The organism is Spiribacter vilamensis, from assembly GCF_004217415.1.
Taxonomy (GTDB): domain Bacteria; phylum Pseudomonadota; class Gammaproteobacteria; order Nitrococcales; family Nitrococcaceae; genus Spiribacter; species Spiribacter vilamensis.
This window is the reverse complement of the sequence record NZ_SHLI01000001.1, coordinates 568,122-625,792: the sequence shown is the minus strand read 5'-3', so window position 1 is coordinate 625,792 and position 57,671 is coordinate 568,122. Positions and strand designations below refer to the sequence as shown.

At 60.5% G+C, this 57,671-nt stretch carries 52 protein-coding genes (1 of these 52 only partly in view); 15 read left to right on the top strand and 37 right to left on the bottom strand.

Annotated elements, in window-relative coordinates:
- The first annotated feature begins 67 nt into the window (after positions 1-67).
- From EV698_RS03110 to EV698_RS03090, 5 genes are all read left to right on the top strand, one after another.
- On the top strand, positions 68-898 hold the full coding sequence (locus EV698_RS03110; RefSeq protein WP_165385706.1) for a PEP-CTERM sorting domain-containing protein: 831 nt from the start codon (positions 68-70) through the stop codon (positions 896-898).
- Positions 899-1,060: 162 nt separating this feature from the next.
- Positions 1,061-1,678, top strand: a complete 618-nt coding sequence (locus EV698_RS03105) for an XrtA/PEP-CTERM system exopolysaccharide export protein (RefSeq protein ID WP_130502694.1) — start codon at positions 1,061-1,063, stop codon at positions 1,676-1,678.
- Positions 1,679-1,730: 52 nt separating this feature from the next.
- Positions 1,731-3,299 carry an XrtA system polysaccharide chain length determinant gene (locus EV698_RS03100; RefSeq protein ID WP_130502693.1) on the top strand — a complete coding sequence of 523 codons (1,569 nt, stop codon included), beginning with the start codon at positions 1,731-1,733 and terminating at the stop codon, positions 3,297-3,299.
- Entirely contained in the window at positions 3,296-4,162 is an 867-nt protein-coding gene (locus tag EV698_RS03095) for a P-loop NTPase family protein (RefSeq protein WP_130502692.1), read from the top strand. The genes EV698_RS03100 and EV698_RS03095 overlap by 4 nt, the downstream gene beginning before the upstream one ends.
- Positions 4,146-5,627 (top strand): TIGR03016 family PEP-CTERM system-associated outer membrane protein, encoded by a 1,482-nt coding sequence (locus EV698_RS03090; RefSeq protein ID WP_165385705.1) that lies wholly within the window; start codon positions 4,146-4,148, stop codon positions 5,625-5,627. The genes EV698_RS03095 and EV698_RS03090 overlap by 17 nt, the downstream gene beginning before the upstream one ends.
- A 15-nt stretch (positions 5,628-5,642) precedes the next feature.
- Here EV698_RS03090 and EV698_RS03085 read toward each other — a convergent pair whose 3' ends face one another.
- Both EV698_RS03085 and EV698_RS03080 read right to left on the bottom strand, forming a co-directional pair.
- A complete protein-coding gene (locus tag EV698_RS03085; protein WP_130502690.1) occupies positions 5,643-7,118 on the bottom strand; it encodes an asparagine synthase-related protein in 1,476 nt (491 codons plus the stop codon).
- Between the two features lie 62 nt (positions 7,119-7,180).
- Complete coding sequence (locus tag EV698_RS03080) at positions 7,181-8,644, bottom strand: hypothetical protein (protein WP_130502689.1); 1,464 nt, start codon at positions 8,642-8,644, stop codon at positions 7,181-7,183.
- A gap of 329 nt (positions 8,645-8,973) precedes the next feature.
- Here EV698_RS03080 and EV698_RS03075 point away from each other — a divergent pair, with 329 nt between their 5' ends.
- Positions 8,974-10,134: a GNAT family N-acetyltransferase gene (locus EV698_RS03075; RefSeq protein WP_130502688.1), complete on the top strand. Its 1,161-nt coding sequence runs from the start codon at positions 8,974-8,976 to the stop codon at positions 10,132-10,134.
- Here the strand turns inward: EV698_RS03075 and EV698_RS03070 are convergent, their stop codons facing one another.
- The 17 genes from EV698_RS03070 to EV698_RS02990 all read right to left on the bottom strand — a co-directional run bounded on the left by EV698_RS03070 (position 10,135) and on the right by EV698_RS02990 (position 28,956).
- Positions 10,135-10,758 carry a GNAT family N-acetyltransferase gene (locus EV698_RS03070; RefSeq protein ID WP_130502687.1) on the bottom strand — a complete coding sequence of 208 codons (624 nt, stop codon included), beginning with the start codon at positions 10,756-10,758 and terminating at the stop codon, positions 10,135-10,137.
- A gap of 18 nt (positions 10,759-10,776) precedes the next feature.
- Positions 10,777-12,126 (bottom strand): hypothetical protein, encoded by a 1,350-nt coding sequence (locus tag EV698_RS03065; RefSeq protein ID WP_130502686.1) that lies wholly within the window; start codon positions 12,124-12,126, stop codon positions 10,777-10,779.
- A 31-nt stretch (positions 12,127-12,157) separates the two neighbouring features.
- Positions 12,158-13,423: a Coenzyme F420 hydrogenase/dehydrogenase, beta subunit C-terminal domain gene (locus tag EV698_RS03060; protein ID WP_239016189.1), complete on the bottom strand. Its 1,266-nt coding sequence runs from the start codon at positions 13,421-13,423 to the stop codon at positions 12,158-12,160.
- Positions 13,420-14,751 carry a polysaccharide pyruvyl transferase family protein gene (locus tag EV698_RS03055; RefSeq protein WP_165385704.1) on the bottom strand — a complete coding sequence of 444 codons (1,332 nt, stop codon included), beginning with the start codon at positions 14,749-14,751 and terminating at the stop codon, positions 13,420-13,422. The genes EV698_RS03060 and EV698_RS03055 overlap by 4 nt, the downstream gene beginning before the upstream one ends.
- Positions 14,748-15,701: a glycosyltransferase family 2 protein gene (locus EV698_RS03050; protein ID WP_130502684.1), complete on the bottom strand. Its 954-nt coding sequence runs from the start codon at positions 15,699-15,701 to the stop codon at positions 14,748-14,750. The genes EV698_RS03055 and EV698_RS03050 overlap by 4 nt, the downstream gene beginning before the upstream one ends.
- On the bottom strand, positions 15,698-16,903 hold the full coding sequence (locus tag EV698_RS03045; RefSeq protein ID WP_130502683.1) for a glycosyltransferase: 1,206 nt from the start codon (positions 16,901-16,903) through the stop codon (positions 15,698-15,700). The genes EV698_RS03050 and EV698_RS03045 overlap by 4 nt, the downstream gene beginning before the upstream one ends.
- Positions 16,904-16,925: 22 nt before the next feature.
- On the bottom strand, positions 16,926-17,630 hold the full coding sequence (locus EV698_RS03040; protein ID WP_130502682.1) for a polysaccharide deacetylase family protein: 705 nt from the start codon (positions 17,628-17,630) through the stop codon (positions 16,926-16,928).
- Between the two features lie 9 nt (positions 17,631-17,639).
- Positions 17,640-18,143: a glycosyltransferase gene (locus tag EV698_RS03035; RefSeq protein ID WP_130502681.1), complete on the bottom strand. Its 504-nt coding sequence runs from the start codon at positions 18,141-18,143 to the stop codon at positions 17,640-17,642.
- Positions 18,140-18,652 (bottom strand): glycosyltransferase family protein, encoded by a 513-nt coding sequence (locus tag EV698_RS03030; protein ID WP_207220484.1) that lies wholly within the window; start codon positions 18,650-18,652, stop codon positions 18,140-18,142. Before EV698_RS03030 ends, EV698_RS03035 begins: the two co-directional genes overlap by 4 nt.
- Positions 18,639-20,375 carry an ABC transporter ATP-binding protein gene (locus EV698_RS03025; protein ID WP_130502679.1) on the bottom strand — a complete coding sequence of 579 codons (1,737 nt, stop codon included), beginning with the start codon at positions 20,373-20,375 and terminating at the stop codon, positions 18,639-18,641. The genes EV698_RS03030 and EV698_RS03025 overlap by 14 nt, the downstream gene beginning before the upstream one ends.
- A 742-nt stretch (positions 20,376-21,117) precedes the next feature.
- Positions 21,118-22,011 carry a polysaccharide pyruvyl transferase family protein gene (locus tag EV698_RS03020; protein WP_130502678.1) on the bottom strand — a complete coding sequence of 298 codons (894 nt, stop codon included), beginning with the start codon at positions 22,009-22,011 and terminating at the stop codon, positions 21,118-21,120.
- Between the two features lie 20 nt (positions 22,012-22,031).
- Positions 22,032-23,195 carry a glycosyltransferase family 4 protein gene (locus tag EV698_RS03015; protein WP_165385703.1) on the bottom strand — a complete coding sequence of 388 codons (1,164 nt, stop codon included), beginning with the start codon at positions 23,193-23,195 and terminating at the stop codon, positions 22,032-22,034.
- Between the two features lie 72 nt (positions 23,196-23,267).
- Complete coding sequence (locus tag EV698_RS03010) at positions 23,268-24,104, bottom strand: glycosyltransferase (protein ID WP_165385702.1); 837 nt, start codon at positions 24,102-24,104, stop codon at positions 23,268-23,270.
- A gap of 8 nt (positions 24,105-24,112) precedes the next feature.
- Positions 24,113-25,000, bottom strand: a complete 888-nt coding sequence (locus EV698_RS03005) for a glycosyltransferase (RefSeq protein ID WP_130502675.1) — start codon at positions 24,998-25,000, stop codon at positions 24,113-24,115.
- An 18-nt stretch (positions 25,001-25,018) separates the two neighbouring features.
- Entirely contained in the window at positions 25,019-26,203 is a 1,185-nt protein-coding gene (locus tag EV698_RS03000; RefSeq protein WP_130502674.1) for a glycosyltransferase, read from the bottom strand.
- 6 nt (positions 26,204-26,209) lie between these two features.
- Positions 26,210-27,385 carry a DegT/DnrJ/EryC1/StrS family aminotransferase gene (locus tag EV698_RS02995; RefSeq protein ID WP_130502673.1) on the bottom strand — a complete coding sequence of 392 codons (1,176 nt, stop codon included), beginning with the start codon at positions 27,383-27,385 and terminating at the stop codon, positions 26,210-26,212.
- Positions 27,382-28,956 (bottom strand): exosortase C-terminal domain/associated protein EpsI, encoded by a 1,575-nt coding sequence (locus tag EV698_RS02990; protein WP_130502672.1) that lies wholly within the window; start codon positions 28,954-28,956, stop codon positions 27,382-27,384. The genes EV698_RS02995 and EV698_RS02990 overlap by 4 nt, the downstream gene beginning before the upstream one ends.
- Positions 28,957-29,069: 113 nt before the next feature.
- On the opposite strand from EV698_RS02990, the gene rfbA reads away from it, so the two are divergent.
- Genes rfbA through rfbD form a run of 3 tightly spaced genes read left to right on the top strand, consistent with a single transcriptional unit; the run spans position 29,070 to position 31,347 of the window.
- A complete protein-coding gene (gene rfbA, locus EV698_RS02985) occupies positions 29,070-29,948 on the top strand; it encodes a glucose-1-phosphate thymidylyltransferase RfbA (RefSeq protein WP_130502671.1) in 879 nt (292 codons plus the stop codon).
- Positions 29,945-30,487, top strand: coding sequence for a dTDP-4-dehydrorhamnose 3,5-epimerase (rfbC, locus tag EV698_RS02980; protein WP_130502670.1), 543 nt, complete (start codon positions 29,945-29,947; stop codon positions 30,485-30,487). The genes rfbA and rfbC overlap by 4 nt, the downstream gene beginning before the upstream one ends.
- Positions 30,451-31,347 (top strand): dTDP-4-dehydrorhamnose reductase, encoded by an 897-nt coding sequence (gene rfbD, locus EV698_RS02975; RefSeq protein WP_207220483.1) that lies wholly within the window; start codon positions 30,451-30,453, stop codon positions 31,345-31,347. Before rfbC ends, rfbD begins: the two co-directional genes overlap by 37 nt.
- Here the strand turns inward: rfbD and prsK are convergent.
- The 7 genes from prsK to EV698_RS02940 form a co-directional block, all read right to left on the bottom strand.
- Positions 31,330-33,426: an XrtA/PEP-CTERM system histidine kinase PrsK gene (prsK, locus tag EV698_RS02970; protein WP_165385701.1), complete on the bottom strand. Its 2,097-nt coding sequence runs from the start codon at positions 33,424-33,426 to the stop codon at positions 31,330-31,332. The two genes, rfbD and prsK, sit on opposite strands and share 18 nt — an antisense overlap.
- A 31-nt stretch (positions 33,427-33,457) precedes the next feature.
- Positions 33,458-35,548, bottom strand: coding sequence for a tetratricopeptide repeat protein (locus EV698_RS02965; RefSeq protein WP_165385700.1), 2,091 nt, complete (start codon positions 35,546-35,548; stop codon positions 33,458-33,460).
- Positions 35,549-35,579: 31 nt separating this feature from the next.
- Positions 35,580-36,926: a PEP-CTERM-box response regulator transcription factor gene (prsR, locus tag EV698_RS02960; RefSeq protein ID WP_239016187.1), complete on the bottom strand. Its 1,347-nt coding sequence runs from the start codon at positions 36,924-36,926 to the stop codon at positions 35,580-35,582.
- A gap of 30 nt (positions 36,927-36,956) precedes the next feature.
- Entirely contained in the window at positions 36,957-38,390 is a 1,434-nt protein-coding gene (locus tag EV698_RS02955; RefSeq protein ID WP_165385699.1) for an undecaprenyl-phosphate glucose phosphotransferase, read from the bottom strand.
- Between the two features lie 173 nt (positions 38,391-38,563).
- Positions 38,564-39,295, bottom strand: coding sequence for an SDR family NAD(P)-dependent oxidoreductase (locus EV698_RS02950; protein ID WP_130502666.1), 732 nt, complete (start codon positions 39,293-39,295; stop codon positions 38,564-38,566).
- Complete coding sequence (gene msrB / locus EV698_RS10480; RefSeq protein WP_130502665.1) at positions 39,292-40,452, bottom strand: peptide-methionine (R)-S-oxide reductase MsrB; 1,161 nt, start codon at positions 40,450-40,452, stop codon at positions 39,292-39,294. The genes EV698_RS02950 and msrB overlap by 4 nt, the downstream gene beginning before the upstream one ends.
- Before the next feature lie 176 nt (positions 40,453-40,628).
- Positions 40,629-41,591 (bottom strand): glycine betaine ABC transporter substrate-binding protein, encoded by a 963-nt coding sequence (locus tag EV698_RS02940; RefSeq protein WP_130502664.1) that lies wholly within the window; start codon positions 41,589-41,591, stop codon positions 40,629-40,631.
- A 298-nt stretch (positions 41,592-41,889) separates the two neighbouring features.
- Between EV698_RS02940 and EV698_RS02935 the strand changes: the two genes are divergently transcribed.
- Genes EV698_RS02935 through EV698_RS02925 form a run of 3 tightly spaced genes read left to right on the top strand, consistent with a single transcriptional unit; the run spans position 41,890 to position 45,998 of the window.
- Positions 41,890-43,950: a putative bifunctional diguanylate cyclase/phosphodiesterase gene (locus tag EV698_RS02935; RefSeq protein WP_130502663.1), complete on the top strand. Its 2,061-nt coding sequence runs from the start codon at positions 41,890-41,892 to the stop codon at positions 43,948-43,950.
- A 15-nt stretch (positions 43,951-43,965) separates the two neighbouring features.
- A complete protein-coding gene (locus EV698_RS02930) occupies positions 43,966-45,687 on the top strand; it encodes a DUF7125 family protein (RefSeq protein WP_130502662.1) in 1,722 nt (573 codons plus the stop codon).
- Entirely contained in the window at positions 45,684-45,998 is a 315-nt protein-coding gene (locus tag EV698_RS02925; RefSeq protein ID WP_420853018.1) for a circadian clock KaiB family protein, read from the top strand. Before EV698_RS02930 ends, EV698_RS02925 begins: the two co-directional genes overlap by 4 nt.
- On the opposite strand, the gene EV698_RS10475 is transcribed toward EV698_RS02925, so the two are convergent.
- The gene (locus EV698_RS10475) at positions 45,929-46,111 is read right to left on the bottom strand and encodes a type II secretion system protein (RefSeq protein WP_130502661.1); all 183 of its coding nucleotides are present in this window, start codon (positions 46,109-46,111) and stop codon (positions 45,929-45,931) included. The genes EV698_RS02925 and EV698_RS10475 overlap by 70 nt on opposite strands.
- A gap of 126 nt (positions 46,112-46,237) precedes the next feature.
- On the opposite strand from EV698_RS10475, the gene EV698_RS02915 reads away from it, so the two are divergent.
- Positions 46,238-46,993 carry a sulfite exporter TauE/SafE family protein gene (locus EV698_RS02915; RefSeq protein WP_130502660.1) on the top strand — a complete coding sequence of 252 codons (756 nt, stop codon included), beginning with the start codon at positions 46,238-46,240 and terminating at the stop codon, positions 46,991-46,993.
- Positions 46,994-47,102: 109 nt separating this feature from the next.
- Here the strand turns inward: EV698_RS02915 and EV698_RS02910 are convergent, their stop codons facing one another.
- Both EV698_RS02910 and EV698_RS02905 read right to left on the bottom strand, forming a co-directional pair.
- Positions 47,103-47,486, bottom strand: a complete 384-nt coding sequence (locus EV698_RS02910; protein WP_165385698.1) for a YajD family HNH nuclease — start codon at positions 47,484-47,486, stop codon at positions 47,103-47,105.
- A gap of 47 nt (positions 47,487-47,533) precedes the next feature.
- Complete coding sequence (locus tag EV698_RS02905) at positions 47,534-47,929, bottom strand: RidA family protein (protein WP_207220482.1); 396 nt, start codon at positions 47,927-47,929, stop codon at positions 47,534-47,536.
- Between the two features lie 209 nt (positions 47,930-48,138).
- Here EV698_RS02905 and katG point away from each other — a divergent pair, with 209 nt between their 5' ends.
- Both katG and EV698_RS02895 read left to right on the top strand, forming a co-directional pair.
- Positions 48,139-50,373, top strand: a complete 2,235-nt coding sequence (gene katG / locus EV698_RS02900) for a catalase/peroxidase HPI (protein ID WP_130502659.1) — start codon at positions 48,139-48,141, stop codon at positions 50,371-50,373.
- 91 nt (positions 50,374-50,464) lie between these two features.
- The gene (locus EV698_RS02895) at positions 50,465-50,764 is read left to right on the top strand and encodes a hypothetical protein (RefSeq protein ID WP_130502658.1); all 300 of its coding nucleotides are present in this window, start codon (positions 50,465-50,467) and stop codon (positions 50,762-50,764) included.
- Positions 50,765-50,783: 19 nt separating this feature from the next.
- Here EV698_RS02895 and EV698_RS02890 read toward each other — a convergent pair whose 3' ends face one another.
- From EV698_RS02890 to otnK, 8 genes are all read right to left on the bottom strand, one after another.
- Positions 50,784-51,530 carry an SDR family oxidoreductase gene (locus EV698_RS02890; protein ID WP_130502657.1) on the bottom strand — a complete coding sequence of 249 codons (747 nt, stop codon included), beginning with the start codon at positions 51,528-51,530 and terminating at the stop codon, positions 50,784-50,786.
- A 16-nt stretch (positions 51,531-51,546) separates the two neighbouring features.
- Positions 51,547-52,821 carry a TRAP transporter large permease gene (locus EV698_RS02885; RefSeq protein ID WP_130502656.1) on the bottom strand — a complete coding sequence of 425 codons (1,275 nt, stop codon included), beginning with the start codon at positions 52,819-52,821 and terminating at the stop codon, positions 51,547-51,549.
- The gene (locus EV698_RS02880) at positions 52,818-53,363 is read right to left on the bottom strand and encodes a TRAP transporter small permease (protein WP_130502655.1); all 546 of its coding nucleotides are present in this window, start codon (positions 53,361-53,363) and stop codon (positions 52,818-52,820) included. The genes EV698_RS02885 and EV698_RS02880 overlap by 4 nt, the downstream gene beginning before the upstream one ends.
- A gap of 77 nt (positions 53,364-53,440) precedes the next feature.
- On the bottom strand, positions 53,441-54,406 hold the full coding sequence (locus tag EV698_RS02875; RefSeq protein WP_130502654.1) for a TRAP transporter substrate-binding protein: 966 nt from the start codon (positions 54,404-54,406) through the stop codon (positions 53,441-53,443).
- An 89-nt stretch (positions 54,407-54,495) separates the two neighbouring features.
- Positions 54,496-55,500, bottom strand: a complete 1,005-nt coding sequence (denD, locus tag EV698_RS02870) for a D-erythronate dehydrogenase (protein WP_130502653.1) — start codon at positions 55,498-55,500, stop codon at positions 54,496-54,498.
- Positions 55,497-56,318 (bottom strand): 2-oxo-tetronate isomerase, encoded by an 822-nt coding sequence (gene otnI / locus EV698_RS02865; RefSeq protein ID WP_130502652.1) that lies wholly within the window; start codon positions 56,316-56,318, stop codon positions 55,497-55,499. Before otnI ends, denD begins: the two co-directional genes overlap by 4 nt.
- Positions 56,318-56,953 carry a 3-oxo-tetronate 4-phosphate decarboxylase gene (gene otnC, locus EV698_RS02860; protein ID WP_130502651.1) on the bottom strand — a complete coding sequence of 212 codons (636 nt, stop codon included), beginning with the start codon at positions 56,951-56,953 and terminating at the stop codon, positions 56,318-56,320. Before otnC ends, otnI begins: the two co-directional genes overlap by 1 nt.
- Positions 56,950-57,671, bottom strand: partial view of a 3-oxo-tetronate kinase gene (gene otnK / locus EV698_RS02855; RefSeq protein ID WP_130502650.1) — the 3' portion only. It continues 580 nt past the right edge of the window; only the last 722 of its 1,302 coding nucleotides appear in the window; its start codon lies off the right edge, out of view — the gene reads right to left on this strand; its stop codon occupies positions 56,950-56,952. Before otnK ends, otnC begins: the two co-directional genes overlap by 4 nt.

Sequence of the window (57,671 nt, the reverse complement as noted above, 5' to 3'; positions counted from 1 at the left end):
GCAAACAAATGGTCAGGGAAGGAGAACCATTCCCGAACAGCATCAACAGGCATCTTGGAGTTGGACAATGACCATTATCAATCGCAGGAAGAAATCCCTGACCGCCCTTGCCACCGTCGCACTTATGGCGGCTGCCGGTGGCGCACACGCAAGCTTTATCCTCAGCTTTGCAGACCAGAGTCGGCCCTTCGACGAGACCTTACAGGATGGCCCTGTCGCGGGAGAGTTTAATGGCGCCGCATTCGATGCCGAGGCCGACTTCTTCGCGCGTCTCGATTCAAGGACCACCGAAACCTTCGAGAGCTTCGATGACAATCGACCGCTATCACCTGTTACATCGGTTGGTTCGTTCCTGCCGGGTCCGCTAGCGAACAATGGCACGGGAACGAACTGTGTCTCCGGCTGCACTGAGCCGGTCGTACTCAATCAGGCGGATGTCGACGGGAACACGGGTCGTTACGACGTCACCGGGCCAAATGGTCAATATTACCTGGACAGTAACGACTTGACTCAGGTGAGGTGGGAACTCGGCACTGCCGATCCTGCGCTGGATTCGAGCTATAACGCCATTGGCTTTTACCTGATGGATCCCAGTGACCAGAAAGCAACGTTCGAGATCAGCACGTTGGCTGGCACCGAGCTTTTCACTATTCCCGAAATGATGAGCGGTACCAGGAAAGATGGTGATCTCATCTACCTGTCGGCCATCTCGACGGCTGGAGCCATCACCAGCGCGTCAATCTTGTTTACAAACACTGATGGGAATACGTCGGATGGCTTTGGCCTCGACAATGTCACCGTTGGTGTACCGGCTCCCGGGATGCTGGCGATGCTCGGCAGTGGACTGATGGCGCTGGGGCTTTTCGGTCGCCGTCGGAAGGATCGCCTCGCGGCTTAGCACCACGTCTTCGGCATGGTAATTCCAGGTCGGTCAAAGGAGGCCCTTCGGGGCCTCTTTTTCATCGCGATCGGATTGAAATCAGGCGGCTGGAAACGCGCACAGTCTCAAAACTGTGATAGAACTAATCAAAAGGATTTCACTGCCCAAGGGAGAATCGACATGACGGCAGTTTTTCGCACACTGGTTATCGGACTCACGGTGAGCCTGGTTGTTGGTTGTAGTGGCACCAGCGGACGCGGCTCGGCAACACCGGATGATGGAAATATCGAAACGCCGGCCTACGTGATCGGGGCCGGGGATCAGCTCCAGATCAACGTGCGTAACAGCCCGGATCTCTCTGTCGGCCTGCCCGTCCGGCCCGATGGCCGGATTTCGATACCCATGGTGCGCGATATCCAGGCGGCGGGCCGCACCACGTCGGAGCTCGCCGATGCGCTGGAGGACGAGCTCTCCGAGGTCATTCTCAACCCCATCGTGACGGTCATTGCATCCGGCTTCGTGGGCACCTATGCCGACCGGATTCGCATCATTGGACAGGCAACACAGCCACAGGCGCTGGCCTACCGGCGGGGCATGACAGTGCTCGATGCCATTATCCAGGTCGGTGGCTTGACCGAATTCGCGGCCGGTAACCGCGCCAAAATTATTCGGCGCGATAAAAGCGCAAACGAGGAAATCATCGTTCGGCTCGACGACCTCGTGAACGAGGGCGATCTCAGTCAGAACTACAACCTCCAGTCGGGGGATGTCCTCGTGATTCCGGAGTCGTTGTTCTAGGGACTGATCAAGGCTAAGCGACATGCGTCGTTGATACAGACGGAAGGGAATCATGCGCGAGTTCGTCAAATACCTCCTCGGGGAGTTACGCGGTACCTGGAGATTTCGCTGGTATGGCCTGCTCATTGCGTGGGTCGTTTCGCTCGCCGGCGCGGCATCGGTTCTGACCATGCCGGACGAGTATCGGGTCACCGCCCGGGTACAGCTCGATACCCAGTCGATGCTCCGGCCACTGCTCCAGGATCTGGCCGTTGAACCTAACCTCGGGATACGCATGCGAGCGCTCACCGCAACGCTGTTGCGCCGGGAGAATGTCGAGCGGATTGCCACCGAGAATGATCTCCTTCTCACCGCCTCCACGCCTGCACAGGAAGAACGCATTCTCGAGCGCCTGGAGCAGGAAATCCTCATCCAGGGGATGAGGGATAGCCCGATCTACCAGATTGGTTACACCGCCAACGGCGCTAGCCAGGCCAAGGGGGTGGTTCAATCGACCCTCGACATCCTTACCGAGGAGGCAATGGGCGTCACCATGAGTGATGCCAGGTCTGCTACTTCCTTCCTCGAGGAACAGGTTGACGATTACGAGCAGCGACTCCGCGCGGCTGAGGAGCGTCTGGCGGAATTTCGGCGCGCCAATGTAGGAATGTTGCCCAACCAGGGTGGGGGCGACTTCTACCAACGCCTCAATCGAACCGAAGAAGAGATCGAGAACCTCGAGTCGGATCTGGAGACGGCCGAACGGCGGCGACGGAGTTTGCGTGAACAGATTGTCCGCCTCGAATCCAATCCGTCACAGAGGATTGAGCAATCACCGCGCTTCCAGCAACTCAGTGAGGATTTGCGAACAAGTCAGCAGCGGCTCGATGAACTGCTCCTGCGCTACACCGCGGAGCATCCGGATGTCCAGACTCTCGAGGACCGAATCGAGCGGCAGCGACAGCGCCGTGAGGCGCTGGAAACCGAGGATCCACCTGACCGGGCGAGAACGGACAATCGGGATAGCCTCGTCTACCAGGAGTTTCAACTGCGCCTCAATGACCTCGAATCGGAGATCGCCAGTATCCGGACGCGTCTTGAGCAAAGACAGGAACGCCGCGGAGAACTCCTCACGAAAGTTGACGAGATTACGGAAGTCGAGAAACGCCTGACCGATCTGACCCGTAACTACCAGTCGACACAGCAGCGCTACCAGACACTGATTAGCCGGCTGCAGACCGCGCAAATGACAACGGCGGCGGACCGGTCAGCCGGTCAGATGAGCATCCGCCTGGTCGACCCGCCGCGAACGCCGGAAGAGCCTGATGGCCCGCCCCGGGCATTGTTCATGACGGCCGTCGCGCCGGTGGGACTTGGCATGGGCGGCGCGTTTGCCTTTCTGCTCCACCTTGTTCGCCCCGTATTCCAGAGCCGTGAAAGGCTTGCGGAAATCAGTGGGCGCCCCGTGCTCGGATCGGTCAGCCTCGTCCTGACGCGCCGTCAGCGCCAGGTCAAGACCGGGGCCATCGCGGTGTTCGGCCTCGCGACGCTGATGCTGGTCGCCGCCGCGGTTGGCGGCGCGATATATGTGGATATGGGCGTCGAGCAGTTCCAGAACCTCATTCGGAGAGTGAATCTTTGAGTACCATCGAACGGGCCCTCAATCGCAAAAAGGCCGAACAACCGGCGTCCTCTACCGGCACGGACACGCCGATCGGGACAATGGACAATACTGGCCATTACGCCAACTTCGAGCCCTCGGGCCCCCGCCTCTTCATCGATCTGCCACGCCTGCGGCAGGCAAGCATGCTCCCCCCGACAAGCATCTCGGATCGTCTCGGTAACGAGTATCGAAGGATCAAGCGCCCACTGGTCAATAACGCGACCGGGAGAGGCGTGATGAAGGTGCCGGATGGCAATCTCATTATGTTGACCAGCGCCGTTCAGGGCGAGGGAAAAACCTTCACCGCGCTCAACCTGGCGATGAGCATTGCGCGCGATCCGGACTTCTCGGTCACCCTGGTGGATGGCGATACGGCACGCCATACCGTGTCGTCGCTTCTCGGAATCGCTGATGCGCCCGGCTTGCTCAACCTATTGGCCGACGAATCGCTCGAACCCGGCAGCCTCGTTCGGCCAACCAATATCGATTCCCTTTCCGTGCTCGCAGCCGGCGCCCATCATGAACTGAGCGAGGAACTGCTCTCGAGCTCGCGAATGGCGAGTCTCGTCGCCCAACTTGGCGGTAATACGCCCAACCATATCGTGCTGTTCGACGCGCCCCCGGTTCTGGCGGCGCCGGAAGCCGTCACGCTCTCTCATTACATGGGGCAGATCGGCATGATCGTTAAGGCCTCCTCGACGTTGCAGCACGAAGTCACGATGGCTCTCGAGCAACTCGATCAGACCAAGGCCATCAACATGATCCTCAATCAAAGCATCGACGGACCGGGTGGTGATCATTATGGCGGGTATTACGGCTATGGTTATGGCGAGGAGCGCTGATCCCGTGTTGTGGTTATGGTCTGCGCGATGGTCGCGCATTGTCACGCGAACGGCCGCCGTGGTGGTGCTTATCGTAAGCATCCAGCCCGCCGTCGGTCAGAGTCTGGATGGCTGCGGTCTGCCACTGCCGGGCGGCGCCGATCGCGACAGTGGCCTCGGGGAGCGCACCATCCAGAATCGGCAGGGCCAGCGCTTTTTGCTGGCCCCGTCGCTCACGGCCCGGCACACCACGACAGATAACGTCGCGCTGACACCGGATGGCGAGAAAGAGTCGAGCAATGTCAGCGAGATCGTTCCGGCCTTTACGTTTTGCCAGAACCGACCAGGCCTTCGCACGCAGATCGACTACCGCGCCGAGCTGCTTTATTACAGCGATGACACCAACCGTAACGACGTCCGTCACCAGTTGAACGCCTCCAACACGGCAGAACTGGCCGACAACACGGCGTTCCTGGACCTGGATGCCCAGTTCGACCAGCGCCCCCTGTCGGTTAGCGAGGCCTTCGGCGGAAACCGCGGTCTGGACACCGGCAACACGGAAGATGTGCTCGATCTGCGCGCCAGTCCCTACATTAATCAGGATCTCGGGCCCGCGGGCAGCATGCAGGCCCGGTATGCCTTCGAGACCACGGACCATGAAGAGCGCAAGGATCGAGACACGGACCGCCATATCGGGAGCGTACGCCTGGCAAGTCCCGCAGCGGCCGACCCGGTCTCGTGGCTCGGGAGTATTCGAAGCGAGCGGATTGAACGGGATGAAAGCAGTGCGTCCGACGAGACCAGCTATCTCGATAATGCCTTCGTTGAGCTCGGCTATCGCGTCCGTGGGCGTCTGACACTTACTGCCCGCAGCGGTCTGGAGACCGAGAATCTTCCGGATGGCGGGTACGACCGCTTTGGCAGCGAATACTGGGAAGCCGGTGGCCGTTGGAGCAATGATCGTACCCGCATCGAGGCACGGTTCGGCAAGCGATTCTTCGATGACACGTACTTTGCCGCCATCAACCATCGCGCCGGGCGCATCACCGGAAACCTCAGCTACCAGGAAGTACAGGACGTCCGCGCCGACGAGGATAACCCTGAACCTGATGTCGCCCTCAGTAAGCGGCTCAACGCCTCAGCCAGCTACGAAAAAGGTCGCTCGACGGTCACCGTCAACGTGTTCGACGACCGCGCCGATTTTATTCGCAGCGGCGAGGAACGCGACCGGATCGGCGTTGATACCCGCTGGCGATGGCAGTTCCAGCCCCGAACCACGCTTACCCCGAGCCTCGACTGGCAACAACTCGACGACCGCAACGGGATCGATAATGACATTTACGGCGCCCGGATCAGCCTGACGCGGCTGTTAAGCCCGGAGATGCAGGCGGGCGTTACTTTGCGCCGCGAGGAACGTGATTCGGACGATCCGAGCGTCGAATACAGAGAAAATGCGATTACGTTGGAGATTACTCGGGTTTTCTAGCGTCGGCAGAAATGATTATTTCTGTGCAATCCTTTTAATAAAATGCTTCGCGCTACCCGGTAGCGCGTTGCTTATTTCTTTTCTCCAATACCGAAGACGTCCGAAACCGGCGCCACGGTTAATCGGGATCTCTCCAAGCTCGGGCCACAACTCTCCAATAAGGTCTCGGTAAAAGCCCCTGTTCACTACATAGTCTCGCGGCAACCCAAGGCTTATCTCGTATAATCTTTGCCCACCAAACGGTTGGAGCGAAGGCATAGGCGTTGGATGACCATAAACGGCCGATCCTGCCCAACATCCATGCCGTTGCTCGATCCTTGTAAGGTCCAGCATTATTGATGCGTCCATTGACGGATGCCTGGCAAGGTCACTGATCCACCGCTCGCCTGCTTCAACGAGTATCGGATGGTGAGGTAGATAGTATTCACTGAGAAGCCGCTCACTTGTCGGAATAGGTGCTCCGATATCTGAGGGCTGGAACGGCGTGCCTTGTATTAAATCTGCACCGGTCCCGCTCATGGAGTTTATCGCCGGAGCGCGCTTCGCCACCGTCCCGCCCATACTAGTAACAGCATCGCACATCATCCGCCCGGAGCGGTTGAGCCATTCCGTGATTTCGGTGGGACTCGAGGGAACAACCGCCAGAACGCGGTGGTTAATCCCTGCCCGGCTCGCAAGCTTACGGGCCAGATGAGCGTCCAAAGACGTCTTTTCTCCAAACGTCTCAGCTCGCAGGTATTCCGTATGCCCCTTTGCGGCCGCGAGGATCAATCGCGAATCGTACCCACCGCTGAGATTAATGATGGTCTCACCGGTGGACAGGATCGCGCCGACCTGACGTCGTAAAATCTCAGCCGCTTCTGCTACCCCTTCCTTTTTTCCGTGTTTAACGACTGGCTCATGGCTTTGTGGATTCAGGTTAGGCCATACCCTCGTAACATCGAAGCTGTCCAGATCCAGCACGTGATTAGGCATTAGCCGATAAGCCCCCCTCCGCGGCGTCAGGCCAAACGGTAGGAATCCATTACGATCGGGAAACGAGAAAATTCCCTCGACGTCCGGATCCGGGGGAAGATTAACCACATTGTCCAGCACGCTCACGGTTGCCCCGACCACGCCAGCATCCGGAACATATATCGCCGGTAAACCACCGGCACTATCCTCTCTGAGCCTTAATGCCCCATCTGAACCTCGCCAGACCATGACAAATCGGCCTGCAAGGCGGGAATAGAGTGATTCGGGTGATTCCTCAACCTGCAGGCTAATCGTTGTATCGCTGCAGTACAGGTACGCTGAGTCAATCACCCACCCAATCAATCTGCCCACGTCATTTCCGGCAGCGTCCAGGATTCGCACGAGCGGTACTGAATCTGCAGCAGCGATATGCAGACCAGAGAATGTCTCTCGACGACCGCCCACGGGCGCACCGATCTCCGAGCTGGAAATCAACCATTGCTTGGGCAAGCGGAAGAAATCTATGGGATGCAGCACGGATCTCACCTTTCGTGTGTTGTTTTCATGGTGCGGGCTTTATTAACAAGCGATCTCTATCCTTAATCAATTGATACACCCTCGGCGACGGCCCATCCATAGTGCTGGTAATACCGATCTGCGAAACCCGACGTCGTTGACCCGTACTCTCGACTGTCGATGGTATATCTAGGCGCCTTACCGTACACGTCATGCTCGGGTGAGCTTAGATCTTCGTCCATCCAGCGCTCTGCGTAATCGAAGTACAGGTCCGATCGATAAAAGCGATCTCTTTCACCCATGGAACTTGCCGCCAGCGCCATAAGGGCGTAAGCCGGGCTATTAATTCGACGATAGGTTTCGCGCGTGTGCAGCGACTGCGGACACGATTCCTGCGCGGTAACAGAGGACCATTCAGAGGGATGGAGGTGCTCCTGGTGATAGCAATTTACCGATTTAGTGCTTTGTCTCCACGCAGCAGTATGTCCAGTCCAGGTCGTCATACCCTTCCCCCCGGGCACAATGGCACTATCAACGGCGCTTCGGTTTTCTTCCGGTAGTCGATACAGGTGTCGTTGCCCGCGTGTTCCGTTATCGGGATGCCGGTTACCCGTCAGGTAGACGTCCCTCATTTTCTCATCACCAAGCATTATCCCTGCGAAAATGACCGGCCACTGCCATTGAGCCGCCGTTCCCTGCATCGTCTGCCCGACTGCATAGTAGTCGATGCCAACCTGCAGAAGGTGCTTCAGGACTTCCATGCGATTGTGGGTTCGCATCGTGACCAGGACTGCAGAACGCCCTAGAAACCGACCAACCTCACGATGATAATTCGGCATATTCTCGCCGGCGTGCATATACCTACCCTGCCAACCCGGAACAGATAACAACGCCCACGGCCCCCTTAGCTTCTCGATATACTCGTAACTGGAGGGAATTCCAGCCACGGGAGTCCGGTTAGGCAGCCTCGAGAGATTGGCTTCCACGTCACTCCAGCGGTAGATCACCTTGTCCGCACCGACGTATGAGGGGCGAAACGCATCAGCGGGCGGCGGTTCCGAGACGACTGTCAGGATCCCGACCGATTGCAGCATTGGATTAATGTTCTCACCATCGGCGTCCAGGTTCCGACCTATGGCAGAAATAACCGAATTACCCGGATCAACGGTTACCGGTAGCCCATCGCGCGCTTCGATGTTCAGCGACTCATCGTATTGAATCTGTCCATATCTTGGAGTTCGGTAGCCGTCGAGTCCTTGCTTACCGTTCGCTGCGTTAATCATCGTCCCGTTTCTGTCCCCGAAATCGGATTCCTTCAGCGGCGGATCGATTTCGGTAATCGTGACAGGGCCGACGATCCAGTAATCACCCGTTATGAATCGCCCTACCTGATATTCCTTATCGAACGTCCATGTGATGCCGTGCTGGCCCAGTGATGATGCCTGACGTTCTGCCAACGCTTGAGTGGTTACTAGGCCTAGGGCGGCAAGTACCATGAGCGAGGTGGCAATTCGGCTCGAAGACGGAGCCCCTGGCATTTTCTTCATTGTTCCCAACCCCGAACAGAAACGGATTAATTATGGCCCGTGACGTCACTTACCCTCTGAATAAGACTCTTGTGGGAAAATGCGCTGGTGTCAAGATGTTCCGAGTCATGGCTCAGCACTAGCTCCCGATCTTCGAGAACACCCAAAGGATAACGATCTCCCGGCGGCCTGGACGGCCTGCCAAATTAGTGGTGACCGGTGAGAGAGACTACAGAGTTTGCTGTCGCGTCGACTGCAGGGTAAAAATCAGTGAAAAGACATGTATCGGGCAGACCGTCCCCGGGATGCGGTAAGGCGGATTTTTCAAAAATTTCGTGAGTGTAGACCCCATGACAGCAACTGACATCGCCATCATGCGAGATCGCGATCAGATCGAAAGTCTCGCAGAAGCCTGGGACCAGCTTGCTCGTCACCCGAACGCGGATCGACGTGTTTTCGACCTTGCGATCGCGTCGCATGGCAAGAATTCACATCCGACGTTGATCGCCCTATGCGGTAAGGACGGAGCGACCCATGCGCTGATTGTCGGTCGTGAGGAACCGACTGCCGTAGAGTTTCGGATCGGCTACACGTGCCTGTTCAGATTTAGCACCACTGCATTGAATATCGTATACGGTGGCATTCTCGGTGAGATCACAGCAGCCGATGCATCAGCCATACTGAAGGCAATTGATCGCAACGTTCGAAAGACAGGCGTATCGCTCGTCAAATTTTCACCGCTCTCAATCGATTCCGTTCTATACCGGGCGATCCACACGGACATCGGTACTCTAAGGAGACAATGGAAAACCGATCCTTATCGGCACTTTGCTCTTGATTTACCCGCCCATTTTCAGGATTTTCTTAACACACTCAGCTCGAAACATCGGTCCTCAATAAGACGCTACCGCAAGAAGATCGATGGCGAATTCTCCGAGCCTGTCGTTATCTCCCTATACAAAGGCCAGGACGACATTCAGGCACTTTGCGAGGCAATCGAGAAAGTCGCTGCTACCACGTACCAGCGGGGGATGGGCAGAGGCTTTTTTCATAACGCGTCCTGGGAGCGGCGACTCGAAATGGAGGCGCAGAGAAATACGCTTCGACTTTTCATTATGTACTCGGGTAAGACGCCACTGGCGTTCTGGCTCTTCGTAACCAGGGCAAACGTCGCGCATTCCGTCGCGACCGGTTACAAACCATCGGTCAGTGCATTCACCCCGGGGACACTGATTCTCGTTGATGCCGTTAGAACATTCATAGAGGAAGAATTCGATACTATCGACTGGGGCTTGGGGTATGCCGACTACAAGCAGCGTTTCTCAAACCGGGATTGGCTGGAGGCGGAAATCGGCTATGGCGCACCGAGCCCTGTCGGCGTCAGTGTTAACCTTGTGCGGTCAATCAGTATTCTGATCAACCGCCTGCTCAAAAGACTCTTCGAGCGTTTCGGAATGGTCGCGGTCATCAAGAAATACCTTCGCCAGCGCCTGCGACCGGTAGCGCGCTAGTCAGGTGGCCTCAATATCCTTTACGTAGACGCACATCCCGTCTCTGGTCTGCATTACCTTATACTGCATTGACACAAGCAGATGTCGCATCGCTACATTCTCGACCGCTGTCATCGTTCGCATATACCGTCTGCCGAGGGATCGACAACGACTCTCTGCATGCCGGCGAAACGCGCGAGCAATACCCTGCCCCTGAAAATCCGGCCGGACCATCCCGAGATCGGTCGACAGACGCTCTTCGAGTGGTACAACCATTTTCAGATCGGGTACCTCTTTCGACCCCGAGATACCCGTCCGACAAGCCGCAATTCTGCGTCGGATCACCCTGATTGCGCTAGGCGTATAGGCGATACACCGCAAATAGCAGACAGCCGGATAGGGCGGCGATTTCTGACGCTGAGACCACCGCGCCTCATCCACCACCAGCACCAGCCCCCCGACAACCTCCTCATTCACCGTTGCAACCCATGTCTCGGCACCGCACTCCTTTGCCGCGGCGACCGCACTATGCCAATAGATTGCTGACAGTGGTGGCAGCTGCCAGCGAAAGCTGGTCGGGAATGCTTGGCTTGCAATCGCCATCAGCGCTGCTTGATCGGACAGCACGGCTTTCCTGATCTGCATGAAGCCCCTCCAGCACCTTTACTCTGGTCGCAGCCGAGGCTCCGACAGGGCATCCACGGACCGTCTCTGATAATCCTCGGATCCATTATTCCAGGCACCAACGGTGCCGGCCATCGCGAGCTGAATGTACAAAAGCGTCGTCATTTGCCCGAAATACGAAACACCGAAAAACGTAACAACATGAATAAAGATCGCCACGCCAAGAAGCCAGACCATCCATTCGAGATGCTGATCCGGGAGCTCCAGAGTTTCCAGCCGTAGAAGCGCGCGTCCCACATTCCCGAATGCAAGGGTGATAAGCGTGATGAAGGTCACTAGTGTTACCACACCGCCCCGGAGACCTTCCAGCACATACTGATTCGTGATGTCACGCATAAACCAGTTCCATTTCTCCGGCTGATTTTCGCCCGTTAGAAACCAGTCCGGAAAATGATTAAAGAATGTATCGAGTATTTTGTATCGATGCCAGCCAGTGGATGAACCGGTAATATCAATTCGTGCAATAAGATGCCAGACAGGCGTATCCATGAGAAGGAAATGGAGGATGGCCGCTATTACAAAAAGGCCGAGCCACATTTTGCGTCGATGCATCCGAAGCCGAAAAAGCGCAACACCAAAAAAAGCCACCGCAGCTGATACGATCGGTGTGCTTGATGCGGTTGTCATCACGATTAGCAAGGCCGCCACTGTCCCGAGATACGGCAATTTATTTCCGCGTAACTGGTCTTTGAACGACATCCATATCAAGGGCAGCATCGCTGCCCAGAACGTGCCAGCCATAATCGGATGGGAGAACGGACCCTGGCACCTGAGCCGTCCGTCCCGAATCCGTGTTTCCAATGGCACGCCACCAAAAACGGAGAAAAGGTTGTAACGAGTCATCCATTCAAAAATAAATATAGCGGCGATGGGGATGCTCAGGATCGAGACAAATCGGGCCAGGGCAGCCCAGTCTTCGCGGGTGCTAAGGAGGGACCGCGCGGCGAAATACATCAGAAGAATGTCATAGGCCCACCCCAACCGATTAGTGAACGCGCTGACCGTACCGAAGTGAACCGTCATGATGAGCGTGCCAGTAAGACACCATAGAATCACGAAGGTGTCGACGCGATTCCATTTCATATCGACTGCATTGCCCTTTGCGACAAGACGGAGCAGATAGGCTAGAAGCAGAATACGCAGCAGATTGAAATCCGCTCCTGCAACGACCAGGCGCTGCGCCATGGGTAGTGTCGTCGCAGCAATCAGAATCGGATAAATCGCAGCTCTTTTAGGGAGTACCAAAACAGCGAAAAAGAGTATGATCGTGATGATCATCGCAACTGGGTGGATAAGAGTCTGGCCGTAAAAGCTCGAAAAACCACCCATTTGCTTTCTATCCTAATTTTACAAAGACGAATTATCTGGATCGGTGGAACGCAGGATGCATACGCCGTTTAAGGCATCGCTTGATGGTTCCGACGACGGACATAAGCTTTGCCTTTGGACTGAGCTGGCTGCACCAGAACCGGAACGTCTTCAAACCTCGAAAGGACGGGCTATAGGCCCCGATCAGCCTGAGCGTCATGATTCTCCCCCATACCGCGCCGCGAACGCTGAGCAGATTGGGCTGAGATCGGGGTAGCACATCAGGCGCCGCCGGTTTCGCAATCAGGTAACCCGCTGTCATTGCACCAAGGACGAAATCCCGACCGCGCTCCGTTCGCGCCAGTACGAGACTGGATCCAGCCTCGCCGGGCTCGACGGGCCGATACCACGGATCTCCAACCGCAATATCAGCGAACTCACCGGTGTGGTCCGCGCAGAGGCGGCAGCGCCACTGGACATGTCGGGTGAGCACGCTCCCCCACGACTCCTCGTAACTAAGCTGGGCACTTGTCGTTCCATCCCCCTCGTCGCTATAGACCGCTGTCGCTTTACCCGGCCAGCCGTTGCCCCGGTAGCGCAGCGATCGCAGCGTCGATGGATCGGAAACACCCATTTTCTCCAGCATTTCCAGGGTACCTCGGGTGGACGGTACGCCCGCGCAGAAGAAAGCAATGGTGAGCCCGAGGTTGCGATCCAGTTCCGGCCTCAAACGGCGGGCCTTGCGGGTCGCAGCGACATCACAGGGCTTGCCGATGAACACGAACGGTCCCTCGCCTTCCTCGATCGCCGCGAGACCATCGCAGGGCGACGCCGGTGCATAACGGGATCCGGTACGTGCGAGAAGCTCGGCCCGCGATCGACTGATCACGGTCTGATTCAGATAGGGAATATCCTCGCGAGCCGCGATATGCAGCACTCCCTCGTACTGCTCGGCCTCCAGTGCATACAGCGCGAGCGCGGAGGCGGCGCCGCCACTGGAGCCGCTGTAACGGAGCTCGTTATCGGCGGCAGCCCCTTCCCAGAGTTGGCGGACGGGCCCCCATCCGGCACGCAGATCCGCGATGGTGTCAGTCCCGAAGTCACTGGCATCGAGGCCAAGTTCGCCGCCCGGGCAAACGGCGGCGCCATCGCCTTCGGGCAGCGTTCGCGCCTCGGGATCGACGGGAGTCGGACGCAGTCCGGCATCGGGAACGTCCGTCATGCGAATCTCATCACGCTGGGCGTAGGCGCAGGCACCACAGCCACTGCAAAGACCGCCATCCACCACCTGCTGAAGCGAGAGCCGGGCTTTCGTCATCGATCGCTACTCAACCTTTCGTATCGCGATGCGTTGTCGCGGGCAAAGCGGGCAATCGCGGCATTCTGCTCGGTGAGTTTTTCCCGCACCGTCTCCAGGGCCGGGACAAGACTGGCTCGTGCCTCCTCGCGGGCATGGAACGAGTGTTGAAACCCGGCAAGAGCAGCGTCGGTGTCCAGACGGCGTGGATCAATGATGTGGTCCTCCTGACCGCAGCAGGCAAAAACCCCTCTTGCCTTATCACTGTATACAACACTCGCCGAAGGCACGCCACTGGAGAGCGCCGCGATCGTCGAGTGCATGCGAGTGCCGCAGAACCAGTGACAGCGGCCGATCAGTCCCTTAAGTTCCTGTTCGTCGAGGTCTGCCGGCGCGAGTCGTAGGCGATCGCCCGAATCGTTAAACATTGCGAGTACTGCCCGCGCCGCGTCTCGATCCGACTCCGGATCCCCGTCGGCGGCCAGTACATGGGGGATCAAAAGGACACGCATCCCGGTGTGTTCGAGCAGCCAGTGCAGTGCCCGGCAAACGAGTTGACGATAGTCCGCGCGAAAACCGAAGCGCCGCGGGGCCTCATCCCCCATATGCCAGATAAGGCCACTGATGTTCAGCCCGACAACCGGCGAACCGTCATTCAGCCATGCCTCGAGATCATGCCTATCCGGATGCTCCGGCCAGCGCGCCGGCAACCCGAAGGCCATATCCACACCCGACCAATGTCGTGCCGGATCAAATCCCTCACCGAGGAGGTGGCGCATCACCTCGAGACTATGATCGTCCCTCGCCCAGGCGCCATCGCTTTGCATGATCAGATCTCGGGCCCAGTGCGCATTCCGCGTATCGGCATAAGGCCCGTAGGTTTGCGGCAGCAGGAGCAGCGGACGCCTCCGGCGGATCGCAATGAGCTTGGGCAGGCAGATGCTGCGAAACCGGCTTTGCCCGTAGATATCGCTGAAACTGTCGCCGGCCGAGGCATCGACGATCACGGCGCAGGAATCGATCAGCCGGAGCATCGGGTGGTATTGGCCGAGAAGGGAGAATCGTGCCAGCGCCGCCATGGTGTGGAGATTCTCTCGACGGTAAAAGCGCCGTCCGCCGCGGGCACCACAGAGCAGAATGGGCATATCATCGTCGCCGACCCGGAGTGTCGAGCGGCGAATCCCCTTGCCGTAGTCGAAAATTACCGGCTCAGCCTCGGGCAGAGCCTCTTTCAGCGCCGCGAGGAACGACTTGCAAAGCGCCGAAACACCCATGTTCGCCGTGTCCGGGGCCATTCCGAACGCACCGATCCGGAGGGGCGCGGCGTTACCGGTCTCTGACGGCTTCATGCAACCGGCTCCGGAAATCCGGCGAGCCACTCGCCGCGTCGTGACCAGACCCGGGACCATGCCCTCGCCTGCTCCCGGTAGCGGTGGGCGCCAAGACCGCTCAGGAGCCGGTGGGCCAGCATGCGCGACAACGGCCAGGCCGCCAGTAGTGCCAGTCCGAGGTGTTTCTGCCCGCGCGGGAAGTGCACCTGGATCAGGGTCGACTTCGCGGTGATCAGACGAACCAGCTTGTCGGCCCTGACCCGTTCCGAGGAGCCCCCGTGGTGGACAATGCACGCATCCGCGTGAACGATCGGCCGTGCCCCCGCCGCCTGTGCCCGCAGACACAGGTCCGCATCTTCGCCATACATGAAAAATCGCGGACTGAACCCTCCGAGACGCTCGAAAAGCGCTCGATCAATAAGCAGTAGACAGCCGGAGACGATATCCACCGGCGTCGGCTCGCTCGGGGAGAGTTTCAGCACCCGCTCGGGATTGAGTAACTGCGAACGCCGTGCCAGCGAGGACAACCCGGTGGCTTGAACCAGCAGGCTCCAGAGCGTCTGGCGACGCCAGCAGGATGCAGGATTGGGCGTACCGTCAGCGTAAATGGTACGCCCGCCCCAGACACCTGCCTGTGGCCATTCCGCCCGCAGCGCCATGAGGCGGTCGATTGCCCCGGGTAGGACCTCGGTGTCCGGATTCAGCAATAACAGCGCATCGCCCGTGGCATATCGGGCCGCCTCGTTGTTGGCGCCGGCGAAGCCCCGGTTGCGTGAGGAACGAATCAATCGTGCCGTTGGGAACTCATCCTCGATCGCGTCCGCCGATCCGTCGTCGGAGGCGTTATCGATGATGATCAGCTCGAAGGGGTGACCCGCGTTTTCGTAGAGCGCACGGATGGCGGCAAGCGTCAGATCACGCGTGTTGTAGCTGACGATAATGACACTCAGACGGGCCATATCACTCATGATAACGGTGGCTCTTGCCGAAGTTCCGCGGACAGGCCCGCCGCTTCCAGCGCTGCGATCGTATCGATTGCCTTCTGCGCCCAGGTATGACCGCGAACCCGCGCTCGGCGCGCCTCTGAATCACCCGGATGGGAAAGGGCCTTGCGGATTGCCCGGGCAAACGCCTCGGGCGTGTCCGCCTCGATCACTTCGTCGCCATAGTGGGCCAGTTCCGGAAATGGTGTGCTTACGACGGGCCGACCGATCGCCAGGTATTCCTTGAGCTTGACCGGGTTGCAGGCGTGGATCCACTCGTTACGGTTCCACGGCATGATCAGGGCATCGCAAGCGGCCATGTAACTCGGTACGGATGCGTAGGGGCGCTGCCCCAGCAAGTGGACATTGGGCAATGCGCACCAGTCCTCGGGCAGCGAGCAGGCCCCCACCAGTACGAAAGAGATATCCGGCAGTTGTTCTGCCACGGTCTTGAAAAAGGCCGGGTCGAAGGTGTGTGCATCGATTCCACCGATGAAGCCCACCCGTGGCCGCGAAATATCACGAAGATCCCCTGGCTCTGCCTCATCCCCTTGGGTCGTGCCCGCGAGCGCGAATCGATCGAAGTCCACGCCGTGGTCGATAAACGCGGCCCGGCGGCAATCGGCCTGCTCCGACTCGTAGAGCGACGTCGCGCAAAACACGGTCACGTCCGCCTGTGCCTTCAAATCCTGGTCCAGACCGGCAATATAGTCATGATCAACGCCGGTGAAGGCCTCCATGCGGTCTGTGCGTTGATAGACGAGTGCCGTATGGGAGACGTAATCGAGCACGTGCCCCGCCGGCGGGCAGGCGATCCAGAGCAGGGGTCGCTGACACCCGACCCGCCGGGCACAGCGGTTGACCTGGCGTGCGAGCTGGCGCGCGAAAAAAGGTGATGCCAGCGCCGGTCCGGGTGGCGTCCGTGCGGAGTAGACAAAGAAATTATTCGATACGCAGTGGAGTCCGCGGCGCAGGCTCCGCAGCTTGCGCAGCACGCGACGGAAAAACATGCCGCCCTCGCTCACTTGCGGCGTCTTCATGCCAATGGAATTGACGTAGAGCACGGGCATCGTCCGGCTGATTTCACGCATGATCTGCAGGTCATAATGGCCGCGGTTGTGATACCACCAGTCCACACCACCAAAGCAGATGACGCTGTCGTAGGGTTTGTTGTCGGCTCCATCCACGCGTTATCCCTCGGCTCAGTTGTTAAACCAGCAAATCCCTCACGCGTACCAGCTGAAAATCGTTTTGCCGCGCGAAATCGATGATCGCGGCCGTGAGATCGAGCACATACTCTTTATGCCGTGATGGCGTCGGCCCGCGCCGCGGTGCAGAGAAATCATGCATCAATACCACGCCGCCGCCCCTCGTACTCAGTTCATCAATCACCGAATCGATTGCGCGACGATTCCAACTATCCTGCGTATCGACGGTCCAGTAAACGAAACGTAGCCGCATCGCGATCGCCTGGAGGACCGTGGCGACGGTCGCCTTACCGAATGGGGGCCGAAAGAGACCTGGGACCGCGTCAGCGCGCGAAAATTTGCGCTGGCAACCGGTCATATCCCTTGCAGCAGCGAGGGGGCCGGCCTTCCAGGCGTTGATATGGCTCTGCGTGTGATTACCCACATCATGACCCTGGCGGCGTAATTCATCGACGACATCGCCGCGTTTGTCGATTTCCCGACCGATCACGAAAAAGGTCGCGGGCGTGTCGCGACCGCCGAGGAGCGCACTTAATTGCGGCGTGACATCGGCGCTGGGACCGTCATCGTAGGTCAGCGCGATAGCCCGTCGGGCGACACACGCTTGATGGAGCTGCCGCGTCTGAAATGCGCGAAGCATCATCGGGAGGCCGAACCAGATCATGATCAGGGCGAAACCGGTCAGAAGAAGAATAATCACCTGCACCCCCCTTTCCTAATCGCCCGTTTGTCCCAGGATCGCCATTCGCACGGCATTGATCAGGCTCGCATCGGCGAACTGCGCTACGTCGGACTGATCGGTTGCCCCCGGCTCAAGGGCGGCATTGATGGCCGCCGGCAATTCGTCCTCGTTTGCAGCAGCATGAACGTTGCGGTGATTCCGGAATTTCTCGACGGTTGCCAACTGGTGGTCATTGCGGACCTCGCCCAGCGCCATTCGCCGGGGCATGATCACGATGGGCTTGGGGGTTACCAGCGCGCTAATGATCGACCCCATACCGGCATGGGCCACAACCAGATCGGCTTCGGCGAATCGGCGGTCATATTCGTCCCGCGTCAGAAATCGTGCCCACTCGATATTTTGCGGGTAATAGCCCTGCCCACCCGGATCGGCAATCTGCGCGAAGACCGCCACAGTGGGGTGAGAAGCCCGCCAGATATCAACGCCGCGTACCAAGCGGTCGAATGGCAATTCGGAGCCAACGCTCACCAAAATCATATAACCGCGCCTCGGAACACCGGTCGATCGCCTGCCCCGGGTTCACCGGCGAGTTCCGGCCACTGTGTAAGCCATAGATCGGCATAAGGCCCGATGCGCCGTCCCGCGAGCGAGAGCTCAGCCGCGTTGGCAATACTGTCGACCCAAACCGTGCGTGAGCCAAGGATTCGACCTAATCGCAGCGCGAAATACCCGGCCGACGCGCCCGTCGTGACAACGGCATCCGGCCGCTCCCGGACTATTAACCGCACCACCGCCAGGAACTGCCAGGCAAGGCGCAACTTATGGTGCATATTGGCCGGCGGAATCACATAAAACCGTGGCGGATCAATGTCGTCCGCTCGAATCACATCCGGCCGATAGCCGGCGTCGGTCGTGGCATAGGCGACATCACAGCGAACCCAGGCCGGTCGCAGACGCAGGAGCTGCGTCCAGTGCCCACCGCCCGATGCGATGAGCAGCACGCGGGGTCGGGCATTTATCGCGCTCTGCCGCTCAGACTCTTGCACCCGCCATCTCCCGAAACTTTTCGCTGGAAGCCCGCAGTGCCTCGAAACCACCCCTGGCAACGACAGCGCCATGCTCGAGGAGAACGACCTGGTCGCAGTGCTCGACCGTGGTCAGCCGATGCGCGATGAGGATAATGGTCTTTTCGTGGTGCAAGTCATTTATCGCCCGCATCACCGCCTTCTCGGTCACGCTGTCGAGCGCACTCGTCGCCTCATCGAACACCAGCACACTGGGATCATGGTAGAGCGCGCGGGCAATCCCGATTCGCTGGCGCTGCCCCCCCGACAGGCGCACGCCGCGCTCGCCGACCATCGTCTCGTACTGATCGGGCATATCCCGGATTATGAAGTCATGAACCTGCGCCATGCGGGCGCAGCGCTCGACCTGCTCATGATCAATCTGCGCCGGCGGAACACCGAGCGCGATGTTCTCGGTCACTGTCGAGTCGGTAAGAAAGATATCCTGTGGCACGTAGCCCAGCGCGCCCTGCCAGGCGCGCAGGTTGCTTTCGGTCACCGGTTCGCCATCAACGCGCAACGCGCCCTCAGTCGGACGCAGGAGCCCGAGCAGCACATCCACGAGCGTTGTTTTACCTGCCCCGGTACTTCCCACCAACCCGACAGAACTGCCCACGGGAATCGTTAATGCAATCTCTTCAAGCGCGGGCTGCGTCGCGTTCGGGTAGGTAAAGCTGATCCGGTCCAGCGCTACTTCGTACCGTGGACGCATCGGAGCTGGCATTCGGCCGCGAATCTCGCAAAGCTCAGCGCGATAGCGCAGGTCGTTGTAAGCGCTGTCCAGCGCGGCTTCGCCAAAGCGCATCCGTGCCGCGCCACCATAGATGTGATTGGCGGCGGGCAGCATTCGATACGCCGCGAGGGCATACAGCCCGAGCACCGGCAGAACCTGTCCCAGACCATCTCCCTCTACACCACCATGAATCGCCATGAGCCCAAGCGTCAGAGCGATAATACCCCCCATTGCGACTGCCTCGATCAGGAATTTGGGCACCTCCGCGAGCGTCTGTGTCGTGGACTGGTTACGGGCCTGGGTTATCGATGGCCGCAGGAAGCGTTGCAGGTAAGCGTTTTCCCTCCCCAGCAATTTAATGTCCTTGATGCCGCCGAGCGCCTCACCGGCGGCCTCAAAGCGCTCCTGGTTGGCGCGGGCGCGCTCTCGTCCGATCTTTCCCAGTGGCGTACGAACAGCGACATAAATCAGCCCGTACATCGAACCAATCGCGAGGGCCACAATCCCGGCAAGCACCGGACTGACTACGACGAGCAAGGCCACGATGGAGACGACGACCACGCTGTACGCTACCAACAACATGGCCGGGCGAAACACACGCGCCACCAACTGATCCACCTCAGAGAGGATATTCTTGGCCATATCGCCGCTGTGGCGATCGAGGAAAAAAGCGTAGGGCTGACGCAGGTAGGTTTCCAGCAGGCGAGCACTGACGCTGTGTCGACGCATTTCGATAAACCGGTTCATCGCAAAATGCGTAACCGTCCGAAACAGCGCCGAGAAAATAAGGAGACAGAAAACAGAGGCACCGAGGACCACCAGGAACGTGTCCACCGACTCAACGCCCAGCATCGCATAGAGCCTTCGGAGGAGTGGATTACTTTCGACCACGCCTGGATTGCTCAGCACACTCAGAAACGGCATCACCGACGCCACGCCTGCCGTTTCGAGCAGCGCCATGACGATCACCATGCCGAGGACCAGCGCACCCCGGCGTTTCTCCCTGCGGGACAGTAAAAACAGGATCTTCCCTAGCACCTACATTCCTTCCCTGATCCCCATGATTCAGAGCATACAGACTTTCACTGGCTGAACGGCGCCTCTGTGCCCGAAAAAGCGAGGAAAGGCACTGAACGTCGCGAGTTTACTCAGCCCCTGGGACTTTTGAACGGTGGCTTTCGTTTACCGATCTCTCAGCGCGGTCATGCGAACAGTGGTAGATCAGTTTTTGTCTATCGGCAGTCAGAGATGACTGCCATATCCTTAAGGAAACGCTGATTGCCAAGTTTGAGGGGTTCTATCCTGGGGCGGCAAGCACGGACGCCCGCCGATTGGCCTGGAGCGCATGCCGCGCGTGATCATCGGTCAGCAACAACTGCCCGCGTTCCGGAGAAGAGGTGTGTTTTGAAACCGGCAACCAAACGACAAAACCGTCATAAAGCACATCAATGGGCCGAGACGAGCGCGATTCAAGCCGCGACATCGCCTCTGCAGGCCGTTTATAACACTGAAACGGCTTTAGATCCGCGTTTCGCTAAGTGGTCCGGGTGTATGTGTCGTGCTCCTCTTCCCCACCCTCCGAGAACAGATTTCACAAAAACATCTACAAGCGATTCGAAGTCATGGCTGTGCGTGAATAATCCGGAATTTTTATGACTTTTTTCTTCCGCAGCGGACAGGCAATTTATACTGGTTATGACCGGCTAAAGGCAGATTATTCATTTGTTTTTTCCAGGAACGGACATGCTTCAAGAAGCGGAATGCTAAGCCGCTCCTGCTCGACATTGAATTGATGAGTGGCCAGATTCTCTAGCTTGTCAGCCGACTGATGCCAGTCGACTGTCTCTGGCTCGGTCATTCCATACAAACCAACAGATTCTAAATAGTCAACAAATTTAATGTTATCACCGATCAACCGATCTTCCGATGCAATCCATGTAGACCGCAATCCATAAGCGTGTGAAACAATGAGTCCATGAAGTGACGATGCCAGTGTTGCTTCACAGCTCAAGATCTCGCTAATCACTGTTTCTACGCTTTGAGTGACATCTACAACATGTAAGTCGTATCTATGCTGAAGCAACAAAGAAACTTTCTCGAAGTCAGAATAATGCGGGATAATCCCAAGGCGGTATTTCCTTTCAACTATCGGAGCGTACACCTTAGGCAGTACAATAGCCGGATCGCCAAAAATATCTGGACACTCGTAACCCAGCTGATGAGCCCGCTTCATCGAGCGCGGCCCCCTAACTGCGTAAATTTCCAATGGTTCCTGAAATTCGTCATGAGCCGAAATGATTCCACTTCCCCAAACATGAACCCTTTCCGGGACCGTAATATGCCGCAAAATGGATCCAGCTGTGGCTATCGCTTCAGCGCGATTTCTAAACCGACCCTTCGTCAATGACGGGCGACAGAATAATGGGCGATCTCCAGTCATTTTCCAGAAGAGATAGGGGCCAACCCAGTCGCCGAAATTACGTGGCTCATACCACGACCACAGAATATTTCGGCGACTGGTTAGTCCCAGCTTCTGACAAATCCTGACAACCCGATTCGGCCGGCGCAAGCGGAATAACTTTTCACTCAAAGCTGTTTCTATTTTCAATTATCAGAAAACCCATATGCCTACTGGTTGAAAACCTCGGGACCCGGCCTCGACTCGATCTGCCGCGACAGTTCCGGCTCAAGCTCCAGACCTAGCAAAACCCGAAGTGAATGGCGCTCTCTACCAAGCGAAAAATCCTTTCTTATTCGACGATAGCCGGCCAGCCCGAGTCGGCGACGAAGCTCCCGGTCATGAGCCAGCTCTGTAAGTGCATCGGCATGCGCCTCGATATCCCCCGGCTCGAAAAGGATGCCTGATATGCCGTCTTCGACTATTTCCGGGAGGGATCCGCTTCGGCCGGTTACCACCGGCAGACCAACCGCCATTGCCTCAAGGAATGCAACGCCAAGTGCCTCGGTTTGACGACTATTACCGCCCGTTTGATTATGTGCCGTAAAGATGTCCGACTGCTCTCGGAGCTGTTCACCCTCTGCGGCAGTCACAGAACCGGGCAGATAGACGTACGACTCGAGCCCCAATATCTCGACAAGTTGTTCGCAGACCGTTTTCAACGGACCGTCCCCCGCCATGACCAGTATCGCCTCAAGCCCCTTTTCACGAGCTCGGGCGAAAGCTCGGATGGTCGTATCCGGACCTTTACAGTCAATAAAACGGCCCAGATAAAGGATTCTCAGCGGCTTCGATGGATCAGATGTAGCGACCAGTTTTTCCGGTGTTTCGTCCTCACACGGCACTCCCAGGTATTTCATGGCGATGCGATCAGGCTTGACGCCGATCCGTGCGATGGAAGTGGCCGTTGTTTTAGAATTGGCAATAAACTTGACGTTGTCGGGTAGTGTTAGGGCGGCTTTCTGATACCCCGGTGGATGGACGTGAGTACGTCCCGTTATACCGGGTCGTGCGCGCTGTAAATCCCAGCTAACATCCCAGCCGTGGCAATGTACAAAGACAGGCTTTTCAGTGGCACTCCAGACTTCCCGATAGCGAACGGCATAGACGAGAAAGTGGACAAAGACGCAATCAACGTCAGCCCGCGCGACTGCATTCGCCAGTATTCGTGAGTGCTTATAAGTCTCACAGCGCTTGCGTAAGCGGTCTGATGGACCTGGCCACTTCCCCCCGATCCGGTTCAGTATCAACGTCTCGAAACGTGACGTATAAGCTTCCGGTAATTCCTCGATATCAACAAGAAGCGAGATATCTTCCCCAACCATATCGACCATTCGTCGCATCCAGAGTTGGGAGGCGGCGGTTAATCTCGGCGCAATGAAAAGCACACCCATTGGAAACCGCCCTTAAGTCATGCCGGGACGGCGGATTCGCTGACGCAGTCGTATGGTTAAACGCCTTACCAGCCCGCGCCAGCCAATGAGGTTGCGGGCCGGTGTCGTATCGGTCTGCAGAATCCTCGCCTGCCGATGACTCCGGGCACGCCATTCCGCCAGCGAGGTGATGTTTTTACTAATGGCGGTTAAAGGGCGCTTGGCCAGGAATGCTTCGTCCGAGTGATACGGGTAATAAGCGGAACGGGCATCATCCATGTGCTCTTCATGAATGAAAGGGAAATACCAGCCCACATCCCATCCACTAGCCGCGACACGCCAGCAATAATGGGTAAAAGACTCGGTGTCGCGGATCGGGCCTGCTTCATCTAAGACTGCCCGCTTCATCACATAGCCGCTGCCCTGAACATGGTGGTGTGTCATTAGACGGTGGCCGCCTGGAAGCTCCTTTATTTTGGGCTCGGCTGCTTCTGGCAGGAAATCTTCGTCATAGAATCGCCAACAGGCCACAAGGCCTAGCGAGGGGGCATCGTCAAGGGCGTGCCTGAGCGACGCTCCCCAGCCCTCGGGCAGCAGGCAGTCATCATCAACCTTCGAGAGATAATCTCCATCGGCGTTGGCCCAGAACCAGTTAGTTGGCTCGCGGAGCTTTTTATTCTCCTCGCACACTTGGAGAGAATGCACACTTGGGTGATCCTTGAGGTCATGCACCACAGCGAGCGTTTCGGGGTCGGTCCCGTTATGCCAGAGCCAGACCCGCATCTGGTCATCGCACGTTCTGAGGAGCTGCTCGAGCGCCAATCGCGTGAATACCGGCCGGTTATAGGTAATCATCAGGATATCGTGCATACGAGAGCTCATTTGAACCAATTACTCAGAGTCACCAGCGATAGTCTCGCTAGCTGATGGGTTTTAAGGTATCGCTTTCCATCGCCGACTGCGTTGCTCACGGATTGACGATCGCCATGCCGGTAAGCGGTGAGCGCTGCACGATAGGCACTACGGGAAAGAAGGCGGGAGAATCGCCGCCCGGAATATCGCGCCTCGTTCCGCTGAACAGCACGAAACGCGTAAAACGCACAATCCACGGGATCGGCTGAAATATCTCCCGGCCGAGGCGGATGCGACCACCAGGTCGCGATAGGAGTGGCGCACCAGGTGGCATGGCAAATCGCCCGCATCACCAGCTCAAAGTCGTGTCGCTTGATCTGCGTGACGTCGAAGCCGCCGATCTCCTGAAGGATTGATCGTGAGATCACGATCCCCGTGGTCGGAAAGCCCCAGCCCCATCGCAACCGCCAGTCAAGGAACGTATCTCTATCGAGGCCGGTTGCCGCCTGCTTTAAGGGGTGACCTGATCGCATTACCCCAAAGCCATCACGGGCTTGCTGCCCGGCGGCGAGCGGTGACGCGTAGAAAACGCCGTCATTTCCTGCTTCAAGCAGGACACGCGCTGTTGCCAGATGATCGAGGAGCCAGTGGTTATCCGCATCAAGGAAGGCAACCCACTCGCATGACGCCTGCGCAATGCCAGCGTTGCGGGCCGCGGCAGCATTTCGGTGTTCAACCCGCAGGATCCGGTCCGGGATGCCCGTCGCGGCCGCGATTGCTGCACTGTCATCATCGGAGGCATCGTCAATCACGATGATCTCCGTCGCCGGATAAGCCTGCATCCGGACACTTTCAAGTGCTCCGGCGATCGTACCGGCGTTGTTGTGGCATGGAATGATGACCGAGCATCGCATGATTCTCTCTGGTACCTGCTATGCAAATTCGCTATAAACCGCGGCGAGCGCACGCCCCTGCGCCGATGCATCGAAGGACTGCTCGACATGCCGCCGAGCCGCGGCCGTCAGCTCCCACGAGAGTGCCGGCTCGTCCACGAATCGCGCCAGGCAGGCGGCCAGGCCTTTCACGTCACCTTCGTCCGCCAGCAGACCTCCGACCCCGTCTTCCACGACGCCGGGAATATCGGCGTGTCGGCTGCTGACAATCGGTATGCCGATCGCGGCCATTTCAATCAGCGTCACCGGTGCACCGCCTTCGGTATCTCCGTCGCTGGCGGTAACGCTCGGCGAGAGAAAGACATGATGCGCATCGCTTTCTTTTAGCAGTCGTGCGTAGGGCTGATAGCCAAGAAGCCGTGTCCGGTCCATCAGGCCGGTCTCGGCCAGGACTGCCTCGATTCGGTGCTTTTCCGCCACCGATTTCGGATGGCTGCCGGCGTCGCCGATAAGCGTAAGTTCCACCGGTACTCGCTCGGCCAGCAGCGCGAGCGCCCGGATGCCGTAGGTCAGGCCCTTTTTCTCCCGGAACGACGCGGCCATGAGCACGCGCAATGGTTCGTCCGGTTGCCGCTGTCTCGGCCGGAACTCGAGCGCGCCGGTATCGACACCCAGGTGGTGCACGCGGAGCTTTTCCGCGGGACAGCCCAGGTCGGCCAGGCACCCCGCCATGTGCTCGCCTTCGCAAAGCACGCGATCGGCGAGTCCGAACAGCTCGCTGTAACGATCGTGCCAGCGCGGATCAGCCTGAGGCAGCGCGCTCATGTCGACACCATAGAACGTCACGATGTGACGAAGGCCAAGGCGGTTGACCGCGCTCGCGACCATGTAACCGGCGTAGCCGAAGTGCGAATGCACGATGCCGGCCCCGGTCTGTTCGGCAACATGGGCTATTAACGCGGTACGACGGCGCAGGTGGCCTCCCAGGCGTCGGCCGCCACGATAAAGCACACGGCATTTCTCCCCCGGTGTCAGCGCGTCGTAACTGTTGAGCCGGGGCACCGGTACCTGGTCTGCATCACGGGTACTACGGCATACGACGTGCGAGCGAATCGATGAAGGCAGGTACGCAACCTGTGTGTAAATCCAGCGCTCGGTCAGCGGTAGCCAGGAGGCCGTATTCACGATCACATCGGTGGTGGGCCGGGTTGCGTGCTCCACCATGACCGCTCAGCCGGAAACGGTGGACGAGCGGATGGTTGCGGTGACCGCTTCGACGACGTCGTTGGCATCCTCGTCGGACAACCGCACCGAGAACGGCAGGCTGACCGTCTGCCGCGAGATGCGCGTGGCGTGCGGGAAGTCCGCCGGATCCCAGCCGAACTGGCGCTGGTAGTAGGGCTGGTCCGGCAGGCCTGCATAGTGAATTCCGAGGCCGATGTGTCGAGCGTTCATCCCTCGCATGAACGCATCGCGATCCATGCCGCAATGGTCCGGATCGACCTGGAGGGTAAACAGATGACGCGCGTGTCGGGTGTTGTACGCCGGGGGAGCAGGGAGCCCCACGGGGACCTCCGACAGGGCCTGCCGATAGCGGTCCCAGAGGGCAACGCGGCGGTGCCAGTTGGCCTCGAGCCGATGCAGCTGGTGGATACCGATCGCTGCCTGGAGATCGGTCATGTTGTATTTGAAGCCGCAGTCCACGACCTCGTAGTGCTTGTAGCCATCACTGCTGAAGCGATTCCAGGCATCACGGCTGAGGCCTTGCAGCGATAGCATCTTGACGCGCTCCTGGCCCGCCGTATCCCGCGCAAGCACCATGCCGCCCTCGGCCGTCGTCATGTTCTTCGTGACGTAGAAGCTGAAGCAACCGAACGCCCCGAAGGTCCCCAGCGGCTGCCCGCGGAACTCCGCCTCGGTGGCATGGGCACAGTCCTCGATAATCTCCAGGTCATGCCGCTGCGCGATGGCAACCAGTGCATCCATGTCGCAGGGACGACCGGCGAGATGGACGGGCAGGATCGCCCGCGTGCGTGAGGTGATGCAGTCTTCGACACACTGCGGATCGATGTTCTGCGTCACCGGATCGACATCCGCGAGAACGGGCGTCAAGCCGGCGTGGATAATGGCGTTGACGGTCGCACAGAACGTCATCGGCGAGGTGATGACCTCGTCGCCGGGTTTCAGGCCAATCGACAGGAGGCTCAGGTGAAGCGCCGCCGTGCACGAGCTCACGGCGACCGCACGGGCGGTCCGCCGGTACGCGGCGAAATCCCGTTCCAGTCGATCCACGCGCGGTCCCTTGCCGATCCAGCCGCTGCGCAGGCACGCCACGACTTCGTCGATCTCTTCCTCACCGATGTAGGGTGCCCCGAACGGGAGAAACTCATCCTTGCTACGCGTCATATCCGCCCATCCGAATCGGCAGCGCCACGGGCGACTGCCTCGATCTGCTGACCGTGTGTTTCAAAAAAACCTGTCATACTGCGCTTAGCGTTGTCGCAATCGCCTTCGCAGGCCGCGGAAACCGCGATGACCGCACCATCGCGCCGTCCCCCGAGCAGCGCGGGGATCTCGAGCATCTTCGCCCGGACGGCCTCGCCCGTTGAGTATCCGCCGATCACATACCAACTCCAGAGCAGGCGCTGATCACCCCTCGATTCGAGATGCATGGCCCGAACCGCGCGCCGGTCATTACCGATGCCGATCTCGTGCATCTCGCTTCTCAATGTCCGCCAGTTCGGGGCGAGTTCATTGCGTGACGCAAGCAGCTTGGAGTCGGGTTGCTTGCCAAGATAGCGCGCGATGTAGACATCGACCTGGTTTTCCCCGGGCGCGCGGAATGCGGATCGTGCCTGCATGTGCGGGGCATGGAATTGCGGTGACCAGGCCGGCGTTGCTGCACTTTCATGCCACTCTCCACCCGGCGCCGTGATCGCGCTTATGTCGCGTGGTGTCGGGGGTGCCTCGGGCCCGGCATCCGTCAGCGCCGGCGCGGCGGTCAGGGCGGCAACCACCCCTCCTGCAACGACAAAGGCTTTCACGGATGCGCGCGCGGGTGGATTTTCTGCCCGCGGCATGGCGGTCTCTGGCTCGCGCGTCTCGAGTCGACGGGCAAGCCACAGGACGGGCGCCATGGCGACGATGAACACCAGCCAGCCATACTCATCGTGGCTTACCTGGATGAGGTAGTGCTGCATCTGCGACCAGTGACCGATCAGGATCAACGTATAGATCCGGATCCAGTTGGCGATCATGGTGAATACGACGGCCACCGCCACGAGCAGGATGCGTGTCCGCCAGCGCTGGAGCCAGACCATGGCGTAGAAGACGGTGAGAATCAGCCCGACGATGACATACTGCAGTCCGGCACAGCCCTTCTCGATCTCGAAAGTCCCGGAAGGGATCGTAATGTAGTAGAGATCGATATGTGCGGTGACATCGCTCAGGCGAAGCAGCGCCGAGACCATCGCCGTCGAGATATCCTGGAGGATGCCGGTGGAAAGGTCCCAGACGGGCACCGTGAAGTAGAGAAACCCGACGGGCACCATCATGACGGCGGCGACGGAGAGACCGAGCAGTCCGGCAACCGCCGCGAATACAACCAGGGGCACGGCCATCTGCATTCCCAGCGTGAAATCGAGCGCCTCGAACAGCGCGTAGATCCCGAGAGACAGTGCAAGGCCGACAATGCCGACCACCGAGGGAGCGACGCGGGTGACGGGCACCCGCGACAGCATGACCCAGGCCAGCCACGCCGCCATGGGAAAGACCAGAAAACTGTGGTTGTAGGAAAACCGCCAGCGCTCGTAGAGGCGTTCGAATCCGGTCTCGAGGCCGACCGCCATCGCAACGGCAGTCACCGCCAGAGCCAGCCAGGCGACCCAGTAAGATGAAAGATGGGCAACTACGCGCCTGAAAAAACGCGATAGCGCATTGGCCCGTTCCGCCGCCATGACCGCTTTAACCAATCTCATCAGCTCCTTTTGATGATCGGTAACCTCTCTTCTACTATGGATAGCCTTTCATTGGAATAAGCGGTATTACTGGCATCACCTATTTTTTCGAGCGACGGCCAGCGGACAGGGCGATGAAACGACGCGGCATTATTCTCGCCGGCGGGGCCGGCACCCGGCTGCACCCGGTGACATTGGGTGTGTGTAAACAGCTGTTGCCGATCTACGACAAGCCCATGATCTACTATCCGCTCAGCACGCTCATGCTCACCGGCATCCGCGAGGTGCTGGTGATCTCCACCCCCGACGACATCGACCGGTTCCGGCAGATCCTCGGCGACGGGTCGCAGTGGGGCATGCAGATCGAGTACGCGATCCAGCCGCGGCCGGAAGGGCTGGCCCAGGCGCTCGTCATCGGCGAGGATTTCCTCGCCGGACAGCCCTGTGCGCTGATACTCGGCGATAACCTGTTCTTCGGCAGCGGCCTGACCGGCCTCCTTCGCTCGGCAGCGGCGCGGGAGCATGGCGCCACCGTATTCGCCTATCCGGTGGTCAACCCGCAGGCCTTCGGCGTGGTCGATTTCGATGCCCGCGGCCATGCCCTGGCCATCGAGGAAAAACCATCCCGACCATCCAGCCGTTTCGCCGTCACCGGACTCTATTTCTACGACGGCGACGCCGCCAGGCGGGCCCGGACGCTGACACCCTCCGAGCGTGGCGAGCTCGAGATTACCGATCTCAACAATCAGTACCTGGCGGACGATGCGCTGCATGTCGAGCGAATGGCGCGCGGTATGGCATGGCTCGATACCGGCACTCACGACTCGCTGCTCGATGCCGGGCAGTTCATCCAGACCCTCGAGAAACGCCAGGGTCTGAAGGTCGGCTGCCCGGAAGAAGTCGCGTGGAACGAGGGCTGGATCGACAGCCTCCAGCTCGAGCGGCTGGCGCAGCCACTGATCAAAAGCGGGTATGGCAGCTACCTGATGGACCTGCTGGAGCGGGAGGCATGATCGTCACGGAGCTCCGCCTGCCGGGGGTGATGCTGATCGAGCCCGATGTCTTTCGCGACCCCCGGGGTTTCTTCCTCGAGACTTTCCAGGCCCAGCGCTATCGCGAGGCGGCCGGCATCACCCTCCCCTTTGTCCAGGACAACCACTCCCGCTCGCCCCGCGGCGTACTTCGCGGACTCCATGCCCAGCATCGTTACCCCCAGGGCAAGCTCGTGCGCGTCGCCCGCGGCGAGGTCTTCGATGTGAGCGTGGATATCGACCCCGCGTCGCCGTATTTCGGCGTCTGGACCGGCGCGGTCCTTTCCGACGACAACCAGCGCCAGCTCTGGATACCGCCGGGCTATGCCCACGGCTTCCTTGTGCTCTCCGACGTGGCGGATTTCGAGTACAAGTGCACCGATTACTACGTGCCGGATGACGAGGTCGGCCTGGTCTGGGACGACTCGGCCGTCGGCATCGACTGGCCGCTCGCAGACCCGGTCCTCTCGGACAAGGACAGGGCATGGCCGACGCTCGCGCAGATCAAGGCCGACCGATGACGATCCTGGTGATCGGTGCCTCGGGCCAGCTCGCCTCTCACCTTCGCGAGCAGATACCCTCGGCGGTCTTCCGCGGCCGGGTCGATCTGGATCTGGCGGAGGCGGCGACGATTGGGCCGGCGGTTCAGGCACTCGCCCCGTCCCTGATCATCAACGCGGCCGCCTATACGGACGTGGACGGCGCCGAAAGCGAGCCGGCGACGGCCTGGCGGATCAATGCCGAGGGGCCGGCGGCGCTGGCCCGGGTAGCGGAGCAGCTCGGCGTCCCCCTGATCCACATCTCTACCGACTATGTCTTCGATGGCAGTGCCGAGGCCGAGTACGGTCCCGATGCCGGCACCTGTCCCGTCAACACCTACGGCCGGACCAAACTCGCCGGTGAGCTCGCCGTTACCACGCTCTGCGAGCGCCACTGGATCCTGCGGGTCAGCTGGGTGTTCAGTGAGTTCGGCAGCAATTTCGTCAAGACAATGCTGCGCGTGGGCGCCGAGCGCGACGCGCTGCAGGTGGTTTCGGACCAGTACGGCCGCCCCACTTATGCAGGGGATATCGCAACGGTTATCCGGCACCTGGCGACATCGATCGCGGAGCCGAGCCTCCCCTGGGGCATTTACCATGCCGTTGGCGGTCGAATCGTTAGCTGGTACGAGTTTGCCGGCATGATCTTCCGCGAGGCCACCCAACGGGGGCTCCTGGAACAGGCACCCGCGGTGGAGCCGATTGCTACCGCAAGCTATCCGACCCCGGCGACGCGGCCCCTGCGCGCCGTGCTCGCCCCCAGTCCCGCACTGAACGCCGCGACCGGCTACTCACCGGACTGGGAAATCGGGCTGACCCGGACGCTACAGGCCCTGTCCTGATACGCGCGCCTCGTCGTCGGGGCTCTCCACGGCGGATGTCGGGAGCGTCAGGCGAAAAGTCGTGCCTTCGCCAACCTGGCTGGTCACGGTCAGTTGACCGCCGTGACGCTGCGTGAACTCCCGCACCTGGTGGGCACCGATCCCCATCCCCTTGGTGGACTTGGTGGTATGGAACGGCTTGAACAGCCCGTCCCGGATAAATGCCTCCGACATCCCCGACCCGCTGTCGCGGACCTCGAGGGTCACCTGGCCGCCTTCCTCGCGAGCGGCAAGCAGGATCATGCCCTCCTCGGGTGTCGCGTCCTGCGCGTTGCGGAGCAGATGGATCACCACCATGGCGAAGGCCTCGCGATCGGTGTCGATATGCGCCCCGCGGACGTCGAGCTCAAGCGACGGCTCGGGCCGGCGATCGGCACAGCGTGAGACCGCTTCGACAAGCAGATGATGGACATCCACCTGTTCGCTGAGGTGACTCACTCTACGGCGCTGCATGTATTCGAGGATGTGTTCCATGCGCTTCACTGAATCGCCGATGGTCGCGAAGGCATCGTCCACGAACGCCGGATTATGCTTGTGCCGATCCGCGTTGCGGACAATCAGTGACTGCTGGGCGATGAGGTTTTTGAGATCGTGCATCAGAAAGGCGGTGAGCTGGTTGAATGCCTCGAACTGGCGGGCCTGTGCCAGGGCCTGGGCATTCTCGTGCTGACCGAGATAACTCGCGACCTGCTTGCCCAGTGTTTTGAGAAGGTCGCGATCCTCCCACTTGATCTCGCCGCCACTACGGGGGCGGGTGAGCAGGAGAATGCCGGTCAGTGTCTGCTGATACAGCAACGGCACAATCGCCCACGCTGCCGGTACGCGCCGTACGGAGTCAGGGAGTTGCATATCGCGATAGCGCGCGGGGATCGCATCCAGCTCCGCGACGTCGACAATCCACTCGCTGTCACGGAGGAAGGTGACCAGGGACGCATCCCGGGGAATGGTCGCCTCGGCCGGCGGATCGATCCGCCAGCTGGCCGATAGCTCGAACCCCTGGTCTCCGTCACGCCAGAGCAACCCCGCAGGGCTCTCTACAACGTCCGCCACCACCCGCACGGCCCGCTCGTAAGGCGTTAGATCATCCTGCGCCTCGGCAAGGCGCTCGGTCAGTCGCAGCCATTCCTCGCGGTAGTCGTACTTGCGCGTGAAGAAATGCTTGTTGATCAACACCCGGAACCGGCGTCGGATGGGCTCCGATACCAGCAACAGCAGCAGGCCGATCAATGCGCCGGCCACCAGCACGATCTGCGCGAATGCTCCCCAGGTCCCGCCGAAATCACGGACGTAATAACCGCCCAGCGCCACCATCAGCAGATAGCCGCCCACCGCCAACAGCGTTGTCGTCTGGAACACGACTTCGCGGGAGAGGAACACTGGAACCTCCCATTCGCGGTTGCGCCGTGCAGCGATCAGGATCATAGGCACGGCAAGGGCGGTGACTAGACCGCGGGCATCCCAGGCCGAAATCTGCATTTGCTGGTAGAGCAAGCGAAACGAGTAGAGGTAGACATCGTAGGCGAGGATGATGCCGACGCCGATGCACAGAAAACGGATTGATGCGCGGTTTTCCGCGGGAAGACTACGCAGCAGTTGTTCGAGCAGAATCAACCCGAGCACCGCCAGCGCGAGGGCCGGAACGGCAAATGATAGATCATCACCCGGGATCCCCTGCATCGACACCGGACCGTTCATGCCATGTCGCATCAACACCGACAGCAGGCTTATCCCCACAAGGGCAATCGTCATGATTGACAGCGCTCGCAGCCAGCCATTGAGACGACTGACAGGGGCAAGCAGCGCGCTGATGAATACCAGCCACCCCCCCGAGCGCAACAGCTCCGCGACTTCAGCGACGACCACTGCCCCGGGGTTGAGCGCCCCCCACGCGAGCACTGCGCCCCACAACGCGGTCAGACTCACGGCGGCAATCAGCAGCCCGCCGCGCAGATCGCTATGCCAGTGCAGCACCAAAAGGAGGGCCGCCAGGGCGAAAACGACCGCGGCCACCGCATAGCTCGCAAAGCCGATCAACGCCACTACCGGTGCCTGTATGCAGAGCCGGGCCGGTTCAAAGCGCCTCGAGAAGTCGCCGAGCCTGCCCCGCCCAGTCCGCGTCCTCGTCCAGTTCCAGGGCCCGCTCCAGATTCACCCGCGCATCGACCGGGTTGCCGGCCCCTGCCAGCGCGGCACCGAGGTGGTAGAGCGTTTCGGGCGCGTCGCTTGCCTGCTCCGCCGCCTCGGACAGAAGCGCTACCGCTTCATCGACACGGCCCTGCCGGAAATGAATCCAGCCCAGCGTGTCCTGAACCGCTGGATTGTCCGGCGCCAGTTCATGGGCCTCCTGCGCCGTCGCGAGCGCCCGCTCATCGCCCGTCTGCAGATAAACCCAGGCGAGATTGTTCAGCACCCCCGGCACCGCACGATCGGTCTGCCTTACCAGCGCCTCGTAATGGCGACTCGCGTCGTCGAATGACGCCTGCTCAAGGTACCAGGCCGCCAGGGCAAGTCGCTGCGGGACGAGGGACAGTGAGGCATTCTCACCACCGGTCGCCAGTGCCTTTTCGAAGGTGGCCGCGGCCGCCTCGGCGTTCCCGGTCGCGCGCTGGATTTCGGCAAGCCGCAGGATAGGGGCGATATTGCCCGGGGCCCGCTCGAAGCCACGCTGGAAATGCAGCGCGGCCTGATCCAGATCACCCGCAGCGGCGGCGGTGAACCCGAGGTTGAAACGCACTTCGGCGCTCGCCGGATCAATATCCCGTGCGCGCTCGAACGCCATTCGCGCCGCCTCGAGACGCCCCTGCGAGAGGTGGATCCCCCCTATCAGATTGTGCGCGCTGATGTTGTCCGGATGATCGGCGGCAAGTTGCCGAGCCGCTGCCAGCGCCACCTCCGGATTAACGTTGCCGGATTGCAGAAGGGCCCGGGCAAGGCTTGTGCGCGTTTGCTCCGACTCGCCATCATTACCGTCTACGGGCTGGGCACCGGCGAGAACCGCTTCAATGTCATCGCCTGCGGCCGCCAGCAACGAGGCCAGTCCCCGCGGGTCGTTGCGGGCCAGTCGCACCCCCTCGATGAGCACTTCGACAGCCCGTTCGCGGGCGTCCGTCTCGCGAAGTGCCGCGACCAGTCTCAGGCGGGCGGGCCGATTATCCGGCGCAACAGCGAGAACATCCTGAAGCAGGCCGATCGCTTGAACGGGTTGATCCTGCTCCATGCGAACCGCCGCCATCAGGGCCTTGGCGCGGACGTCGCCAGACGACGCTGCGAGGGTGGTCTGGAGGCGTTCGACGGCCTCGTCGAGCCGACCCTCGCGCACCGCGACCAGCCCTGCCACGTAGTTCGCGTAGGGATGGCGCTCGCCCTGCCGAAGCATCACCTCCAGGACCTCGGACGCCTCAGCGACTCGATCCTCCTGCAACAGCAGTTCAATCCGCTGCCCCCGAGCCATGAATCGCTCACGCATCGAGGTCGAGCGATCCGTTGCCGGTTGTTCAATAGCCTCGGCCAGGTACTCAATCGCCAGATCAATCTCATTGGCTTCCGCCGCCATGCCTGCGAGCGTGAAAAGCGCCGCGGCGATCTGATCATCGCTCTCCACGGCTCGCTCGAGATGGTCGCGGGCGCGGGCGCGATCGTCCTGCGCGAGTGCGACCCATCCGGTCACGGTCAGTGCACGTACCGAATCCGTCTTGGCCGCCATGGCCGCCTCCGCTGCCGCCTCGGCGCGTGCACTCTCGCCCTGCGCCAGATAGGCGGTTGCCCGCGCCGCAAACAGCTCGGCGGCGACCGCCGGATCTGCGACGCTGTCCGCGGCGATACGATCGATAACTCCCTCGTAATCCCTCTGGGCAAGGAGCGCGGCCGCGAGCAGGGGCTGGAGGCGATCGGCCTCGGCACCAAGGGCTGCGGCGCGTTGCAGCGCGTCGAGGGCCCGGGCATATTCGCCCAGATAGAGGTTGTTTTCCGCTACGCCGAGCCGCGCCTCGCGGTCATCCGGTTGTGTTTCAAGTACCTTGCGATACTGTGCCAGTGCGGCCTGATACTGCCCCCCGGCCTGGAGCTCCACGGCCTGTCCCCTGAGGTCATCCACCGTGTCGGTACATGCGGCCAGTAACGCGACCGACAGGAGAACAAATCCTTTTCGCCATCCGATTCGCATCGCTACTCTCTCCTGCCCCGGGGGCATGTTTTCAGCATTTAAGGTCGAATTTTCTCATCAGGTCATACAATGTCGGACGGGATACCCCTAGCAAATCGGCCGCCTTCGAGACATTGTCCGTCGCGCGTGCGAGCGCTTCGCGAACGGCGCGTTCTTCGGCCCGGTCGCGAACCTCGCGGAGGCTGAAACTGGGGCGCTCACCGCCGGAATGATCCAGGCCCAGGTCCTCGAGGGTGATCAGCTTCCCCTCTGCCATGATGACGGCGCGATTGATCCTGTGCTCGAGCTCGCGCACGTTGCCCGGCCATTCGTAGGCCGATACCGCCTCCGCCGCATCATCGGTCAGTCCGCGGACGGCGCTACCGTGCTGCTGCGCGGCGGCGGCAAGGAAATGGCGGGCGAGTAGCAACGGGTCACTCTCCCGGGCCCGCAGCGGGGGGATGTCGATGACGATCTCGCTGATCCGGTAATAGAGATCCTGGCGAAAATTGCCCGAATCGATCTGTCCGGGAAGATTCTGGTGTGTCGCGCAGACCACGCGCGTGTCCACGGGGATTTCCCGACGGCCACCGACCCGCTCAAGCACACGTTCCTGGAGAAAACGCAACAGTTTGCTCTGGAGGGATACGGGCATGTCGCCGATTTCGTCGAGAAAGAGCGTGCCGCCCTCGGCCATCTCGATTTTGCCCCGGGTCTGGTTCTGGGCACCGGTAAAGGCCCCGCGCTCGTAACCGAACAATTCACTCTCGAGGAGATTCTCGGGGATCGCGGCGCAGTTGATGGCAACGAAACTCTCACTGGCGCGATCGCTCAGCCGGTGGATCGCTCGCGCCAGGACTTCCTTACCGGTCCCCGTTTCCCCCTGTAACAAAACCGTGGCCCGCGTTCGGGCGACCTTTTCGACCGTCCGCGCAATCCTCGCCATGGACTCGCTGGCACCGAGAACGCCCGCCAGGGGGGTCTGCCGGGCCAGCATCAGCGCCCGGTTCTGGCGTTCCAGATCGGCGAGGTGAAAGGCCCTTGCCACGATCAGGTTGAGCGTATCGGTATCCACCGGCTTTTCGTAGAAGTCATAGGCGCCCAGCGATACCGACCGCACGGCGCTGGTCGCATCACCGTTGCCGGTGACCACGATCACCTTGGTGTGGGGGGCGGCATCAATGATGTCGTTGAGGGTTGCCAGACCCTCGGAGACGCCATCCGGATCCGGAGGCAGGCCCAGATCCTGCAGAACCACCGCGGGCTCGTGGCGACGGAGTTGCGCCATGGCGGATGGCCGATCCTCGGCAACGAGGATCTCGTAGCGATCGAAACACCAGCGAAGTTGCCGCTGCAGACCGGGATCGTCTTCCACGATCAGCAGCTTTTCGGCACTCACCGATTTTCTCTCATAGGTCTCTCCGAGCGTTCAGTACGCCCTGTCACCCTTGATGACCTCGATGCCTGTCCGGAACAGGATCTTGAGATCGAGCAGGGGCGTCCATTGCTTGAGATACTCGAGGTCGTAGCGTATGCGCTCCTCCATATCCGACAGGTCGCTGGTTTCACCCCGGCAGCCATTGACCTGCGCCAGTCCGGTAATGCCCGGCAGCACCTTGTGACGGAGCATGTAGCCCTTGATCCGGCCGCGGTACTCCTCGTTGTGCGCAACGGCGTGAGGCCGTGGGCCAACCAGGCTCATACGCCCCTGGAGGACATTGAACAGCTGCGGCAATTCATCCAGCGAGGTCTTTCGAAGGAAGCGGCCCAGCGACGTGACGCGCGGATCACCCCGCCAGGCCTGGACAATCCGATCACCATCTTCGAGCACATGCATCGACCGGAATTTATAGACGGTGATCGGCCTGCCATCGAGCCCGTAGCGTTGCTGGCGGAAGATCGCGGGCCCTCGGGAGGTCAGCCTGATCAAAAGCGCGATAATCGCCATCACTGGCAACGCGGGCACAAGGACCGCCAGTGTCAGGGCGACATCACTGACGCGCTTGAGAATGCCGCGATAACCATAGAAAGGCGTCTCCCACATGGAGACGACCGGAACGCCCGCGACATCGGCCGTATGCGACTGAATCAGATCACAGACAAAGAAGTCCGGGACGTAGTAAATCGAGACCGTCGAGTCACTCAGCTCGTCGAGCATCCTCATGACGCGCCGGATGTGGCGCATCGGCAGCACGATGAAGAGGACGTCGATGTAATACTCACGAACGTAACGGCTGACTTCATCAAGCCGACCGAGATACTCGACGTCGTCCATGGCGCCAAGTCGATCGAGGCTGCGATCGTCAAAGAAACCCCTCACCCGAAACCCGTATTCCGGGTGATGCCTGATCCGCTCGGCGAGTCCGCGACCCAGCTCGTTCCCACCGGCAATTACGCTGGTGCGCACCAATTCCCGAGACACCAGGATATGGCGGAAGAGACGGTCCAGAAGCCAGTGAACCACCAGCACCGCGACGGGCGTTGTCACCGCCCAGGCAATGACGAGACCGGCCGGGTAATATCCCTGGAAACCGGTCAGATAGGCGGTCGCCAGCAGCGCGCCCAGCACCGCCAGCCATCGCCCGAGGAGGCTCCCTGTCTGGTCGATAAAATACGTGGAAGCCGTATGGGTTCCACTCGCGGGGAGCACCCGAATCAGCAGGATTGTCAGAACGGCCGCGAAAATCGCCAGGGCCGTCAGGTAGCTGTCGATCGCTACCCCGCCGAGGGCTGCGAGACCGTATAGCAGGACGACCGTCAACAGCGCCGGCATGATCCACTGCAGGCCGGCAATAACGCCCAGCGACAGACTATGGGTGAGGAACACCGAGCGCGGAGAGGAACTGCCACCCGTCAACGGCATGGGCGGCAACCTCACCTCAGTGCTAATCGGATCAGTTTCGGCAAGCGGATGTAACGCCGGGTTATCCCTGTAGTTCAGGCGTCTTATCGGTTCCATGATGTATCCCCTTTTAAATGACTTTGATCAAAACCAAAGCCACTTGTCAATGGAGATACCGCAATATCCGGAGGCGGTTACTGACCCCTTGCGCGCAGGGCACCTCGGCCACCATCGACCGGGAATATTTGCCCAGTGATCCAGCCCGCATCGTCGCTCAGCAGGAACGCCGCCATGGCCGCGGAATCATCCGCTTCGCCCACGCGCTTCATCGGGTGACTGGCCGCCAGCGCGTCCGCCATTTTCTCGTTGGAGAGCAGCTGCCCGGCGATCTCCGTCTGGCTGATACTCGGCGCGATACAGTTGACCCGCACCTTGGGTGCCAGATCCGTCGCGAGAGAACGGCAAAGCGCCTCGACGCCCCCTTTCGCAGCCGAAATAATGGCGTGATTGCCGAAGCCCTGCCCCGCGGCCACTGTCGAGAACATCACCACGCTGCCGTTAGCCCGCTGCAGAGCCGGTGCCGCCGCCTGAACAGCAAGCGCCGCGCCGACGGTATTCAATCGGTAGCAATCGATCAGATCGGCTTCCGTGAGGTTTTTCAGCGGCTTGAGTACGATATTGCCGACGCAGTAAGCGAGTCCGGCAAGGCCCTCGTCGGACTGTGCGGCCTCCACGGCGCGCTTGATCGAGTCGGGATCGAGGACATCACAGGCGACGGTCGAGGCACCCGTCTCCCGCGCCAGCGCCTGGAGGGTATCCGGGTCACGTGCCGAGAGTACGAGCGGATGCCCCTGAGCCGCGAGTCGCCGTGCCAGCGCCTCGCCGATACCGCCGCGGGCGCCCATGATGAGAACGGGTGCAGTCATTCCGTGTTTCCTTCTTCAACTTGGCTGATCAGGGGACCGTAACCCTCGGCTTCCATATCTTCCAGCGGGATGAACTTCATGGCTGCCGAGTTCATGCAGTAGCGCAGGCCGGTCGGCTCGGGGCCATCCTTGAAGACATGGCCGAGGTGGGAGTCGGCATGCCGACTGCGGATCTCGGTGCGCGTCATGAAAAAGGACCGATCCTCGCGCTCAACCACCGCATCCGAAGCAATCGGCCGAGTGAAGCTCGGCCAGCCGGTGTTCGACTTGTACTTGTCGCTCGATGAAAACAGTGGCTCTCCGGAGACTACGTCAACGTAAATCCCCGGCCGTTTTTCGTCGTAATAGTCGTTCTGATACGCCGGCTCGGTACCATCTTCCTGCGTCACCTGGAACTGCTCGGCACTCAGGCGTGAGCGCAGCACCTCGAGATCGGGCTTTTCAAAGGTGGCGGGGTCGAATGCCTCAACGCCGTTACTCGCCGCCTGGCGATCAGGCCGGTACTGGGAATAGTCCACCTCCTGATCATCGCCCCAGACCTCCTCGATGAAGTCGTAGCGGCCCGAGTTGAATGTGTAGAACTTGTACCGCACCGGCTTTTTCTCGTAATAGTCCTGGTGGTACGCCTCCGCCGCGTAGAAGGCCTCGAACGGGACGATCTCGATGGCGACCGGTTCGTCGTAGCGCCCGGAAGCCTCCAGTGCCTCCACTGCCGCCTCGGCGGCACGCCGCTCGGCCTCGCTGTGATAGAAGATCGCCGGACGGTACTGCTTGCCCCGATCGACGTATTGTCCGTCGGTGTCGGTTGGATTCGCGGTCCGCCACAGTCCCTGCAGCAGGCCCTCGTAGGTCATCTTGTCCGGGTCGTAGTAGACCTGCACGGCTTCGGTGTGGCCCGTCCGTCCGCCCGAGACCTGTTCGTAGGTCGGATCGACTTCGTCGCCGCCACTGTAGCCGGATACCGCCTCGACAACGCCCGGGACGTTCTTTTCGTAGTAGGCCTCGACGCACCAGAAACAACCACCTGCGAAGGTTGCCACTGCAAGGTCCGGATTATCCGGCGCAAAGTCCGAGTCACCGGTTTGGGCGCCACCCGTGGACGGGAGGCCGAGTAGCAAACCGGTGAGAATAATGATTTTTGTTGAAAAGGCTCTCATGGTTTCCTCTTATGTCTCGCCCTTGAGGCTGCAGCTGGATATTTATAAAGACATCACGGAGCAGCATGAATTCACGACTCTACCCGCGCTGACGGCGCGTCGCACAGCGGCGATACAACGAAAAACGCCGGGACGGAACCCGCCCCGGCGCCTTCAGGCATCGCGCTATTCAGAGTTTAGAACATGCCCTGAAGGTTCGCCCGTGCATCCTCGCTGACCCAGTCCAGCCATGTGTCCTGGTTATTCTGCAGGAAATGGACAACCGCTTCGTCGATCGACGCCGAATTCTCGGAGTGCCAGGCAAGCAGCCCACTCATCGTGTCATTCTCGAATGTGACGTGCTGCATGAGCTCGAAGGCCTCCGGCTCGCGATCGGCCAGGTCGTTGGTCACGACATTGAAGACCGGCGCCGCAGGGAACGCGGTCTTGCCGACCTCGTCACACTCGGTGTCCTGATTGCACTCATAGGCCTCGCGATCGATCGGCCCCATATCAACGCTCACCATGTCGTACTTGCCGAGCGGTGCCGTCGGGCCCCAGTAGTAGCCGAAGTACGGCTCGCGGTTTTCCGCCGCGGTCACGAGTGCCGCCTGCAGGGTCTCGCCCGAACCGTGGTTGAACACCTCGATACCGTGACCCTCGAGATCGTAAGCCTGCTTGAGCGAATCATTGGCGATCCGGCAACCCCAGCCATCGGGGCAATTGTGGAAGCGACCACCAACAAGCTCGGGGTTGTTCAATACACCCTCGATGGTAGCCAACTCCGGATGTTCCTCGACAAGGAACGCAGGGACCAGCCAGTGCTCCTGCCCCCCCTTGCTGAAGGCATCCGAGGCCTTGACCAGCTTGCCCTGCTCGGCGAGGTCGTAATACGACGGCGCGCCGTTAGGCCAGAGCTCGGGGACGATATCAGGCTCATTATTTTCCGCGAGCGAGGTTATCGCCGTCGTCGTTGCCGACGGTATCACCGTGACATCGCAGCCATAGCCCTGCTCCAGCAGGAATTCAGTCACACCGGTAATGATGCCGCCGGAGGTCCAGTTCATCTCGGCGACAGAGATTTTGCCGCACTCGGCATTCGCGGCCATCGGGACCAGTGCGCCGGTCAGCGCCAAAGCGTAGAGAGAACGCTTGTTCATAGGTTTACTCCATATTCTCCGCGCTCAACCGTGCCGTTCCAGTACCAAATCGCGGGCTGGCGCCTTCGTAGCGAGGGACGGCGTTCAAGCGGTCTTGCGGGAGGAATCTGCCAGGTCAGGCATCCAGCCTTGTTTAACTGTAGAACAATTTTTTTGATCGGTACAACCCCGCGGCCGCGCCGGGACCGGAGCGGATTGGGCGCCGTCCTCTTGATCGGCGTATCCTAACGGGTATCCGATTGATTAATGATGCGCATCAACCAGTGCAATGACTCAGGAAGCCGCTAGCGATAATCACATGCCCGATCCATCGAGCTTCCAGACACTGCTGGAGGCAAGCGATAACCTCTGCGCCATTGTCGACGCCGACTACCGCTACCGCTGGGTCAATGCGGCCTATCAGCGCCTGCATGCGCCATCTCCCGACAGCCTCGTGGGGGTCAGCGTGCGCAGGGTCGTTGGCGATGAGCACTTCGCAAGCGTCACAAGGCCGCGCCTGAACAGGTGCCTCGACGGCCAGCCCCAGTGCTATGAGATCGAGCGCCAGAGCGCCGTTATGGGGGAGCGCGATCTCGAGGTCCGTTATATTCCCCTGATGCACTCGGAATTGGGGCAACGCGAGATCGGGATCGTGATTGCCGACATCACCCATCGACGCGAGTGTGAGCGCGAGTTACAGAAGATGATGTCCATCGCGCACCTGAGCCCCTCCTCGATCGCGATCACTGATCTGCAGGGTCGTATCGAGTATGTGAATCCGGCACTTGAGAAGATCTCGGGCTATTCCCGCGACGAGCTGATCGGCAATACGTCCGCCGTACTCAAGAGCGGCAACACGCCGGACGATGTCTATCGCAATCTCTGGGAGACCATCGAGGGCGGGCAAACGTGGATCGGTGAGCTCGAGAACCGGCGCAGGGATGGCAGCCTTTACCACGAATACACGCTGATCGCCCCCCTGCGGGACGACGATGGGAAGGTCGTCAACTACGCCGCGATTAAACAGGATACGACCGCCCTTCGGACAACGGAAAGCGATCTCGAGCGATTGGCATTCGAGGACTCGCTGACGGGGCTTTACACGCGCAACGGTTTCAGCCAGGCGCTTCAGGAGTGGGTCGACAGGGAAGGCTGGCATAGCGAGGCCATGGTGGTGATGGTCGACGTGATCGGTCTGCGGGATATCAACGACGCCTACGGCTACGAGGGCGGTGATCGACTGCTCATCGAGTTCAGTAAGCGACTGCTGCAAACCGCCAGCGGACCGGGACTCGCCGGTCGAATCGGGGGCGACGAGTGCACCCTCTTTCTGGCTCCGGATCCCGATGAGCCGATTCAGACACGGCTCGAGGCGATCGTCGATCAGCTCTCCCGTCCATTCGATCTCGATGGCGTAGCCATCGGTATCGCCATACGTGTCGGCTATACCCGGCTAAACCACGGCACAAGACCGGCGGACACGCTGCTTCGCGAGGCCGAACGGGCATTGTTCCAGCATCGGGCCGACTCGAACCTGCCATGGGTGGCCTATACGGACCGTCTCGAGCAGGAGGCGCGCGCACGTGTTGATCTAACCCGTGAGCTGCGCACGGCGCTACAGGACAATCAGCTCGAGCTCCATTTCCAGCCCAAGGTGGATCTATCCACCGGGCATCTTGTCTCGGCCGAGGCGCTGCTGCGCTGGAATCACCCGGAGCGGGGGCTCATCTCGCCCGGCGTTTTTATCCCCATCGCCGAGCAGAGTCAGTTGATCGGACCGATCGGCGAATGGGCCGTCCGGTGCGCCTGCGAGCACCTACGGAGCTGGCAGAACGAGGGCCTCGATGTCGTGCGTGTTGCGGTCAACGTCTCGCTCGTGCAGTTCCGCTCCGGCAGCTTCCCGCATACCGTCCACAGAATACTCGAAGAGACGGGCATAGCGCCCGAGCAGCTCTCCCTGGAGATCACGGAGAGTGTCTTTGCCCAGGAGTCGGCGTATCTGTTGCGGCAGATGCGTGAGCTACGAGCTATGAATGTGCGCCTCTCGCTGGATGATTTCGGCACCGGCTATTCCTCGCTGCTCTATCTTCAGCAGTACCCGTTCGATGAGATCAAAATCGACCAGGGGTTTGTCACTCATTTGATGAACGACGACTTCAGTCGCAACATTGTTGAGGCGGTGAAGATGCTTGCCAGTGCTCTCGATGCCGAGATTATTGCCGAGGGGATCGAGTCCACTACCGTGCGCGACACACTGTTGGATATGGGGATTCGGCTCGGCCAGGGCTTCTACTACAGCTTTCCACTGGAGGCGGAGGACTTTCGGTGGCTGCTGGAGCGCGGTAGCCAGCTCCCCCTGACGGCTGACCAGATCGAATAGCGCCATTCACTGGCGATCAATAGAGCGGAGGACATTTTGGAGAAACGCAGAACAGGCATCGCCGACCTGGACCGGGTCACTAACGGCGGGCTACCCACGGGGCAGGCGACGCTTGTACTGGGCGAGGCCGCGGCCGGCAAGACCGTGCTGGCGCTCCAGGTGCTGGCTCATTCGATCGAGCGTGGCGAGGGAGCGGTGTTTGTCTCGTTCGAGGAATCACCCGCGCAGATCCGGCGCGATGCGGCGTCGTTTAGTTGGGGCCAGTCATTACTCGAGTCTGATCGGCTGCAGATCATCGACGCCCGCCCCCCGATTGACAGCGAGTCGGCCGGGAATTTCGATCTCGACGGCCTGCTTTCGGTCGTGGCGGCGGCAGCCACTCAGGTGGGGGCGCTCTGGATCGTTTTCGATGGCATCGATCAGCTACTGCAGTATCAACCCGACCACAAGGCGGCCATCAACCAGATTCGGCGGGTGGAGGAGGCCTGCGAGCAGTATGGCTGGACCCTGCTGCTCACCGGTAAGGCCACCCGGGACAGCACAGCCCCCGCCCATCTCGAAGGCGTTGAATTCCTCCTCTCGGCATCACTGGTGCTTAGCGCACAGATCGTCAACCAGCAGCTCAACCGCTCGCTGCGTATCGCCAAATATCGGGGTTCCGATCATACCGCTGACGAGATGCCGATGCTGATCGACCGCCACGGCATCACACTCCCCTACCACGGGGCGGACGAAAGAGCGGATGTCGAGGCCACCAACGAGCGACTGAGCCTGGGCGTCGAACGCCTGGACACCCTATTGGGGGGCGGGATCTATCGTGGATCGAGCCTGTTGATCTCCGGGCGGCCGGGAACCGCCAAAAGCACGCTGGCAGGTGCCTTCGCGGAGGCAGCGGCCGCACGGGGTGAGCGGACGCTGTATATCAGCTTCGATGAACTCGAGGGTCCGTATGTCCGCAACCTCGAATCCGTCGGTATCAACCTGCGCGAGCCGATCGAGGCCGGCTGGGTATGTTTTCGAACGCTTTCGGCCTATGCCGCGCGGGTCACCGAGCATTTCCTGACTATCCGGCGGCTGCTCGATACGTTCGAGCCGCATTGCCTGGTGATTGATCCGATTTCCGCCATGCTCAAGGCAAGCGCCACCGAGGGCGCCAATATGGCCACCGAGCAACTCCTCGACCTGGTGCGGCGGCGTGGCATCACCACCATCATCACTTCGCTGAGCGGTGAAGAAGACCCGGAAGGTGAAGCGACACAGGGACAAGTCTCGACGCTGGCCGACAGCTGGATCGTCCTCGACTATAACGTTCGTGCCGGCGAGCGGAACCGCTCCCTTTCCATCGTCAAATCCCGCGGAACCGGGCATTCAAACCAGCAGCGCGAGCTCCTCATCGGCGAAAGCGGCCCGGATCTGGCCGATATCTACGAGAATGGCAGCGAGGTGTTAATGGGAACCGCGCGGGTCACCCGCGAGCTCGAGGACGCGGCCGCCGCACGACGGCGATCGCTGGAATGGGAGCAACGCCGCACCGACCTCGAGGAGCAGATCGCCCAGGCAGAGAAGGAGCGCCGCCGTCTGGAGGCCATCATGGAGCTTGAGCAGAAGGAACATACCGAGACCAGTCGCCTGGATGAGGAAACTCGCGGGGAGATCAGGCAGCAGAGGGACCCCGATCGGGATAACCCGACCGCCAACGACGAGGTCCAGGACCGGAACGATGGAGATCAATCATGACTAACGATTCGTCGGTACAGGAATCCCGTATGCCACGACTGATTCTATTCGTGACGGGCAATGCACCGCGAACACAGCGTGCGCGTGCAAACCTGGCGAGGATGCTCGAGGAGATTGGCCGTGACGACCTGACGCCCTACGAGATCGACCTGCTGCAGCAACCGCAGGAAGGGTTGACCTACTCGGTGTTTGCCACGCCCTCGTTGCTCAAAACCGACGACGAACACGGTGGCTCGCTGCTCTACGGTGACCTGTCCGATGACGATCGGCTGTATCGGTTTCTCGCCGATCTGGCGACGACCTCGGCCTGATGACCGATACCCTGGAGTCGAGGCACTGCAATCGCCACGAGCGTCCCGAGCACGACCAGAACGATAACCAGCTCGATCAGTGTGAACCCTGCAGCGGTGCGATTTGATCGCATTATCTTCAAGACTTTTTCCGACGATCGGCGATTGACAAGCCATAAGCTAGACCCACTCCGACCAACCTTTCAATCTCGACGATCTGACCTGCCTGCGTGGCTCCACCGCCTGCTAACCTCTCACCCATGTCGGACCTGATCCTCGATCTCACGGTTGTCGTGCTGGCGGCGCTCATCGGTGGCGTTATTAACGCCCTCGCCGGCGGCGGCAGTTTCTTGACGCTGCCCGCGCTGGTTTTCACCGGGGTACCGCCGGTCATGGCGAACGCCACAGGGACAACCGCCCTGCTCCCCGGGTATCTCGCGAGCGTCTGGGGATCCCGCGATCTGATCCGCGCGCCACGGGGCATGACACTGTTCGCCATCGTGATCCTGGGCGCCATCGGCGGCAGCCTGGGCGCGGGTCTGCTGCTACTGACCTCGAACGAGGCCTTCAGCGCGATCGTGCCGTGGCTTTTGCTGTTTGCAACGTTGCTGTTCGCAACCGGTCCCGCCATCCACCGCGTGCTGACGACCCGGGTCGCCGCCCGGCATTCCCTGCCGGGACGCCTTGGAATCCTCGTCGTCAGTCTCTATGGCGGTTACTTCGCGGGCGGGATGGGCATCGTGATGCTGGCCGCGTTTCGGCTACTGGGCGTGGATGACATCAATCTGGCGAATGCCCTGAAGAATCTGCTATCCGCCGTGCTGACGGTCATCGCGGTTACGATCTACGCGATCGGCGGAGCCATTGCCTGGGCGGAGGTGTTGCCCATGGCCATTGCCGCCAGCATCGGGGGATTGGCCGGCGCCAGGATCGGCAGGCGCCTGCCACCGCGTACCCTGCGGGCGGGGATTGTCGTCGTGGGCACGATCACCACCGTGCTGTTCTTCCTCGACTGACCGAGCCGTGATAGATATCCGGCGGCGTGTGTCACCCGGCCCAGGGCGCGCTCGACGCCCAGGAGAATTCGTCGCAACAAGTAACTCCTGCCGGGCGTTGATCACCTCGTCAATCTTCGCCGTTACTGCCGCCCTTTCCGAGTAACGATTTCAGATCCGCGAACGGTGAATGGGTGCCCGCCGGCTGAGGCCGATCCTCGGCAGCCCCCGAGTGATTGCGCGCTTCCAGCTCGCGCTGGTGCTCGTTGTCATGACAGTAAATACAGAGCAGTTCCCAGTTGCTGCCATCATCCGGATTGTTGTGATGGTCATGATCGATGTGATGCACGGTGAGTTCGTGCACATTGGCTCGCGTGAACTCGCGGGTGCAACGACCACAAATCCACGGGAACAGCTTGAGCGCGCGTTCGCGATACCCCTGGCTGCGCGCATCCGCCGCGCGATTGGCGTCGGCTACGACCCGATCGAGCTTCCCGGTATCGATTTTCCTCATGCCAATACCCTCCTGGTCACAAAAGTAATCCGTGATTCTCGCCGGGGTCAGCCCTTTCGGGCGACCATGTCGATTTCGACTCTTGCCCGTCTGGCCAGTCCCGTCACCCCGATGCAGGTACGCGCTGGCCGCTCGCCAACCGGAAAGTAACTCTCGTAGGTCGCGTTCATGGCATCGTAGTCGTCGTAGAAGTGCGTCAGATAAACGCGGGTGGAGACCACATCGGCCAGTGTCAGCTCCAGCCCCTCGAGAACCGTTACGAGGTTACGCATACACCGATGCGTCTGCTCGACAATATCGCCCGGCATCGGGCCGTCGGGATCAGAGGGGTCCTGCGGGATCTGTCCACTGGTGTAAATCCAGCCGTCGGACTCGACGGCATGACTGAATGGCGCGACCGGCGTCGGCGCCGCCGGTATCATGTGATGCAGGACCTGGGCCATGGGGTGTTCCCTCCGTGTTGATTGACTGATGATATCCCGCCACACGCGAATCGAGCTTTCACGCCATCAATGACTTGCCTTCACTCGATAGTTTCGGCATATAGATCTCAGTGAGCGGTTGAATTAGTCGTCCCAGGCTGCAGGTGTTAATTTCAAACAGTTATTGAGACCACTATCAAACGCAGCACTAACTGCCCGGAGACCAAACGATGGCCGCAGATCCGAAAGACGTAGACACCAAGAACCAGGGCAAATGCCCCGCCATGCACGGCTCACGCACCGAGGTGCATGGCGACGGGACCGGCGTACACGACTGGTGGCCGAACAAGCTGAACCTCGGAATCCTCCACCAGCAATCGGCGGTATCCAATCCGCTCGGCGAGAGCTTTGACTATCGTGAGGCGTTCAAGACGATCGACCTCAAGGAAGTCAAACAGGACATCTTCGCCCTGATGAAGGAGTCGAAGGACTTCTGGCCGGCGGACTATGGCCACTACGGGCCGCTGTTCATCCGCATGACCTGGCACGATGCCGGCACGTACCGTACCTCGGACGGCCGCGGCGGCGCCGGCTCGGGTTCGCAGCGCATGGCGCCCATCAACAGCTGGCCGGATAACGGCAACCTCGACAAGGCCCGCCGGCTGCTCTGGCCGATCAAGCAGAAGTACGGTAACGCCATCTCCTGGGCCGATCTGTTCGTCCTCGCCGGCAACTGCGCGATGGAGGACATGGGCTTCCAGACCTTTGGCTTCGGTGGTGGTCGCGAGGACATCTGGGAACCGGAAGATGACATCTACTGGGGCTCGGAGAACGAGATGCTGGCCGACGACGGCGAGCGCCACGACGAGAATCGCGAGATCAGCAAGCCGCTCGCCGCCTCTCATATGGGACTGATCTACGTTAATCCGGAAGGCCCTAACGGCGAGCCCGATCCCGTCGGTGCCAGTCACGAGATCCGCCAGAGCTTCGCGCGCATGGCCATGAACGACTACGAAACGGTGGCCCTCATCGCCGGTGGTCATACCTTCGGCAAGAACCATGGCGCGGTCGATCCCAGCTACCAGGGGCCGGAGCCGGAGGGCGCGCCGCTCAGCGAGCAGGGCCTTGGCTGGCGCAACAGCTACGGCGACGGCAAGGGCGACAACACCCTGACCAGTGGCCTGGACGGCGCCTGGACGCCGAAGCCCACGCAGTGGGACATGGGCTATTTCGACATGCTCTTCGGCTATGAGTGGGAGCTCACCAAGAGCCCGGCCGGCGCCTGGCAGTGGGAACCGAAGGATGTCCGCGAGAATGACCTGGTCGCGAAGGCCCATGACGCATCGAAGACAGAGAAGACGGTCATGCTCACCACCGACATCTCGATGAAGGTGGACCCGAGCTATCGCGAGATCTCGATGCACTTCTACGAGAATCCCGAGGAGTTCGCGGATGCCTTCGCGCGGGCCTGGTTCAAGCTCCTGCACCGGGACATGGGCCCCAAGAGCCGTTATCTGGGCCCCGAGGTACCGGCTGAGGATCTCATCTGGCAGGACCCGGTGCCGGCCGTGGATCATGAGCTCATCGATAACGAGAACATCGCGGCCCTCAAAGACCAGATCCTCGCATCCGGCCTGTCCGTCTCCGAGCTCGTGTTCACCGCCTGGGCCTCGGCCAGCACGTTCCGCAATGCGGACAAGCGTGGCGGCGCCAACGGTGCACGTATCCGGCTCGCCCCGCAGAAGGACTGGGAGGCGAACAACCCCGAGCTGCTGGACAAGGTGCTGCCGACGCTCGAGTCCGTTCAGAAGGCGTTCAACGAATCGCAGACCGGTAACAAGCGCGTCTCGCTCGCCGATTTGATCGTCCTTGGTGGCAATGCGGCGGTCGAGCATGCCGCTGCCCGGGCCGGTGAGCCGATCGAGATCCCGTTCCACCCGGGGCGCACCGATGCCTCTGACGAGTGGACCGATGCCGATTCCTTCGCCTGGCTCGAGCCCGAGGCGGACGGTTTCCGCAACTACGTCAAGATGCGCTACACCGTCCCGCCGGAGCAGATGCTCGTCGACCGGGCCCAGCAGCTTCGACTGAGTGCACCGGAAATGACGGCGCTGGTTGGTGGCATGCGAGTGCTCGATACCAACACCGACGGCTCTGGCACCGGCGTATTCACGGATCGGCCCGGCACGTTGACCAACGACTTCTTCCGCAACGTGTTGGACATGGACAATTACTGGAAGCCCACGACCGATGAGGAGGAGTTCCTGGAGGTCAAGGACCGCACCAGTGACCGGCTCAAGTGGGTCGGAAGCCGCGTGGACATGATCTTCGGCTCGAACGCCGAGCTGCGCGCCATTTCAGAGGTCTATGCACAGACCGACGGTCAGGCGAAGTTCGTCCGCGACTTCGGCCGTGCCTGGAACAAGGTCATGAATCTGGACCGTTTCGACCTCGCCGAGGGATAAAGCCGCGCCTGATTTTCAAGGCGACGTCTTTTTAGGAACTTACCCGCCGATTCCTCTTCCAATAATTTAACTATTGGTTGGGGAATCGGCGATGTTCGGACTATTTAAATTCATTCGATTTCTATTCACGCTCGTCGATCCTGCGGCCAACGCCTTATCGAACGCGCCGCTTGAATGGAAATACCTTGCCACCAACGTCCTCGCATTCATGTGGTGCGTCTCATTCGGTCTGTACGTCGGTGAATACATGACCATTGGCTACTCAATCGCAGGCCATGTCGCCCTTATCACCATGTGCTTCGTGACCTATTACGTGCTGCGCTACAGCCGAAAAAATTACGATGCGAGCGAACGGCACAAGGCCGCCACTCGCCAGGGTTCACCACACTGACATCGCAGCGGCAGTAGCTCTACACGCACCGACCGCCATCGACCTCCAGGCAGGCGCCGGTGATGAAGTCGGCCTCGTCACTCGCCAGGAAAAGCGCAGCATTGGCGATATCCAGGGGCTGACTGAGCCGTCCCATCGGGATCCCACTAATAATTTTTTCCCGGGTGTTATCACCCAGAAAGTCCTCGATGAGGCCTGTTTCTCCCATCACCGGGTTAATGGTGTTCACCCGGATATGGTCAGGCGCGAGCTCCACCGCCATGGATTTACCGGTAATGATGGTCGCCCCTTTGCTGCCGTTATACCAGGTCAATCCCGGTCTTGGCCGCACCCCTGCCGTGGAGGCCACGTTCACGAAACACCCGCCGCCCCGCGAGCGGAAAAGCGGAACGGCCGCCTGCGCCATGTGGTACAGGGATTTCACATTGACCGCGTAGATACGATCGAATGTCGCCTCATCGACGCCCAGCATCGGGCCGTTCCGATGGGTGATGCCCGCATTGTTTACGACGATATCGAGGTCACCGAAATGCTCGGTTGTGTGATCGACCAGGCTCTGGACAGAGTCAGCCCGGGCAACATCGGCATGGACGTAGATCGCCTCGCAACCGGCGCTGCGAATACTGTCAGCCACACGCTCACCAGCCGCATCGCTTATATCGGCCAGCACGACGCGCGCGCCCTCCTCGGCGAAACGCTCGGCAATGCCCTTACCAAATCCGGAGGCCGCCCCCGTCACGATTGCTACTTTTCCCGCGAGTCTCATTACTACCCTCTCCTCATTAATAAAGCATTTCCACCAGCCCCAGACTGATCATCGGGACAAAGGTCACCAGCAGGAGACAGCCGATGGCCACCAGCACGAACTGCAGCAGCCACGGGATCATGCGCTCCAGCGGCAGATCGGCCACCGCGCACGCGGCGAACAGGTTCACGCCAAGCGGAGGCGTAAACATGCCGATTGCCAGGTTGACGACGACGATGAGTCCGAAATGGACCGGATCCACCCCGAAGCCGACCGCGACCGGGGCGAGAATCGGGGCAAGGACCAGAATGGCGGCCGATGTTTCTATGAACATGCCGACAAAGAGGAGCAACAGGTTCACCGCCAGCAGAAACGCCCAGACGCTGTCGAAATTCATGTTGATCCACTCGCCGACATCGGCGGGCAACCCCGAGCGACTGATGAGGAAACTGAATAGCCCCGCCGCCGCAATGATCAGCATGATGGCGGTCGTGCCCTTCACGCTGGTCACGAAAATCGGCCACAGGTCCCGCCAGCTGAGCTCTCGGTAGACCACCATTCCGACGAACAGCGCATAGAACACGGCCACGGCGGCGGCTTCGGTCGGTGTGAACACGCCCCCGTAGATACCGCCGATCACTACCACCGGCATCAGAATGGCCGCCCAGGCCTTGCTGATAGCGATATGCAGGGAATCGCGCTCCGCGCCGTCGCCCTTGCCAAGCCCCTTGAACTTGCAGATCACGTAAACCAGCAGAATCATCGCTGTACCGAACAGTAGCCCTGGCCCGATCCCCGCGATAAAGAGCTTGCCGATCGAGGTGTCGGTGCTGACCCCGTAGAGGATCAGAGGGATCGAAGGTGGCAACAGCACACCCAGCTCGGCCGAAGAGGCCTGAATAGAGGCAGCGAGTGGCTTTGGGTAGTGGTGCCGGACCATCGCCGGGATCAGGATCGCGCCGATTGCATAAGTCGTCGCGACACTCGAGCCGGACACGGACGCGAAGAACATGCAGGTCAGCACACAGGAACAGGCAAGCCCCCCCTGAATGCCACCGATAATGGATTTGGCAAGCTCCACCAGACGCCGGGAAATCCCGCCGCCGGCCATGAGATTGCCTGCGAGGATGAAAAACGGGATCGCCATCAGAGGATAGTGATCGATACTGACGAACATCCGCTGGGCAGAGAGGATGAGCGGGAGTGGCGAGAAAAAGTGGATCCCGAACATTGACGCGAGGGCGATGGCGACAGCAATCGGTACGCCAAGCACAAAGAAAACGATCAGGGCGCTTGCAATCGCGGCATTCATCGATCCGGCCCCTCCGCCACGGCCGGCACCGGCTCTGCCCGCAACTGGCGTATATCCGAATCCAGCAGCCGGCCGATCAGTGCAATGATGGCAAAGGCACTACCCACGGGCAGAGCGGAATAGGCCCACGCCATGGAAATATCCATCCCCGCCATACGCTGGGGCTGTACACGCAAGCCCATGAGATAGCCGTAGTAGGCGAGAAGCACGAAAAAGAGCAGACAAAGCAGCGCAACAAAATACTCCAGCACCACATGCAGGCGACGTGGGAGAACCGCAAAGATGATCTCAACGCGCATCATCTCGTTGCGTCGAAAGACGTTGGCGGCGCCGAGAAACACACTCCAGATAATCAGTGATCGCGAAGCGACCTCGGAGAAATGCGACGGATCATTGAATACAAATCGGGTGATGACCTGGTAGAAGGCTGCAACGGCGGCCAGCGCGAGCATGCCAATTGACAGCACCAGCGCGGTGCGCGTCGTTACTCGCTCTATCGCAACAATGGCATGGCAAAGGGACTCAGGCAGGGATACGCTCATGATCGGCTCCCGGTCATTTCAAAACCGGACGCCGGAGCCCGACGGACTCCGGCGCCATGGCTCATACAGGCCTGGAATCAGAAATTCCGGATCCGATCCAGCATTTCGTCCCCATACTGGTCGGTGAAAGACTCGTAGACCGGTTCGATTGCCTCCTGGAAGGGCGCCTTGTCCACGTCCTCTATCACGGTCATGCCCTTTTCGCGCAGCAGATCCAGACCTTCGGTCTCGAGCCGGAGCACCTCGGCCCGGGTGGCCTCGGCCGAGGCCTGTGCAGCCTCGTTGAACCACTGCTTCTCCTGCTCGCTCAGATCACTCCAGAGCGGACCCGACCCGAGAACCGCAGCGGGCGAGTAGACGTGACCCGTCAGTGAGATGTAGTCCTGGACTTCCCAGAATTTGGTCGCCACGATCACCGTGATCGGGTTTTCCTGGGCGTCCACCGTACCCTGCTGGAGCGCTGTGAAGAGCTCCGGGAAGGCCATCGGCGTCGGACTCGCTCCCAGCTCGCTGAACGCATTCATATGCACCTGGTTTTCCATCGTGCGTATCTTCATGCCATCAACATCTGCCGGCTCCTTGACCTCGTTACGGGAGTTGGTCATGTGCCGGAAACCATTTTCCGACCAGGCAAGCCCGATGATGTCGTGCTGCTCCATTCTCCCGAGCAGGTCATCGCCGATCTCGCTGTCGAGTACCGAGCGCGCGTGCTCGTAATCGGTAAAGAGGAACGGAAGGTCGAGCACGTACGTCTCGGGGACGAAGTTTCCGAGCGGTCCGGTCGAGGTGATCACCGCATCGACCGTGCCGATCTGTAGCCCCTCGATCATATCCCGCTCGCCGCCGAGCGATCCCGCCGGATGCTCGCGCACGGTGAACTCGCCGTCACTGACCGACTCGAGGGTTTCCTTGAACGCGTCGGCGCCCACGCTGTAATGCGAATCGTCAGAGAGTACGTGGCCGAGCTGGATTTCCCGTGCTTCCACGGTACCGCCCACGATCAGCAGCGCTGAGGCTGCAACAGTCAGGTTCTTGAACTTCATAATCTCCTCCAGGAGGTTGCTTTTATTGCCACTTGATGTGGCTTTGTCCGACGACCCGCCAGCCTGGCGTGCCGTCGATGCTCTTGTTTTTATTGGTGGATGCCTGCCGTGCAGTCATCCTCGAGGAATGCTTCGACGATTGCGTCGATGTCCCCGTCCCCGTCGAATCCGAGCGCCGTGGCTCGGGTTGTATCGAAACGCGCGGGCCAGCTCCCGACAATGGCCTCGATACGCGAGTCGGGCTCATGGCGAACGCGGCTGCGGACATCCGATCCGCCCGTTCGCGCCAGCGCGCTCAGCATCTCGCCCACGGACACCGTGCACCCCGGCAGCATGACGCTGCGCCATGTGCCGAATGCCGATCCGGGTATGCCGAGTGCATGAACCATGTTGCGAACCACCGCTCGGGGTGAGAGCAGGTACAACAATAGATCCTCCGCTACCGGCAGGACCGCATCCTCACCCTGAAGCGGCTCGCGGATGATGCTGCTGGCAAAGCTCGAGGCCGCCGCATTCGGTCGGCCCGGACGAACGGCGATTGTTGGCAGTCGCAGGACGCGCCCGTCGATCAGCCCCCGGCGAGAGAAGTCGTTGATGAGCTGCTCACCGATCGCTTTCTGGGCACCATAGCTGCTCTGGGGAGTCAGCGCGGTATCGTCGGTCACCACGTCGGGGAGCGAACCGCCGTAAGCCGCAACGGAGCTCGCAAAGATCACCATGGGCGGCCGGGTCAGGCCACGGCAGGCCTCAAGCAGCATCCGGGTACCGTCGAGATTGACCCGCAGACCGAGATCGAGATCCGCCTCGGCGGCGGAACTGACAACCGCGGCAAGATGGATAACCACGTCGACGGAATCACCAAGCAGCTGGGCAAGATCGTCGGCGCAAGTAATGTCACCCACCTGCGTAACGATGGTCAGGGCTTCCTGGGCTGTGTCCGCCCCGGCGGGCAGCGCCGGGCGAATCACGTCGAAAAGCCGCAGCTCCTCCACCGCCTCGGGGCCGTTGGGCGTTGGCAGTGTCGGATCCGCCAGGACGCGGGATATGAACCGCTGCCCGAGGAATCCGGCAGCACCGGTCATCGCGACTTTCATGAACGGCTCTCCATTGATGCAAGCCACGGATTCGCCCAGACGATCCCGGCATCGGTGCGTCCTCTCGGGCGGTATTCGCAACCGATCCAGCCGTCGTATCCAAGCCGATCGAGTGTTCCCAACACCCAGTCCCAGTTGACCTCGCCATCGGCATCCGGCTCGTGGCGACCCGGTACGCCTGCGATCTGAATATGCGCGCTTTCGCCGAGATATTCATCAATGGCCACGGCAAGCCGCCCTTCGAGCATCTGGCGGTGGTACAGGTCGAGCTGGATGGCGATATTCCGCGCACCGTTATCACCTGTCACGGCCTGCACGCGCTGGATGAGTTCGTGGGCATAACCCGCGCTGCGCAGGAAATAGCCCGGCATATCCGTCGGGTTGATCGGCTCGATGAGGATTTTTATGCCCCTCGCCTCCGCCTGGGCGGCGGCGTAGTGCAGATTCGACAGATAGGTCATTTCCACCCGCGCCGGATCGGTACGCGGCGGAGCAATCCCGGCCATCATGTGGAGTTGCCGGCATTCAAGCTTCTCGGCATAGCGCAGCGCGGTCTCCACGCCCTCGCGAAACTCTGTTTCCCGGCCCGGCAGACACGCGACTCCCCGCTCGCCGGCATCCCAGTCACCCGGAGGCAGATTGAACAGCACCTGTTCGAGACCATTCGCTGCGAGCGCTTCGGCAATGTCGCTGGCGGAGTACTCGTAGGGGAACAGGTACTCAACGCCCCGAAACCCCGCATCGGCGGCCGCGGCAAAGCGATCCATGAATGGATACTCGGTGAACATCATTGAAAGATTGGCGGCGAGACGGATCATCAGGGGCTCCCGAAGGTGTTCTGCAGCGAGGCGACCTGGGCCTCGGTCAGCGTGCGGGGATTGCGGCCATGGAGGAGCAGATGGAGTTTCGCGGTCTCTTCGAGCTCCTCGGTGGCATAGACCGCGGCATCGAGGTTTTTGCCGGCCACGATCGGCCCGTGATTGGCAAGCAGCACGGCGGCATGCTTACCGGCAAGGCCGCGTACCGCATCCGCGATCGCCGGATCTCCCGGTTCGTGGTATGCGACCAGCGGCAGGGTCCCCACCCGCATGACGTAGTAAGCGGTGAGCGGCGGAATACAGTTGTGCGGATCAACGTCCGGCAGACAGGACACCGCTACGGAATGGGTCGAGTGCAAATGCACGATGGCCCCGGATTGCGGGCGCTCGGCGTACATGGCCCAGTGCAGGAACTGCTCCTTGGTCGGCGCATCACCGTCAACGTGACGGCCCTCGGCATCGAGCCGGGTCAGCCGTGCCGGATCCAGCCGCCCGAGACATGCGTTGGTCGGTGTCATGAGCCAGCCTTCATCCAGGCGCAGGGAGATGTTGCCACTCGACCCCATGGTCAGTCCGCGGTCGAAGAGGGACTGACCAAGAGTGCAGATCTGCTCTCGCAGGGCGCTCTCAATCATGCACACACCTCGAACGCACGGGTGAAAAAGTCCACTTCGCCAAAGTTACCCGACTTGAGGGCCAGCCCCAGGTCGACGGGCGCTCCATCGGCCTCCGCCGATCCGCTCCAGCGTGCGGCCGTCCAGGGCACTCCCGGGTCGATCTGCGGACCGATGCGCAGCATCTGGATCCCCAGTGCACCGACAACAGCCCCCGAGGTCTCACCACCGGCGACGATGAGCCGTCGTACACCCGCTTTGACCAGTCCTGCGCCAATCTGCGCCAGCGCTCGCTCGACAAGCGCCCCCGCTTCGGTCGTGCCGAGGCGGGACTGAGCCGCTGCGACCGCCTCGGGCGCATCCGTCGAGTAGATGAGCACAGGCCCGGCGCCAAGCTTTGGCCTGGCCCACGCGAGCGCCTGATCAACGGCCTCTGCGGGGTGCTCGGCAATCCTCAATGGATCGAGGGCCAGCGCCGGGTAGATGCTGCTAAAGGCCGCCACCTGTTCACGGGTGCGTGCCGAGCAACTCCCCGAGACGACGGCTGTTGCACCCCCGAACGTCCCGAGCTCCGCCGCATCGGACTGCAACTCGATCAGCCCGGCATCCCGCCAGGGGTCCGGCAGGCCAAGCGCAACCCCGGAACCACCTGTCACGAGCATGCAGTCCGCCACTGCTTCACCTAATACAGCGAGGTGCCGGTCGTTCACTGTGTCGGCAATCGCCAGCGACACGCCTG

Coding starts and splice junctions, on each gene's coding strand:
- EV698_RS03110 (WP_165385706.1), top strand. CDS start 68: ATGACCATTATCAATCGCAGGAAGAAATCCCTGACCGCCCTTGCCACC.
- EV698_RS03105 (WP_130502694.1), top strand. CDS start 1,061: ATGACGGCAGTTTTTCGCACACTGGTTATCGGACTCACGGTGAGCCTG.
- EV698_RS03100 (WP_130502693.1), top strand. CDS start 1,731: ATGCGCGAGTTCGTCAAATACCTCCTCGGGGAGTTACGCGGTACCTGG.
- EV698_RS03090 (WP_165385705.1), top strand. CDS start 4,146: ATGGCGAGGAGCGCTGATCCCGTGTTGTGGTTATGGTCTGCGCGATGG.
- EV698_RS03080 (WP_130502689.1), bottom strand. CDS start 8,644: ATGAAGAAAATGCCAGGGGCTCCGTCTTCGAGCCGAATTGCCACCTCG.
- EV698_RS03075 (WP_130502688.1), top strand. CDS start 8,974: ATGACAGCAACTGACATCGCCATCATGCGAGATCGCGATCAGATCGAA.
- EV698_RS03070 (WP_130502687.1), bottom strand. CDS start 10,758: ATGCAGATCAGGAAAGCCGTGCTGTCCGATCAAGCAGCGCTGATGGCG.
- EV698_RS03065 (WP_130502686.1), bottom strand. CDS start 12,126: ATGGGTGGTTTTTCGAGCTTTTACGGCCAGACTCTTATCCACCCAGTT.
- EV698_RS03060 (WP_239016189.1), bottom strand. CDS start 13,423: ATGACGAAAGCCCGGCTCTCGCTTCAGCAGGTGGTGGATGGCGGTCTT.
- EV698_RS03055 (WP_165385704.1), bottom strand. CDS start 14,751: ATGAAGCCGTCAGAGACCGGTAACGCCGCGCCCCTCCGGATCGGTGCG.
- EV698_RS03050 (WP_130502684.1), bottom strand. CDS start 15,701: ATGAGTGATATGGCCCGTCTGAGTGTCATTATCGTCAGCTACAACACG.
- EV698_RS03035 (WP_130502681.1), bottom strand. CDS start 18,143: ATGATTTTGGTGAGCGTTGGCTCCGAATTGCCATTCGACCGCTTGGTA.
- EV698_RS03025 (WP_130502679.1), bottom strand. CDS start 20,375: ATGGTGATCGTCATGGCGCTGCTCGAAACGGCAGGCGTGGCGTCGGTG.
- EV698_RS03015 (WP_165385703.1), bottom strand. CDS start 23,195: ATGGTCGATATGGTTGGGGAAGATATCTCGCTTCTTGTTGATATCGAG.
- EV698_RS03010 (WP_165385702.1), bottom strand. CDS start 24,104: ATGCACGATATCCTGATGATTACCTATAACCGGCCGGTATTCACGCGA.
- EV698_RS03005 (WP_130502675.1), bottom strand. CDS start 25,000: ATGCGATGCTCGGTCATCATTCCATGCCACAACAACGCCGGTACGATC.
- EV698_RS03000 (WP_130502674.1), bottom strand. CDS start 26,203: ATGGTGGAGCACGCAACCCGGCCCACCACCGATGTGATCGTGAATACG.
- EV698_RS02995 (WP_130502673.1), bottom strand. CDS start 27,385: ATGACGCGTAGCAAGGATGAGTTTCTCCCGTTCGGGGCACCCTACATC.
- EV698_RS02990 (WP_130502672.1), bottom strand. CDS start 28,956: ATGAGATTGGTTAAAGCGGTCATGGCGGCGGAACGGGCCAATGCGCTA.
- rfbA (WP_130502671.1), top strand. CDS start 29,070: ATGAAACGACGCGGCATTATTCTCGCCGGCGGGGCCGGCACCCGGCTG.
- rfbC (WP_130502670.1), top strand. CDS start 29,945: ATGATCGTCACGGAGCTCCGCCTGCCGGGGGTGATGCTGATCGAGCCC.
- rfbD (WP_207220483.1), top strand. CDS start 30,451: ATGGCCGACGCTCGCGCAGATCAAGGCCGACCGATGACGATCCTGGTG.
- EV698_RS02965 (WP_165385700.1), bottom strand. CDS start 35,548: ATGCGAATCGGATGGCGAAAAGGATTTGTTCTCCTGTCGGTCGCGTTA.
- EV698_RS02955 (WP_165385699.1), bottom strand. CDS start 38,390: ATGCCGTTGACGGGTGGCAGTTCCTCTCCGCGCTCGGTGTTCCTCACC.
- EV698_RS02950 (WP_130502666.1), bottom strand. CDS start 39,295: ATGACTGCACCCGTTCTCATCATGGGCGCCCGCGGCGGTATCGGCGAG.
- msrB (WP_130502665.1), bottom strand. CDS start 40,452: ATGAGAGCCTTTTCAACAAAAATCATTATTCTCACCGGTTTGCTACTC.
- EV698_RS02940 (WP_130502664.1), bottom strand. CDS start 41,591: ATGAACAAGCGTTCTCTCTACGCTTTGGCGCTGACCGGCGCACTGGTC.
- EV698_RS02935 (WP_130502663.1), top strand. CDS start 41,890: ATGCCCGATCCATCGAGCTTCCAGACACTGCTGGAGGCAAGCGATAAC.
- EV698_RS02925 (WP_420853018.1), top strand. CDS start 45,684: ATGACTAACGATTCGTCGGTACAGGAATCCCGTATGCCACGACTGATT.
- EV698_RS10475 (WP_130502661.1), bottom strand. CDS start 46,111: ATGCGATCAAATCGCACCGCTGCAGGGTTCACACTGATCGAGCTGGTT.
- EV698_RS02915 (WP_130502660.1), top strand. CDS start 46,238: ATGTCGGACCTGATCCTCGATCTCACGGTTGTCGTGCTGGCGGCGCTC.
- EV698_RS02910 (WP_165385698.1), bottom strand. CDS start 47,486: ATGAGGAAAATCGATACCGGGAAGCTCGATCGGGTCGTAGCCGACGCC.
- EV698_RS02905 (WP_207220482.1), bottom strand. CDS start 47,929: ATGGCCCAGGTCCTGCATCACATGATACCGGCGGCGCCGACGCCGGTC.
- katG (WP_130502659.1), top strand. CDS start 48,139: ATGGCCGCAGATCCGAAAGACGTAGACACCAAGAACCAGGGCAAATGC.
- EV698_RS02895 (WP_130502658.1), top strand. CDS start 50,465: ATGTTCGGACTATTTAAATTCATTCGATTTCTATTCACGCTCGTCGAT.
- EV698_RS02890 (WP_130502657.1), bottom strand. CDS start 51,530: ATGAGACTCGCGGGAAAAGTAGCAATCGTGACGGGGGCGGCCTCCGGA.
- EV698_RS02885 (WP_130502656.1), bottom strand. CDS start 52,821: ATGAATGCCGCGATTGCAAGCGCCCTGATCGTTTTCTTTGTGCTTGGC.
- EV698_RS02880 (WP_130502655.1), bottom strand. CDS start 53,363: ATGAGCGTATCCCTGCCTGAGTCCCTTTGCCATGCCATTGTTGCGATA.
- EV698_RS02875 (WP_130502654.1), bottom strand. CDS start 54,406: ATGAAGTTCAAGAACCTGACTGTTGCAGCCTCAGCGCTGCTGATCGTG.
- denD (WP_130502653.1), bottom strand. CDS start 55,500: ATGAAAGTCGCGATGACCGGTGCTGCCGGATTCCTCGGGCAGCGGTTC.
- otnI (WP_130502652.1), bottom strand. CDS start 56,318: ATGATCCGTCTCGCCGCCAATCTTTCAATGATGTTCACCGAGTATCCA.
- otnC (WP_130502651.1), bottom strand. CDS start 56,953: ATGATTGAGAGCGCCCTGCGAGAGCAGATCTGCACTCTTGGTCAGTCC.